The organism is Lysobacter niastensis (assembly GCF_031457115.1).
Classification (GTDB): Bacteria; Pseudomonadota; Gammaproteobacteria; order Xanthomonadales; family Xanthomonadaceae; genus Lysobacter_J; species Lysobacter_J niastensis_A.
Genome location: NZ_JAVDVY010000001.1, coordinates 1 through 55,744 on the forward strand (window position 1 = coordinate 1; position 55,744 = coordinate 55,744).

The 55,744-nt window shown below is 63.4% G+C and carries 58 protein-coding genes (1 of these 58 cut by a window edge); 44 read left to right on the forward strand and 14 right to left on the reverse strand.

The window, feature by feature from the left end:
* The first annotated feature begins 317 nt into the window (after positions 1-317).
* The 36 genes from J2X06_RS00005 to J2X06_RS00175 all read left to right on the forward strand — a co-directional run bounded on the left by J2X06_RS00005 (position 318) and on the right by J2X06_RS00175 (position 26,874).
* Positions 318-785, forward strand: a complete 468-nt coding sequence (locus J2X06_RS00005; protein ID WP_310056625.1) for a DUF695 domain-containing protein — start codon at positions 318-320, stop codon at positions 783-785.
* Between the two features lie 392 nt (positions 786-1,177).
* On the forward strand, positions 1,178-1,594 hold the full coding sequence (locus J2X06_RS00010; protein ID WP_310056628.1) for a hypothetical protein: 417 nt from the start codon (positions 1,178-1,180) through the stop codon (positions 1,592-1,594).
* Between the two features lie 364 nt (positions 1,595-1,958).
* The gene (locus J2X06_RS00015) at positions 1,959-2,240 is read left to right on the forward strand and encodes a hypothetical protein (RefSeq protein ID WP_310056630.1); all 282 of its coding nucleotides are present in this window, start codon (positions 1,959-1,961) and stop codon (positions 2,238-2,240) included.
* Between the two features lie 127 nt (positions 2,241-2,367).
* Complete coding sequence (locus J2X06_RS00020) at positions 2,368-2,553, forward strand: hypothetical protein (protein ID WP_310056633.1); 186 nt, start codon at positions 2,368-2,370, stop codon at positions 2,551-2,553.
* 841 nt (positions 2,554-3,394) lie between these two features.
* Positions 3,395-3,754 (forward strand): hypothetical protein, encoded by a 360-nt coding sequence (locus J2X06_RS00025; RefSeq protein ID WP_310056636.1) that lies wholly within the window; start codon positions 3,395-3,397, stop codon positions 3,752-3,754.
* Positions 3,755-4,246: 492 nt separating this feature from the next.
* Entirely contained in the window at positions 4,247-4,606 is a 360-nt protein-coding gene (locus tag J2X06_RS00030) for a hypothetical protein (RefSeq protein ID WP_310056639.1), read from the forward strand.
* Between the two features lie 59 nt (positions 4,607-4,665).
* Entirely contained in the window at positions 4,666-5,037 is a 372-nt protein-coding gene (locus J2X06_RS00035) for a hypothetical protein (protein WP_310056641.1), read from the forward strand.
* 476 nt (positions 5,038-5,513) lie between these two features.
* Complete coding sequence (locus tag J2X06_RS00040) at positions 5,514-5,879, forward strand: hypothetical protein (RefSeq protein ID WP_310056643.1); 366 nt, start codon at positions 5,514-5,516, stop codon at positions 5,877-5,879.
* Between the two features lie 1,047 nt (positions 5,880-6,926).
* Positions 6,927-7,286 carry a hypothetical protein gene (locus J2X06_RS00045; RefSeq protein WP_310056639.1) on the forward strand — a complete coding sequence of 120 codons (360 nt, stop codon included), beginning with the start codon at positions 6,927-6,929 and terminating at the stop codon, positions 7,284-7,286.
* Between the two features lie 833 nt (positions 7,287-8,119).
* On the forward strand, positions 8,120-8,437 hold the full coding sequence (locus J2X06_RS00050) for a hypothetical protein (RefSeq protein ID WP_310056646.1): 318 nt from the start codon (positions 8,120-8,122) through the stop codon (positions 8,435-8,437).
* Between the two features lie 1,049 nt (positions 8,438-9,486).
* Positions 9,487-9,831, forward strand: a complete 345-nt coding sequence (locus J2X06_RS00055) for a hypothetical protein (RefSeq protein ID WP_310056649.1) — start codon at positions 9,487-9,489, stop codon at positions 9,829-9,831.
* 59 nt (positions 9,832-9,890) lie between these two features.
* Positions 9,891-10,223, forward strand: a complete 333-nt coding sequence (locus J2X06_RS00060) for a hypothetical protein (protein WP_310056651.1) — start codon at positions 9,891-9,893, stop codon at positions 10,221-10,223.
* Between the two features lie 1,426 nt (positions 10,224-11,649).
* Positions 11,650-12,096, forward strand: coding sequence for a hypothetical protein (locus J2X06_RS00065; protein ID WP_310056654.1), 447 nt, complete (start codon positions 11,650-11,652; stop codon positions 12,094-12,096).
* Between the two features lie 67 nt (positions 12,097-12,163).
* The gene (locus tag J2X06_RS00070; protein WP_310056656.1) at positions 12,164-12,331 is read left to right on the forward strand and encodes a hypothetical protein; all 168 of its coding nucleotides are present in this window, start codon (positions 12,164-12,166) and stop codon (positions 12,329-12,331) included.
* 146 nt (positions 12,332-12,477) lie between these two features.
* Complete coding sequence (locus tag J2X06_RS00075; RefSeq protein WP_310056658.1) at positions 12,478-12,888, forward strand: hypothetical protein; 411 nt, start codon at positions 12,478-12,480, stop codon at positions 12,886-12,888.
* 66 nt (positions 12,889-12,954) lie between these two features.
* A complete protein-coding gene (locus J2X06_RS00080; RefSeq protein ID WP_310056661.1) occupies positions 12,955-13,185 on the forward strand; it encodes a hypothetical protein in 231 nt (76 codons plus the stop codon).
* A 117-nt stretch (positions 13,186-13,302) separates the two neighbouring features.
* Positions 13,303-13,488, forward strand: coding sequence for a hypothetical protein (locus J2X06_RS00085; protein ID WP_310056633.1), 186 nt, complete (start codon positions 13,303-13,305; stop codon positions 13,486-13,488).
* A 67-nt stretch (positions 13,489-13,555) separates the two neighbouring features.
* A complete protein-coding gene (locus J2X06_RS00090) occupies positions 13,556-13,792 on the forward strand; it encodes a hypothetical protein (protein ID WP_310056662.1) in 237 nt (78 codons plus the stop codon).
* 66 nt (positions 13,793-13,858) lie between these two features.
* Positions 13,859-14,158 carry a hypothetical protein gene (locus tag J2X06_RS00095; RefSeq protein WP_310056664.1) on the forward strand — a complete coding sequence of 100 codons (300 nt, stop codon included), beginning with the start codon at positions 13,859-13,861 and terminating at the stop codon, positions 14,156-14,158.
* A 1,761-nt stretch (positions 14,159-15,919) separates the two neighbouring features.
* Complete coding sequence (locus tag J2X06_RS00100; RefSeq protein ID WP_310056666.1) at positions 15,920-16,210, forward strand: hypothetical protein; 291 nt, start codon at positions 15,920-15,922, stop codon at positions 16,208-16,210.
* A gap of 460 nt (positions 16,211-16,670) precedes the next feature.
* Positions 16,671-16,982, forward strand: a complete 312-nt coding sequence (locus J2X06_RS00105) for a hypothetical protein (protein WP_310056668.1) — start codon at positions 16,671-16,673, stop codon at positions 16,980-16,982.
* A gap of 68 nt (positions 16,983-17,050) precedes the next feature.
* Positions 17,051-17,554 (forward strand): hypothetical protein, encoded by a 504-nt coding sequence (locus J2X06_RS00110; RefSeq protein ID WP_310056670.1) that lies wholly within the window; start codon positions 17,051-17,053, stop codon positions 17,552-17,554.
* Between the two features lie 790 nt (positions 17,555-18,344).
* Entirely contained in the window at positions 18,345-19,007 is a 663-nt protein-coding gene (locus tag J2X06_RS00115; protein ID WP_310056673.1) for a hypothetical protein, read from the forward strand.
* Between the two features lie 57 nt (positions 19,008-19,064).
* A complete protein-coding gene (locus J2X06_RS00120; RefSeq protein WP_310056675.1) occupies positions 19,065-19,424 on the forward strand; it encodes a hypothetical protein in 360 nt (119 codons plus the stop codon).
* Between the two features lie 67 nt (positions 19,425-19,491).
* Positions 19,492-19,839, forward strand: coding sequence for a hypothetical protein (locus J2X06_RS00125; protein WP_310056676.1), 348 nt, complete (start codon positions 19,492-19,494; stop codon positions 19,837-19,839).
* A 57-nt stretch (positions 19,840-19,896) separates the two neighbouring features.
* Positions 19,897-20,394, forward strand: a complete 498-nt coding sequence (locus J2X06_RS00130; RefSeq protein WP_310056679.1) for a hypothetical protein — start codon at positions 19,897-19,899, stop codon at positions 20,392-20,394.
* 53 nt (positions 20,395-20,447) lie between these two features.
* A complete protein-coding gene (locus tag J2X06_RS00135; protein WP_310056681.1) occupies positions 20,448-20,933 on the forward strand; it encodes a hypothetical protein in 486 nt (161 codons plus the stop codon).
* Positions 20,934-22,255: 1,322 nt separating this feature from the next.
* Positions 22,256-22,717, forward strand: a complete 462-nt coding sequence (locus tag J2X06_RS00140) for a hypothetical protein (RefSeq protein WP_310056684.1) — start codon at positions 22,256-22,258, stop codon at positions 22,715-22,717.
* Between the two features lie 509 nt (positions 22,718-23,226).
* Entirely contained in the window at positions 23,227-23,586 is a 360-nt protein-coding gene (locus J2X06_RS00145; RefSeq protein WP_310056686.1) for a hypothetical protein, read from the forward strand.
* Positions 23,587-23,668: 82 nt separating this feature from the next.
* Positions 23,669-24,109, forward strand: a complete 441-nt coding sequence (locus tag J2X06_RS17985) for a GFA family protein (protein WP_430539468.1) — start codon at positions 23,669-23,671, stop codon at positions 24,107-24,109.
* 189 nt (positions 24,110-24,298) lie between these two features.
* Complete coding sequence (locus J2X06_RS00150) at positions 24,299-24,640, forward strand: GNAT family N-acetyltransferase (protein WP_310056688.1); 342 nt, start codon at positions 24,299-24,301, stop codon at positions 24,638-24,640.
* A gap of 72 nt (positions 24,641-24,712) precedes the next feature.
* Positions 24,713-25,135: a PaaI family thioesterase gene (locus J2X06_RS00155; RefSeq protein ID WP_310056690.1), complete on the forward strand. Its 423-nt coding sequence runs from the start codon at positions 24,713-24,715 to the stop codon at positions 25,133-25,135.
* Between the two features lie 94 nt (positions 25,136-25,229).
* Entirely contained in the window at positions 25,230-25,610 is a 381-nt protein-coding gene (locus J2X06_RS00160; RefSeq protein ID WP_310056691.1) for a VOC family protein, read from the forward strand.
* 43 nt (positions 25,611-25,653) lie between these two features.
* Positions 25,654-26,040, forward strand: coding sequence for a VOC family protein (locus J2X06_RS00165; RefSeq protein ID WP_310056694.1), 387 nt, complete (start codon positions 25,654-25,656; stop codon positions 26,038-26,040).
* Between the two features lie 36 nt (positions 26,041-26,076).
* Entirely contained in the window at positions 26,077-26,424 is a 348-nt protein-coding gene (locus J2X06_RS00170; protein ID WP_310056696.1) for a gamma-glutamylcyclotransferase family protein, read from the forward strand.
* Positions 26,425-26,493: 69 nt separating this feature from the next.
* Positions 26,494-26,874 carry a VOC family protein gene (locus J2X06_RS00175; RefSeq protein WP_310056700.1) on the forward strand — a complete coding sequence of 127 codons (381 nt, stop codon included), beginning with the start codon at positions 26,494-26,496 and terminating at the stop codon, positions 26,872-26,874.
* 95 nt (positions 26,875-26,969) lie between these two features.
* Here J2X06_RS00175 and J2X06_RS00180 read toward each other — a convergent pair whose 3' ends face one another.
* The 3 genes from J2X06_RS00180 to J2X06_RS00190 form a co-directional block, all read right to left on the reverse strand.
* Entirely contained in the window at positions 26,970-28,874 is a 1,905-nt protein-coding gene (locus J2X06_RS00180) for a M61 family metallopeptidase (RefSeq protein ID WP_310056702.1), read from the reverse strand.
* Positions 28,875-29,077: 203 nt separating this feature from the next.
* Positions 29,078-29,287, reverse strand: coding sequence for a hypothetical protein (locus tag J2X06_RS00185; RefSeq protein ID WP_310056704.1), 210 nt, complete (start codon positions 29,285-29,287; stop codon positions 29,078-29,080).
* Positions 29,288-29,330: 43 nt separating this feature from the next.
* Complete coding sequence (locus J2X06_RS00190; RefSeq protein ID WP_310056706.1) at positions 29,331-29,969, reverse strand: DUF938 domain-containing protein; 639 nt, start codon at positions 29,967-29,969, stop codon at positions 29,331-29,333.
* Positions 29,970-30,117: 148 nt separating this feature from the next.
* Between J2X06_RS00190 and J2X06_RS00195 the strand changes: the two genes are divergently transcribed.
* The 4 genes from J2X06_RS00195 to J2X06_RS00210 are packed head-to-tail and all read left to right on the forward strand — an operon-like array spanning position 30,118 to position 31,949.
* On the forward strand, positions 30,118-30,414 hold the full coding sequence (locus tag J2X06_RS00195; protein ID WP_310056708.1) for an I78 family peptidase inhibitor: 297 nt from the start codon (positions 30,118-30,120) through the stop codon (positions 30,412-30,414).
* Between the two features lie 30 nt (positions 30,415-30,444).
* Positions 30,445-31,017 (forward strand): GNAT family N-acetyltransferase, encoded by a 573-nt coding sequence (locus J2X06_RS00200; protein ID WP_310056711.1) that lies wholly within the window; start codon positions 30,445-30,447, stop codon positions 31,015-31,017.
* Between the two features lie 30 nt (positions 31,018-31,047).
* Entirely contained in the window at positions 31,048-31,515 is a 468-nt protein-coding gene (locus J2X06_RS00205) for a ribonuclease domain-containing protein (RefSeq protein ID WP_310056713.1), read from the forward strand.
* Positions 31,512-31,949: a barstar family protein gene (locus tag J2X06_RS00210; RefSeq protein ID WP_310056716.1), complete on the forward strand. Its 438-nt coding sequence runs from the start codon at positions 31,512-31,514 to the stop codon at positions 31,947-31,949. Before J2X06_RS00205 ends, J2X06_RS00210 begins: the two co-directional genes overlap by 4 nt.
* A 34-nt stretch (positions 31,950-31,983) precedes the next feature.
* Here the strand turns inward: J2X06_RS00210 and J2X06_RS00215 are convergent, their stop codons facing one another.
* From J2X06_RS00215 to J2X06_RS00225, 3 genes are all read right to left on the reverse strand, one after another.
* Positions 31,984-32,217, reverse strand: a complete 234-nt coding sequence (locus J2X06_RS00215) for a hypothetical protein (protein WP_310056719.1) — start codon at positions 32,215-32,217, stop codon at positions 31,984-31,986.
* A 78-nt stretch (positions 32,218-32,295) separates the two neighbouring features.
* The gene (locus tag J2X06_RS00220) at positions 32,296-33,369 is read right to left on the reverse strand and encodes a DNA topoisomerase IB (RefSeq protein WP_310056722.1); all 1,074 of its coding nucleotides are present in this window, start codon (positions 33,367-33,369) and stop codon (positions 32,296-32,298) included.
* A 54-nt stretch (positions 33,370-33,423) separates the two neighbouring features.
* Entirely contained in the window at positions 33,424-34,689 is a 1,266-nt protein-coding gene (locus tag J2X06_RS00225; RefSeq protein WP_310056725.1) for a TCR/Tet family MFS transporter, read from the reverse strand.
* A 391-nt stretch (positions 34,690-35,080) separates the two neighbouring features.
* Here J2X06_RS00225 and gltB point away from each other — a divergent pair, with 391 nt between their 5' ends.
* On the forward strand, positions 35,081-39,544 hold the full coding sequence (gene gltB, locus J2X06_RS00230) for a glutamate synthase large subunit (RefSeq protein ID WP_310056726.1): 4,464 nt from the start codon (positions 35,081-35,083) through the stop codon (positions 39,542-39,544).
* 163 nt (positions 39,545-39,707) lie between these two features.
* Positions 39,708-41,207, forward strand: coding sequence for an FAD-dependent oxidoreductase (locus tag J2X06_RS00235; RefSeq protein WP_310061107.1), 1,500 nt, complete (start codon positions 39,708-39,710; stop codon positions 41,205-41,207).
* A gap of 505 nt (positions 41,208-41,712) precedes the next feature.
* On the opposite strand, the gene folE is transcribed toward J2X06_RS00235, so the two are convergent.
* The 6 genes from folE to J2X06_RS00265 all read right to left on the reverse strand — a co-directional run bounded on the left by folE (position 41,713) and on the right by J2X06_RS00265 (position 49,736).
* Positions 41,713-42,303: a GTP cyclohydrolase I FolE gene (gene folE / locus J2X06_RS00240; protein WP_310056727.1), complete on the reverse strand. Its 591-nt coding sequence runs from the start codon at positions 42,301-42,303 to the stop codon at positions 41,713-41,715.
* Positions 42,304-42,496: 193 nt separating this feature from the next.
* Positions 42,497-44,035, reverse strand: a complete 1,539-nt coding sequence (locus tag J2X06_RS00245; RefSeq protein WP_310056728.1) for an efflux transporter outer membrane subunit — start codon at positions 44,033-44,035, stop codon at positions 42,497-42,499.
* Positions 44,028-47,195, reverse strand: a complete 3,168-nt coding sequence (locus tag J2X06_RS00250; RefSeq protein WP_310056730.1) for an efflux RND transporter permease subunit — start codon at positions 47,193-47,195, stop codon at positions 44,028-44,030. The genes J2X06_RS00245 and J2X06_RS00250 overlap by 8 nt, the downstream gene beginning before the upstream one ends.
* 188 nt (positions 47,196-47,383) lie before the next feature.
* Positions 47,384-48,574 carry an efflux RND transporter periplasmic adaptor subunit gene (locus J2X06_RS00255; protein ID WP_310056732.1) on the reverse strand — a complete coding sequence of 397 codons (1,191 nt, stop codon included), beginning with the start codon at positions 48,572-48,574 and terminating at the stop codon, positions 47,384-47,386.
* Positions 48,571-49,470, reverse strand: a complete 900-nt coding sequence (locus tag J2X06_RS00260) for an SDR family NAD(P)-dependent oxidoreductase (RefSeq protein ID WP_310056735.1) — start codon at positions 49,468-49,470, stop codon at positions 48,571-48,573. The genes J2X06_RS00255 and J2X06_RS00260 overlap by 4 nt, the downstream gene beginning before the upstream one ends.
* Positions 49,467-49,736: a DUF2798 domain-containing protein gene (locus J2X06_RS00265; RefSeq protein ID WP_310056738.1), complete on the reverse strand. Its 270-nt coding sequence runs from the start codon at positions 49,734-49,736 to the stop codon at positions 49,467-49,469. The genes J2X06_RS00260 and J2X06_RS00265 overlap by 4 nt, the downstream gene beginning before the upstream one ends.
* Before the next feature lie 209 nt (positions 49,737-49,945).
* Here J2X06_RS00265 and J2X06_RS00270 point away from each other — a divergent pair, with 209 nt between their 5' ends.
* A complete protein-coding gene (locus tag J2X06_RS00270) occupies positions 49,946-51,031 on the forward strand; it encodes a LysR family transcriptional regulator (protein WP_310056740.1) in 1,086 nt (361 codons plus the stop codon).
* Positions 51,032-51,138: 107 nt separating this feature from the next.
* Positions 51,139-51,564, forward strand: a complete 426-nt coding sequence (locus J2X06_RS00275; protein WP_310056742.1) for a DUF2784 domain-containing protein — start codon at positions 51,139-51,141, stop codon at positions 51,562-51,564.
* Between the two features lie 101 nt (positions 51,565-51,665).
* Here J2X06_RS00275 and recD read toward each other — a convergent pair whose 3' ends face one another.
* Both recD and recB read right to left on the reverse strand, forming a co-directional pair.
* Positions 51,666-53,492: an exodeoxyribonuclease V subunit alpha gene (gene recD / locus J2X06_RS00280; protein WP_310056745.1), complete on the reverse strand. Its 1,827-nt coding sequence runs from the start codon at positions 53,490-53,492 to the stop codon at positions 51,666-51,668.
* Positions 53,489-55,744, reverse strand: partial view of an exodeoxyribonuclease V subunit beta gene (gene recB / locus J2X06_RS00285; RefSeq protein WP_310056747.1) — the 3' portion only. Its footprint extends 1,368 nt past the window's final position; only the last 2,256 of its 3,624 coding nucleotides appear in the window; its start codon lies off the right edge, out of view — the gene reads right to left on this strand; its stop codon occupies positions 53,489-53,491. The genes recD and recB overlap by 4 nt, the downstream gene beginning before the upstream one ends.

Sequence of the window (55,744 nt, forward strand, 5' to 3'; positions counted from 1 at the left end):
TCCTTCGGAGTTCCTTTCGCCACGTCGCGCGTCGGCTCCGGTCAGCAGTCCTTGCCATTCCTGCTATCGGATCGCGCCTTGCTCCGTTTGCGCATTTGGGGCGCCGTCTTGCTCCCGTTGCCTTTGGCTTCGGCCGGGTTCCGCGGCATGCGCTCCAGGTAAGGCCCAACAGCCTGGAACTGGCGGGCCGTCGGCCTGCGGTGGCATGCTTGGCTGCAGCGGCGGTGGGGTCTGCTGCCTTCTGGGGCATCACCGCCTAACAATTCATTCAAGCCGAGGCCGCTTCGCGGCTCGGCTTAATTCAGGCGTTAGGCATCATGTCGGAAGATTCCGTAGCCATTGTGGTCCCTGACCCCCACTACACCCTTTTCGACACGAGTCGTCGAGACCTTCCTGCTGCTGTCGTTGTCAACGATTCCCTACTCGCATTCGAGCACACGGACATCTTTGCGTGGCATCTGGAGGTAACGCTCCATGCCGTGGATCTTGCTGACAAAGGCATGCCCACTCCAGATGAGAGCAGGCTGCTCTTCGAGATCGGAGACGAGATCGAGAAAGCCCTTGTTGGCTACAACGCGCTCTTCCTAGCGCGCAGCACGTGGAATGGATTACGGCAGCTCTTTTTTCGAGTTTACGATCCAGATGTGGCCGACAAGGCTCTACAAGAGATGCTTGTCCAAAAGCAGGTGCGCGGCTGGGAGTTCAGAATGGAACATGATCCACAATGGCAGCAGGCCGGGCCTTTCTTTCAGCTGTTCCCGTCGGCATCGGGCCATGATGCCTAACAATTCATTCAAGCCGAAGCCGCTTCGCGGCTCGGCTTAATTCAGGCGTTATGCGGCACCGGCGAGAGCAACTCTCTTCGGGTTCCTTCGGCCACTCGCCCGCGTCGTTCGCCGTCGGCTCCGGCTTGCAGTCCTTGCGTTCGCTCACCTCGGGTCGGGTGGCGCTTCGCCCTTCGGCTGCGCCATGACCGTGTCCCAATTCCCTTTGCTTCGGCGGCATTCTTCGCCATGGGCCGCTGGGCAAGCCCAACCTCAAAGGCTGTGGCATCCTTGGCTCGCGGGTCGCCCTGGGGAGTGGCGGTTCAACGTTCTCAGCCTTCGGGCCGTGCCGCATAACAACTCATTCAAGCCGAAGCCGCTTCGCGGCTCGGCTTAATTCAGGCGTTAGGCCCATGATCCGGCTTGTTCTCGGACTGCTGCTAACCCCGCTGATCCTCCAGCTTCCCTACCTCGTGCCGCCTTACGGCACTTTCACCTTCTGGTGGTTCGGCCTTGAGTTGATCATTGGCTACACCACCATGCTTCTATTTGGTGCACCTCTCATTTGGCTGTTCGTCCGTAAGGGGTGGGTTTCTTGGTGGCAGTCCGTTCTCGGTGGCATGCTGGCCGCAAGCCTCTTCCTGCTCTTGTGGTTCGGCACGTCCACATGGGAGCACTTCCTGCTCAATGGCCTTCGCCTAACCGTTCATGCATGGGTACTAGCCGCGGCCGGCGGCTTGGTTTTCTGGCTCATTGCTCTGTGGCGCAACCCACGCTTCAATGGGCCTAACAATTCATTCAAGCCGAAGCCGCTTCGCGGCTCGGCTTAATTCAGGCGTTATGCGGCACCGACGAGAGCAATCCTCATCGGGCTCCTTCGGTAAATTTTCCGCATCGTTCGCAGTCGGCTCCGGCATGCCGGTCTCGCCGTGACCGCCGTCGGATCGGGCAGCACTTCGCTCTCCGGCTATGCCATTGCGGCGCCCCTGTTCCATTGGGTTAGGTCAACTGTCCGCACCACGGGCTCTGGGGCAAGCCCCACCGTCAAACGCTGTGGCATGCTTGGCTCGCGGAATTGCCCTGGGGAGTGGCCGTTCAACGTTCTCAGGCCGTCGGGCCGTGCCGCATAACAATTCATTCAAGCCGAAGCCGCTTCGCGGCTCGGCTTAATTCAGGCGTTAGGCCCCGCACGACATGTCCAATAACCCTTATGCACCACCCGGCAGCAAGCTCGTCGAGCGCGCTTTTGGGCTGGGGCGAATCATTTGGGCAGCCCTGTCCGTGCTTGGTGGTGCGTTCCTGTTAATCGCCGTTGTCTTCTTCGGCTCAGCCGTTTTTACCGATGCGACAGTTCCAGACGGCCAGGTCAATGAGTCAGGCTTCGGCTATGCCCTCGCGATACTCTCTGCGCTCGTAGGGTTGGCCTTACTGGGCATAGGTCGCCTTTTCCAGGGTAAGCCACGTGCTGCAGAATGACTGACCCATACGGGGCGGGCCCTAACAATTCATTCAAGCCGAAGCCGCTTCGCGGCTCGGCTTAATTCAGGCGTTAGGCGGCATTAGAACGAACGTTGCGGCATCAACTTAAAGCAGGGGAAGGGTCATGGGCGGGTTGAGCATCTGGCACTGGGTAATTGCATTGACCTTCCTCGTGCCACTTTGGCGCATCGTCAGTAAAGCCGGCTTTCCAGGTCCCTTATCACTCCTCGCGCTCGTGCCGCTCGTCAATGTCGTGTTGCTGTGGGTGTTCGCGTTCGCGCGGTGGCCGGTCGAGCGAGATGCCCCCTAACAATTCATTCAAGCCGAAGCCGCTTCGCGGCTCGGCTTAATTCAGGCGTTATGCGGCACCGGCGAAACAACTCGCATCGGGTTCCTTCGGCCACTCTCCCGCATCGTTCGCCGTCGGCTCCGGCTTGTAGTCCTTGCGCTCGCTCACGTCGGGTCGGGTGGCGCTTCGCCCTTCCGCTGCGCCATTACCGCATCCCAATTCCCTTTGCTTCGGTGCCATCCCTCGCCATGGGTCGCTGGGCAAGCCCCAACGTCAAAGGCTGTGGCATCCTTGGCTCGCAGGTCGCCCTGGGGAGTGGCGGTTTCAATGCCCACAGCACTTCGGGCCGTCCCGCATAACAACTCATTCAAGCCGAAGCCGCTTCGCGGCTCGGCTTAATTCAGGCGTTAGATTGCGATGAAAGTTCTTGTGCTATTTGGTGCAGCGGCAGCATCGATCGCGATTTTGGCTGCTTGCAGCTCTCCCAGCTATCACAAGGAGCCTGGAGTGCTGATCTCTCGCTTGGGTGGCGACGCTTGCGCATTGGTTATTGATCGGGCCGACGGAACTACTCCCCAGCGGCTGAGTAGCGCAAAGTGCGTATCAATGCCTGATCGCTCGCTCCAAGTCACTGTCGCCGATTGCGCGCCGCTCGTGCTCCAATCCATCACAGCCAGCGGCCCCATCGACGGTTATGTATGCACGTCATGCGGTAAGCCGCGAGCGGAGACAGCACAGTGTCCGTTAAGCGTCATCAGTTTGCCGAACTCTTGGGCGTTTCAGTGACAGCCGGCTCGCAATCTAACAATTTATTCAAGCCGAAGCCGCTTCGCGGCTCGGCTTAATTCAGGCGTTAGCGCCCATGCCAATTTCCTCGCATATCGTGAGCAGGGCGTTCGCCCTTCCATTTGCCGGTCTTGCGGCCTGGGTCGTCTGGGTGGCGGCTGCCACTCCAGTTGGCTGGTCCGTTACCGGGGTAGCAATGGCCGTTCTTTTCATCGGCATCAGTTACGGGTTATGGGAGGACAAGTACTGGGCCCGCCGGCTGGGCGGAATCGCCCTCTTGGGAGCCGCCATCCTGGTCCCGCTCATGCCTTTCATTCCGTATGTAGATCGGGAGTCTCCCGCACTCGGAGTGACGCTCTTATGGCTGATTCCCGTTGAGATATCTCTGCTCGCAAGCGCCTATGTCCTTGATCGCAAGCATGCCGATGGGCGCTAACAATTCATTCAAGCCGAAGCCGCTTCGCGGCTCGGCTTAATTCAGGCGTTAGGGCTCAGAGGAAAGTTGCCATGCCAACAAGCGCGGTCCCTCGTGGCGCCATCGCAACCCTTGCAGCGTTCTACGCTCTCACTCTCGTCGCCTGGCTATTCCTAATCCGTGGCTTCGATGAGCCGCACTGGCTCACGCTCTCTCTTTCCGCCGTCGTCGCTGCCGCGTTTGTCTCCTTCGGCGTTGCGCTCTTGGCCACTCTGAGGTTTCTAGGCAGCAGGCACCCGGTTTGGCTTAGTCGTGCGCAGGCTGCTTACCTTGCGGTTGCTGGCCTACTGTTGCAGTCTCTGCTCGCTGGTGTACTGGCACTCGCCAGTGCTTGGCCACACAAAGATCTTTGGTTCTTGGGCGTCATCCCCTTCCTGTGGCGAGGCTGAGCCCTAACAATTCATTCAAGCCGAAGCCGCTTCGCGGCTCGGCTTAATTCAGGCGTTAGGCACCATGGGAAAGTACACAGCAATCTTGTGGGCTCTGCTTCAGGTCGCGTCCGGACTTGCCGCCTTTTGGGTCGGCCGCCGCATTGCCCTTTGGGCCATGGCTGATCCGGTCGCCAAGGCACCAGCCGAGGCTCTCGCAATTCTTCCGGCGCAGTGCCCCGCCTTCCGCGCCACGCACGGCACCTACTTTTGTGAGCCCCTCGGCGTCACCTCGAGCCAACCGGTCTGGCTTCTGGCCGCCATTGGCGTTCTGGTATTTTCCATTGCCTTGACCATCTACCTAGATGCGTCAGGCCGTGGCTTGTCGTCGCTGTCTCGCAAATTCAATTTTCCTTGGCATCAGGGCTCACGGCTTGGTGCCTAACAATTCATTCAAGCCGAAGCCGCTTCGCGGCTCGGCTTAATTCAGGCGTTAGAGCCCACATGAAAGTCCTCGGTCGATTGATAGCATTTACAGCGGGCTTCGCCGTGCTCCCGTCGCAGGCCACCACCGTCGCCTCTGACTTGGTCGGCTGCTACGTCAATGCCACCGACTCTGGCCGCGAACGCATCCTTCTAGATTTGCGCCAGGACAAGACCTATGTCGCTCTCACAAGTGCAAGCCTTGGCATCTGGGCAAAAGCCTCGGGGCAGTGGCATATTTCAGATGGCGCCGTGCTTCTTGGGGAGCCAAACGAAGCAAGGGGGTGGCATTACTACATGCAGCCAATCCGTGTCAGTTCCAGCAATCGGGGCGTCACTCTTACGGCTGGTGGAGATGTGCTCGTCGCCAGGCCCAATGGCTGTGGGCTCTAACAATTCATTCAAGCCGAAGCCGCTTCGCGGCTCGGCTTAATTCAGGCGTTAGGCCTATGCGATGGATTCTCGTTACCGCCACTCTGATGTTTGCCGCGTTACCGGCGACGGGCGCAGAACCTCCAGGCTGCGAACGCCCAGACCCAACCATGCGCTTTTCCGGGCCCAGCCTTTCACTGGCGGAACTGGAGCAGGTTGGCCGTGGCTTTCTTGCGTCCAACCCCTCAGCCCCGCAGGTTCCATTTGCTAGAGCCCACAAGAACTGGCTGTGGCTGAAAGCCCAATATCGGGCGGGTGATCGTATCCTCGCCTTCGAGGGACCTCGCGGCCATGATGGGCAGCCCTTCGCCTGGGGGTATGCTCTGCTCAGAGGGGAATGTGTCATCGGGTTGCTCACGACCCGCCGGGCATAGGCCTAACAATTCATTCAAGCCGAAGCCGCTTCGCGGCTCGGCTTAATTCAGGCGTTAGGCCTCATGGAAACATTCGCCCTTGTCGTTTCTATCTACCTGCTATTTGGCGTTCCGCTGGCAATTGGCGGCGGTCTTGCCTGGCTTTTCGCCCGCACGCGGATACGCCTTCGGATCGCTGATTGGCTATTGTTTCTGTTGCCTTTCGCGGTCTGGCTCGGCGCAACGGCCATCCACGACGGCAACAAATCCCTTTCCAACATAGTCGAGGCATTCTTTGCGGGATGCGCAACAGCGCTCTTCTTTGTTGCGCGGTCAGTTATAACTGTTGCCAAGCCCCAACAAGAAGCACGCTGGGCATCGTTTGCTCTACTTGGCAGCTGTCTTGCAGCTATAGCATTGTGGGCGCTAGTCCCTGGTCTCCCCGAATGAGGCCTAACAATTCATTCAAGCCGAAGCCGCTTCGCGGCTCGGCTTAATTCAGGCGTTAGATTTCTGGAGCAGGCATGTCGCCATCTGCACGAACAGCCTTGATCTTCGTCCTTGCCCTAGGCGGGTGCTCGACCAGCTCTGTACCACCGGCCGGCATAGACCCGTACCAGGTCCTGACAGGGAAGTGGGGATGGGAGGGCTCGGAGGACTGTCACGTGGCACCGCTTGAGATTCGTTTCAGTCAAAACGGCAAGCGCATGCACATGTCGCACGCCCCTGAGACCGAAACGGGCCTAAGGGAGCCGCGACGCGAGGCTAACTACACTGTTCTAGGGCCAATCCCCAATGGGCTTAGCATGGCAATGGACGGCGAGGACCGGCCAGATGCTTCGGGCAAGCCTGTGACTTGGGACCTTTTCCTTCTCAGCAATGATCAATATTGCTGGCATCGTAGCGACTGGCGTCCTACGGGCTGCACCAAGCCAGTGAATCGCTGCGAAATCTAACAATTCATTCAAGCCGAAGCCGCTTCGCGGCTCGGCTTAATTCAGGCGTTAGCCCTTGAACAAAGGACCGGCCGTGAACGACTCCAACCCATACGCCCCGCCAGCCAGCAAAGGCTCACCCCTTGCATCGCCTCGCCGCGCCATCGGGTCGAGCAACGATCCGAATTTCTTTGCTCGCTGCTGGGGAGGCTCTGCCAGGTTGTGGCACGCCTACTGGGTGCTCGGCATTCTTGGGCAGTTTGTTGCGCTGCTTGTAATTACGCTCATGAGCGCCGCTGTGGCCCCGCGGCCTGGCTCATCTGTCATCTTGGCTGTGCCTTGGGTGGTTTACTCGCTTTACGTCATATTTTCCTGGATCTGCATTTGGCGTTGCGCGCATAACACGGACAATCAGATATGGGGCGGTCTAGCTCGCGTCTGCGTGTGCTTTTCTGCTCTGTCTGTCGTTGTCGTGCTGTCCCGTACAGCCCCGGTGTGGGGCTAACAATTCATTCAAGCCGAAGCCGCTTCGCGGCTCGGCTTAATTCAGGCGTTAGGCACCATGGGAAAGTACACAGCAATCTTGTGGGCTCTGCTTCAGGTCGCGTCCGGACTTGCCGCCTTTTGGGTCGGCCGCCGCATTGCCCTTTGGGCCATGGCTGATCCGGTCGCCAAGGCACCAGCCGAGGCTCTCGCAATTCTTCCGGCGCAGTGCCCCGCCTTCCGCGCCACGCACGGCACCTACTTTTGTGAGCCCCTCGGCGTCACCTCGAGCCAACCGGTCTGGCTTCTGGCCGCCATTGGCGTTCTGGTATTTTCCATTGCCTTGACCATCTACCTAGATGCGTCAGGCCGTGGCTTATCGTCGCTGTCTCGCAAATTCAATTTTCCTTGGCATCAGGGCTCACGGCTTGGTGCCTAACAATTCATTCAAGCCGAAGCCGCTTCGCGGCTCGGCTTAATTCAGGCGTTATGCGGCACCGGCGAAAGCAACTCGCATCGGGTTCCTTCGGCCACTCTCCCGCATCGTGCGCCGTCGGCTCCGGCTTGTGGTCCTTGCGTTCCCTCACGTCGGGGCGGGTGGCGCTTCGCCCTTCGGCTGCGCCATTGCCGCACCCCGATTCCCTTTGCTTCGGCGGCACCTCTCGTCATGGGCCGCAGGGCAAGCCCAACGTCAAAGGCTGTGGCATCCTTGGCTCGCGGGTCGCCCTGGGGAGTGGCGGTTCAACGTTCTCAGCCCTTTGGGCCGTGCCGCATAACAATTCATTCAAGCCGAACACCAATCGCTACGCGCTTGGTGTCGGCTTAATTCAGGCGTTATGCGGCACCGGCGAGAGCAACTCTCTTCGGGTTCCTTCGGCCACTCGCCCGCGTCGTTCGCCGTCGGCTCCGGCTTGCAGTCCTTGCGTTCGCTCACCTCGGGTCGGGTGGCGCTTCGCCCTTCGGCTGCGCCATGACCGTGTCCCAATTCCCTTTGCTTCGGCGGCATTCTTCGCCATGGGCCGCTGGGCAAGCCCAACCTCAAAGGCTGTGGCATCCTTGGCTCGCGGGTCGCCCTGGGGAGTGGCGGTTCAACGTTCTCAGCCTTCGGGCCGTGCCGCATAACAACTCATTCAAGCCGAAGCCGCTTCGCGGCTCGGCTTAATTCAGGCGTTAGGCATCATGCCGAGCATTGGTCGCTACTCAACCATTCTCCTTGCAGCGCTACTGAGCGCCTGCGCGTCTCTTGTACATGGCCCTGATCGCTCACCGACCGTGTCCGAGATCATCGGCACCTATGACATGGGGCACGCCGGCTTCGCGGAGACACTAGAACTGCACCAGGACGGGTCATACACCAGGACTTTGCACGGGCACTTAGGACAAGATTCGAAGGACTTCCACGGCACTTGGCGGCTCAATGGGAAGCACCTCTTCTTCGAGCCTGTGCCCGAAAAGCAAACGGTTTCAAGCCTAGTGCAAGCTGAGGCCTTCTTTCACCGCCACAAGCCGGCCTTCGTTCGCACCCAAGATCTTAAGGGAGACAAGGCGCATGAGTGGTGGGTTTACGAGCGTCGGGAGAGTGGTCAATGATGCCTAACAATTCATTCAAGCCGAAGCCGCTTCGCGGCTCGGCTTAATTCAGGCGTTAGGCCTGCCAGGAAGCCATGCAGAACTTTGAGTCAATGGAAGACGCTGTTCGTGTTGCCCGGCAGGTTCTCTCTGGGGAAATGGATCCAAATTTGGGGTGTGGTCTCATCGCAGGGATTGGCGAGAAGCTCAACTACCCCACAGAACTGGGTATGTTCTTGCTGCTCGGTCATGAGCAGTACGACCATGAGGGGCTAGGCATTACGGCTGAGTCGTGCGTTCCCGATATCTTGGAGGCCTGCCGTGAGCTACTCGCAGGGCAGGCCTAACAATTCATTCAAGCCGAAGCCGCTTCGCGGCTCGGCTTAATTCAGGCGTTATGCGGCACCGGCGAAACAACTCGCATCGGGTTCCTTCGGCCACTCTCCCGCATCGTTCGCCGTCGGCTCCGGCTTGTAGTCCTTGCGCTCGCTCACGTCGGGTCGGGTGGCGCTTCGCCCTTCCGCTGCGCCATTACCGCATCCCAATTCCCTTTGCTTCGGTGCCATCCCTCGCCATGGGTCGCTGGGCAAGCCCCAACGTCAAAGGCTGTGGCATCCTTGGCTCGCAGGTCGCCCTGGGGAGTGGCGGTTTCAATGCCCACAGCACTTCGGGCCGTCCCGCATAACAACTCATTCAAGCCGAAGCCGCTTCGCGGCTCGGCTTAATTCAGGCGTTAGGCCGCTATGACCCGACATAGAGTTCTGGCAGTTGTCGTCGCACTTCTATCGGCAGGTTGGACCGTCCCGCTGCTGCTTGGCGTGGATGCTTACTTGTCGTTCTGGCATGCCGAAGGGTGGCCGCTACTGCTGGGGAAATATCCTGGCAATTCCTTTCCATTCGTACACTTTGCGACTCAGTATCTGCGGGTAGCGTTTGTCTGGCTCGGAGTCGTTGTATTTTTCTGGGCATACACGGGTTGTGTCGCCCTTCGGCGTGGGCGCGCGGCCTAACAATTCATTCAAGCCGAAGCCGCTTCGCGGCTCGGCTTAATTTAGGCGTTAGAGCCCATGATGGCATTCTGGATTTTGGCGGCTGGATTCCTGCTGTTTCTGTCACTCGCCATCCCCGCATTGCTTGTAGGTGAGCCGCTCGCCAAGAGGCGGGCTATGGGAATGTCCTTTGGCCTTTGCTTCTTTCTCGTAAACCTTGGCGGCACGGCCTTCGGTCTGTATGTGGCTCTACAACACGGTGCAACTGCCATTGGCCGGCGACTGAGCGCTGCGGTCGTCCGCTTTGATGACGATCCTGTCGTTTTCCTGCTCGTACTTTTCGTCGCGCTCGCTTTGCCAGCTTGCATGGCAGCCGTCGGCTGGCAGATCTTTAGCGGAGCCCGCCGTGGTTCGGCTGGGCTCTAACAATTCATTCAAGCCGAAGCCGCTTCGCGGCTCGGCTTAATTCAGGCGTTAGGGCGCACATGCAACTGATCGCAATCGTGTTGATAGCAGTCGGGGCTCTCATTACGCCCTTCTACTTCCACGCCCTCGTCCGCTTCCGGCGCATCCTTCTGGCCGAGCGTCCGGAACTCGCGGACCGGCGCGGCTCCCTGAGTTTCTTCTACACCGGCATGCCCCGGATTGCCGATCCAAACGTAGGAGCGGCAGTGATCCGCGCTGCGTTCGGCCCGGTTGCCAAAGGTCTCCAAGACCCAAACGCCTTGCGGTACGCTCGGCGCATCAGGGTCAGTCTTCTCGTTGGGGTGCCCGCATACCTGGTGGCGTTCGCCATCCTGTTCGTGGGTGCGCCCTAACAATTCATTCAAGCCGAAGCCGCTTCGCGGCTCGGCTTAATTCAGGCGTTATGCGACTAATTGCGGCTTCAATGTGCCTTGCACTATCCGGTTGTGCCTCGCAGCCGCAAGCGTCCGTGTCTTCGGACAATTGCCTCACGGAGGAGCCAGCGGGCTGGAGTCCACTTGTGAGCCCGCCTCCGGACGCAGCTCTTCTCAGGTCTCTTGCTAAGTCCTCGCTTTCCAATCCACCCCAGAAAGTAGAGGAGCGCTGGTACGCTGCAAGCGACAAGCTGTTGTACTGCCGACGCGAGAATTGGTGCATTGCAGAGACTTGGTCGTTCGCTCATTCGGCAGGCACTTGGCGACTCGTAGACCAGCACTCCTGGGTCTGCGTTACGTCGCATAACAATTCATTCAAGCCGAAGCCGCTTCGCGGCTCGGCTTAATTCAGGCGTTAGGCCCCAATGGTTGCTACCGCGCGCTCCCTGACAAAACGAATCGCAAGCGTCTGCCTATTGGTTGTAGCGGCATGCTTGGCCGGAGGCTGCCAAGTTCGCCCAGAGCTCCTGTCGGCCGGTTCACGCAGAGTCGGCAATGAAGAGGTCGTACAGCTCACGCTTCGCTCGCAAGATGCGAGAAAGATCAAGAATAGGCAGCTCTACTTCTACCTCCTCGTTACCGAATGCGAGGGCGCGCGCAACCTTTATGCCGCAGACCCTTACATTGGAGATCAGCGGGCTGTTGCGTTCCGATTTGCAACGGGGGGCGAGAGCGTCACAATCGTCGGCCGCGTCCCTGCTGCTGTTTTTGACGAATACCGCCGTCCATGCGCATCCGTTGAGGGCGGCGGTTATCTGACAGGCACGCTCCGGTCTACCCCGATCCCGATCGCGAAGGAACATGGGTCGGGGCCTAACAATTCATTCAAGCCGAAGCCGCTTCGCGGCTCGGCTTAATTCAGGCGTTAGGCCGCTTTGGAGTACTACCAATGACTGAAGTCTTTGATGACACAGATGCTCCTTATCTGGCGTGGCTCCAGGAGCACCCGGGCGGCTACGTTCTCAATCGCCGTCGCGTCGGATCGCGCAATTACCTCGTACTTCACCGAGCCACTTGCTACAAGATCCGCACATACACGCGGATGGCGCAGCCTGAGGGCTTCACTGGTCGGGATTACGTCAAGGTTTGCTCCCCTAGCATCGACGAGCTACATGCTTACGCTCGCACAAAAGGTGGGCGTACTGATGGCTCATTCAGCGGCAAATGCCGCACGTGCAGCCCATGAGCATCACGCTTAGCACGCGGCCTAACAACTCATTCAAGCCGAAGCCGCCTCGCGGCTCGGCTTAATTCAGGCGTTAGCCTTCTGGGGAAAGCGATGCGTCGGCTAGTTCTCATAGCACTCCTTCTGACAGCCAGTTGCGATCGGCTCGACAAAGCAACGATGCAGTTCGCGGGCGGGGAGACAGTCGCCCTTTCCTCGGAGCCATTTGAGCTGGACCCTCAAGGCCGCACCTTAACTAGCAAAGATCAAATGAAGGCACTGGGCATATCCAATGCCTGCGTCGTCTTAAAGGCAAACTATCCATTGGGGCCGCAGGCACAAATGGACCGAGACTTTGAATCCTTGCTCCAAGGGGCAAAGGTCTCGGCCTTGCTCACTGCCGATAACGGCCAGGAATATCAACTTGATAGTGTTGGGCAAGCTTGGGCCATGCACGGTGCCATTACTTCGGGCGAGGAGCTCTCCGCCTGTGTTTCATGCGCCTGCGAATCTAAGATTCCGGACGGAACCGTCATCAAATCCGTGCATATCATGTCAGATAAGCCTTTGCCCGTTCTTGGCGCCTACTGGCAATCAATGCCCAAACTTGACGGGCCAGAAGGCTAACAATTCATTCAAGCCGAAGCCGCTTCGCGGCTCGGCTTAATTCAGGCGTTAGGCCGCGGAGAAGCCTGTGTCAGACATTCTCAAGAAGGATCGTGTCGACGTCTGGTATGACGGATCCGCGATCTGCATCGTTGCCGTGGCGGCCAACGGTGACCCGCTCGACCTTGGGGAGGATGAGGCAGATGAACTCCTGCGCAAGCTCCAAGCCTGTATCGCCCAGGCCAAGGCTGACTGAGATGTCGTTGGCCTACTCCAAAGTTCCTGATTTGGTCGCAAGACCTGATCGTCGAGCGCAGGCTTCGGTGACCTGCGCGCGGCCTAACAATTCATTCAAGCCGAAGCCGCTTCGCGGCTCGGCTTAATTCAGGCGTTAGAGCTCACATGCGCAAACTCGTTGCCTCGCTATTTTCAAAAGCCTCGCCGTACAACGATGGCGGTATCAGCACTCCGCCTGAGAGTTCCCTAAAGGCAGCGTTTCAGCGCTCACGAGAGCAAGGCAACATTGAGGTTGTTTGGCCAACGCTAAAAGTCGCAACCCTTTATGTGGTGGTCGCTGAAGACCAGGCGGGCGAACACTGGTTCCTAACAAGGTCACCCAATCCTGAGAGATTTTGTGTGACCGTCGCAGAGCGGCTTGAGTCTCTAGCTAAAGTTCAATGGCCCAAGAAAGAAATGCTCGGCCGGGATCTTGTAGACGCGATTGCACCTGCGCATGAAATCGTTGTCGTCTACTCCGATGGCGGCGACTACATCACCCGGGAGCAACTGGCTTGGTATCGGCAACTAGGGTGAGCTCTAACAATTCATTCAAGCCGAAGCCGCTTCGCGGCTCGGCTTAATTCAGGCGTTAGGCCCCGCATGAACCTTCGTAAGTTCGTGTCGCTCCTTCTGACGATCCTGGGCGCACTGTCGCTTTTGTTCGCGGCCGTTTGCCTCGGCCTGGGCCTTTTCGAGTCGGCAACTATCCCAGCCACCCAGTACAAAGATCCCGCCCTTGGCTATACATTTGCCCCGATCTTTGCGGTCATTGGCCTAGCGCTCTATGCCATTGGCAAGGCCATCCGGGGCAAGCATCGTGCGTCACGCTAACGGTGCGGGCCCTAACAATTCATTCAAGCCGAAGCCGCTTCGCGACTCGGCTTAATTCAGGCGTTAGGCGGCATTAGAACGAACGTTGCGGCATCAACTTAAAGCAGGGGAAGGGTCATGGGCGGGTTGAGCATCTGGCACTGGGTAATTGCATTGACCTTCCTCGTGCCACTTTGGCGCATCGTCAGTAAAGCCGGCTTTCCAGGTCCCTTATCACTCCTCGCGCTCGTGCCGCTCGTCAATGTCGTGTTGCTGTGGGTGTTCGCGTTCGCGCGGTGGCCGGTCGAGCGAGATGCCCCCTAACAATTCATTCAAGCCGAAGCCGCTTCGCGGCTCGGCTTAATTCAGGCGTTAGGCCGCTAGGGGAGACATGCGCAAAGTGCTCGAAAAGCTGGCATGTATCGCGCTGCTCCTCGTGGTGGCTGGCTTCAGTACTTATGCGTTGCTTGGTGGTCTCATTACAGGTGCAATTGATGGGCCGGCCCGGGGAGCAGATGAGATCAAGGTTGCCCTAAACCCCCTGGGGTTCTGGCTTATGGCCGCTGCGTATCTGGTGGGCGCTGTATTGTCATCGGTCGCCGCGTATCGCTTTACCCAAGATGCGTGAGCGGCCTAACAATTCATTCAAGCCGAAGCCGCTTCGCGGCTCGGCTTAATTCAGGCGTTAGGCCGCATGAAAGTCTTCCTCTCGATCGTTAAGTGGATCTGGTGGCTTGGCCTGGCATATCTACCGCTGAAGCTCTGGTCACTGGAGCGCAGCTACATGGATCGCATCGGGTGCCCACCGCGCGGTGATTGCTATGCGCCTGGTTCGGAGATCCTGCTGGATTGGGACTTGTTGATCATGGGCGCAGCCCTGTTGGTGTGGCCTGTCTGCCTCTGGTTCTTGGTCGTCGTCCCGCTTCGTGCCTTTTGGATTAGGCTGCGGCCTAACAATTCATTCAAGCCGAAGCCGCTTCGCGGCTCGGCTTAATTCAGGCGTTAGGCCCCGATGACAGCTTTCATCCCCCCTGCGAATTCAATAACTCTGGCTTTCTCCATCACGCTAGGCGTGGGCATGTTCCTGCTCTTACGGCGATACCAGTTTCCCGTTCCGCCACGCGGCGCTCTCATCGCCAACGTATTTGGCGGCATTGGTGCATTACTCCCGATTGCATTGCACAACTTGCACTGGGTGGAGGACGAGTCGGGCTTCCTCACTGCGACGTTCTTCCTCGGTATCACTGGTTCGCTAGTAGCCTTTAACTGGCGCCAGTCCAAATCAGAAAGGTCCTAACAGTGATTGCTGTTTTCCGCGCTGGGCCTAACAATTCATTCAAGCCGAAGCCGCTTCGCGGCTCGGCTTAATTCAGGCGTTAGACCTATGTTGGCTTGCCTTAGGAACTTAAGAAATGCGCTCTGCATCTTTGGCGGCCTTGCATTGATGGCCTACAGCGCACTCTGCCTCGCAGGTCTCGACGACATCGTCATTGGCAGATACACCCCTGGCTCCCGAAATAGCATCACCATCCCCTTGCTACTCCTACTCGTTGGTGGTGCCGCGGTGTTGTACGGGTGGTTTGATTGGGCCATCGGACGGCACAGCTCGGATTCCAGCAGCCATGGCGAGGTCTAACAATTCATTCAAGCCGAAGCCGCTTCGCGGCTCGGCTTAATTCAGGCGTTAGGCGTCGTACTGTAGGTTTGATAGCTGCCGGAGTAGGTCGTGCCCGATTTTCGCTACATCTTGAAGTGGGCTGGGGCAACCTCGATCCTGTCGTGGGTCGCCACGGTCTCTGCTTCGTCCAGCGGGGATCAACGAGTTGCCACGGGTTTCCTGGTTCTCTTTGCAGCAGCAGGGTTTGTCGCCGGTCTTTCGGCGCTCACTGGTGGGGCCATTACGGCCCTGCGATGGCTCGATAGGAGGCGGGGCCAGTGAGTCTGGTTACGCCGCCTAACAATTCATTCAAGGGGAAGCCGCTTCGCGGCTCCCCTTAATTCAGGCGTTATGCGGCACCGGCGAGAGCAATCCTCATCGGGCTCCTTCGGTAATTTTCCGCATCGTTCGCAGTCGGCTCCGGCATGCCGGTCTCGCCGTGACCGCCGTGACCGCCGTCGGATCGGGCAGCACTTCGCTCTCCGGCTATGCCATTGCGGCGCCCATGTTCCATTGGGTTAGGTCACTGTCCGCACCACGGGCTCTGGGGCAAGCCCCACCGTCAAACGCTGTGGCATGCTTGGCTCGCGGAATTGCCCTGGGGAGTGGCCGTTCAACGTTCTCAGGCCGTCGGGCCGTGCCGCATAACAATTCATTCAAGCCGAAGCCGCTTCGCGGCTCGGCTTAATTCAGGCGTTAGGGCTCATAAGCAGATGGACGCGAGTTCAAAAGACGGACTTCTCGCATTGCTAGGGCTGCTGAGCGTCCTGTATGGACTCGGCATGGCTTTCTTCACCTGGCGTCATTCTAAAAGTCCGTACTACCCAATCTTTAAGCCGCGTTGGCGCTTCGGCATTGACGCATCTAGAGCTGCCGCTCTGGGGCAGGTACCGACCTTGCTCAGTCTCGGAGCGACCCTTCTCCTCGGCGCGTTTCATTCCCAACACGCACTGATCTCCGGTTGGGTGTTTCTGGCTTCTGCAGGGTTCAGCACATGCCTTTTCGTGATGGATTTGGCGTCTCACAATGAGCCCTAACAATTCATTCAAGGGGAAGCCGCTTCGCGGCTCCCCTTAATTCAGGCGTTAGGCCGCACACATGGATCACCGCCAACTGAAAGACAGTGCAATTCTGGTGGGTTACAACCCAGAGGGGTTATGCGTTTACACCGCGCAAATGCCCCTCGGTGACTATTGGGATGGCGAGCATGTTTGGGACACGGACGCGGGCGTGCAGGATCTTCGACTAGAGAAAATTCATGGATACCTCTTCGACTCTTCTGGTGATTTGCTACAAGAGTTTGAGAGCATCTTTGATCTGGCAACCGGCAGCTACAAATCAGGATGGGCAAAGCACTCTGACGGCACCTACCGTGAGGATGCGGCCTAACAATTCATTCAAGCCGAAGCCGCTTCGCGGCTCGGCTTAATTCAGGCGTTAGGGGCGCTAATGGGGATTGATGTTTACTGGAAGAGCGAGCACGGAGAGGTTCTCGGTGCCCTTGAGGACAGCGGGGCCCTGAGTGAGCTGAGCGGTCTGTTCTATCGCCAATCCGGCAGCACTTGTTTGCGCTTCATTGATCCCGCTGGGGATGCCTGCTTCAATCAGCTACAGCTTCCGGTCTTGCTGATTGAGATGCGGCACTTGCTGCCTGCGGTCTCGGACGCACGGGCCAATGCTCATCTCCAAGCTGTCGTGGGGCTACTGGAGGGCGCCGCCCGGTCGCATACCTACATTTGGTTTGTCGGTGACTAGGCGCGCCCCTAACAATTCATTCAAGCCGAAGCCGCTTCGCGGCTCGGCTTAATTCAGGCGTTAGGCCTCAATGGCTAGATCTTCTGCTCTTGTAATGGTCGTTCTACACCTGCTAACGGCAGCGGCCGCGATCGGCTGGGCGTACACGTCCCACAAATATGACTGCTTCAATATCGGCCCCTGTGTGGGCGACGTCGATTACTGGATCCGCTTGGGCGAATTTTCCTTTGTCGCATACCTCGCTTGGTGGGTCGCACTCCTGATTTCGACCGCTGTATATTCCAAGCGGGCCGGGCTGGCTCTTATTACTGCCTTTGCCTGGCTCGGCGCGATCCTTCTGCCGCCGGTCATGTTCTTCTCGGCAAGCTGGCTATTCAACCTGGGCATCTCCACCGCTGAGGTATGAGGCCTAACAATTCATTCAAGCCGAAGCCGCTTCGCGGCTCGGCTTAATTCAGGCGTTAGGCCTCGCACATGCCCCGACAGATGTCCGAAGAAAAGCTGCGTGAGTACGGCGAGCTCAAACGCTTCTTTGAAGTTTGGGAAACGCAGCTATTTCCCAACCAGTTCTTTGCGCCTGATCATCCGCACCATCCGATCAATGTGTTGGCGGCCATCGAGCAACGAGCGGGGCGTTCCCGCGCGCTCACTGGGCTCAAGCAAGCTATAGGCGACATCCTGGAGGGGGTTCAGGACTTGGCCCCGGGACAGATTGCCCAACTTGACGATGCACTTCGCCAAGCGGGAGCCCTGACTCTGACACTGCTACTCGCGCGCCAGTCCAAGGTCTTCAAAGCTATCCTTCGGCGCGGCCAGATCCGGAACGACACAGAGTTCTATCTCATCTCCGCCGCCTTGTCGGACACCTCTTCCGTCCGCTCCGAGACTGAGATTGCTACGCTAGGATCAATGGTCGCCGCCTACGAGGCGAGGCCTAACAATTCATTCAAGCCGAAGCCGCTTCGCGGCTCGGCTTAATTCAGGCGTTAGGCGCTTCAATGGGGATCAGACTAAAGAGTGCAGAGATCCTGATCGGCTCGCTGCTCCTTGTGGGTGCGGGCCTCCTGTTCTCCAACTCGTACTTCTGCTTTTTCAACCAAGCATCCTGTGGCATGGTTGAACCGCTGCTTGCCCTTCCGGTCACCTGGCTTGGGATCTGTTTCACTACTGCGGGAATCTGTCGTGGGCGCCACAGCGGAGTCGTTGCATTGGCTTATGCGTCGATTGCGGTGAGTGCTTTGCTGGTTGCATCCCAATTGGCGCTGGCTCGCGGTGGCGCCTAACAATTCATTCAAGCCGAAGCCGCTTCGCGGCTCGGCTTAATTCAGGCGTTAGGCGCGCATGAAATTTCTCAGCGGTCCAAGAAGCATGTTGGCTGCAATCCGGGCAGCCCGGTTTGTTGGCCAGTCGTCGGATCTTCTCGATAAGGGACGACTCAACGAAGCCCATGCTGCGTCACGGCAGGGCCTCGCCTTATTGCGCCGCTCGTACGTCCACCGACATTCCCCGCCGGTCGCTTCAGCCTTAGCTTCTCTGACCGTTCTCGCCGAACAATCGGCACCCTCCTCAGCGTCGGGTGCATCACGCGAGGACCTTGCTGATAGCCTTGCGTACTTGCGGACCATCACTGGTGAACCAGAGCCGGATTTGTGCCAGTGGATTCCGCTCTTAGAGGCTCGCTTGCTGGCCCGATCCGGTTAGCGCGCCTAACAATTCATTCAAGCCGAAGCCGCTTCGCGGCTCGGCTTAATTCAGGCGTTAGGCGGAAATGACCAACGAAGTCCTGCCTTGCAGCGAAAGAGTGAGCAATCTGGCGATCGTCCTCGCCTTTTCTAGAGTGATCCCCATCGTGGTTCTCATTACATACTTAGCCAAGTGGCTAAGGGCCGAGTCCGAGATCGTGGCTTCGCTTACATCCATAGCGTTCCAAACGTGCTACGTGTTGCTCATACTTGGGGGTATCAAGGTAACTGCAGGCGAGACTTTTGCCAGCGTGGCCAAGGAGGCTCGCGGCCGGTACTTACGGAATATCCTTGTCTTGGTGTCGTTGCTCCTATGGCTGGCTGCAACTGCTCTTGTTGCGCTCGTAACCCGGGACGGACCGGTCTTTGGCGCGCAGTTGCTAATCTTTGGCGCGGCTGGTCCGCTGGTTGGCGAGTTCGCTTGGTATGCCAATCCAGCGTACTTCGCGGCGTTGTACTGGATGCTCAAGCACAAGCCTGATCTCTGTCGTGTGGCTGCAAGTGCTTCACTTGGCTTCGCCGGCCTTCCACTCGTCTCCAAGCGCGTGTGGCTTCACGAAGGGTTCTCCGTGCCAATTACGGGGTATGGGCTCGGGTTCAAGTTGTGGTTTGGTGCGATGCTGTTGGTTGCGGTAGCTGCATGGCTGGTGCCCCGGGACCAGTACGTCGGTCACGGTGGGCAGGCCTAACAATTCATTCAAGCCGAAGCCGCTTCGCGGCTCGGCTTAATTCAGGCGTTAGGCACCATGGGAAAGTACACAGCAATCTTGTGGGCTCTGCTTCAGGTCGCGTCCGGACTTGCCGCCTTTTGGGTCGGCCGCCGCATTGCCCTTTGGGCCATGGCTGATTCGGTCGCCAAGGCACCAGCCGAGGCTCTCGCAATTCTTCCGGCGCAGTGCCCCGCCTTCCGCGCCACGCACGGCACCTACTTTTGTGAGCCCCTCGGCGTCACCTCGAGCCAACCGGTCTGGCTTCTGGCCGCCATTGGCGTTCTGGTATTTTCCATTGCCTTGACCATCTACCTAGATGCGTCAGGCCGTGGCTTATCGTCGCTGTCTCGCAAATTCAATTTTCCTTGGCATCAGGGCTCGCGGCCTGGTGCCTAACAATTCATTCAAGCCGAAGCCGCTTCGCGGCTCGGCTTAATTCAGGCGTTAGGCCCCGTATCCGACAATGAGCACACTCCTGGCAACGCTCTTCCTCTTGGCCTTTATTGCCATTGTCCCGTTGTACGCCATGTACTTTTCGGTGCTGCTGGACTTCGGAAGAGACTTTCAGCGGCTTCACCCCGATCTTTATGAACGGCTGATTGGTGCGGATCCACCATCGTTCTTCTCGTCCAGTCGCACCTATAAGTTGTTCCGTGCAGTTCAATCCGGGAAAGACGTTGGTGAGCCGCTTCAACCTGCTCTTCTGGCCTCATACCGCAGTACTCGCAAGTACTTGCTGGCCGCCCTGTCCTGCTTCATGGTTCTGTTGTTCTCTGGCCTCGCCGACAGCTTTATGTCGTCCGGGGCCTAGCAATTCATTCAAGCCGAAGCCGCTTCGCGGCTCGGCTTAATTCAGGCGTTAGGCCCCATGAGATACGTCATAGCCATCCTCCTATCACTGGCCCTAGCCGATCCAGTTGCACTGGCTGCTGAGGGCAGCACCAGCCCTTCGGCACAGGCACTCCTCGGACTGATCGCCAAAGAGGGTGGTCGCAAGGTCCTCTGGAACCTCTGGGAGCGTGACAAAGAATTTGACCGCGTAATCTCTGGCATCGAGTCAGGTGACCCATCGTGGCTGAAAGTTGCAACAGCTCTTAAGCCATTCTCGGATGGCGCTGCCTCTCTGTCCCTTGATTACGCTGTTGCCCCTGCGCTGCCCAAAGCCCCAAACCAGGTATTGGCCTTGGTGGGCCATGGATTCAGCGCGGCGGATATCTGCACCTCACCCTTCATCGAGCCGGACCCTGGCGTTGCTGAGGCATATGAGCGGCAAGCTCTGGCAGCACTCTCCAAGGTTAAGGCTCCGGCACTCGCGCCCATTGCGGCGGAGTGCTCTAAGCAGGCCCGCCTTCCGGATGGGGCCTAACAATTCATTCAAGCCGAAGCCGCTTCGCGGCTCGGCTTAATTCAGGCGTTATGTTGCACGGACAGTTCTCCCCAACTTCAGACAGGGCGACAGTAGCGGCGTACTTTCTGTACGGGCTCGAGGCAGGCCTGTTCCCTGAGGATTGCGCCAAAGACTGGGCCTTTAGCGTCATTGCGGCTCTGGACGATCCGCCCATTGAAATAATAGACGTGGCTACTGCCGCCCATCGCCAGGACGTCTTTGGTGCACTGGCCAATGCAAGTCTTGGTGCAGATAGCGCGTTGGCGGGCCGTTGGCTTTTGACTCGCGTCCACAATGAGCTGCTATCCAATCGGATTTCCGTTCGAGACGCCATTCGCAAATCTATGCAGGTAGCGTTTTCTACCCAACTACCCGAGGACGTCTACTATGCCTTCGACGCCCTTGACGATGAGCTACAACTCGCTGAGAACGGCGTCTATAGCACGGTCGCTGACGTAACGCGGGACACCTTGGCCGAGCTCTCGGTTCACGGCCAAGGCTCCTCGGGTGCAACATAACAATTCATTCAAGCCGAAGCCGCTTCGCGGCTCGGCTTAATTCAGGCGTTATGCGGCACCGGCGAAAGCATTTCTTGTCGGGTTTCTGCGGCCACTCTTCCGCATCGTTCGCCGCTGGCTCCGGTCCGCAGTCCTTGCGTTCGACCACGTCTGATCGGGCGGCGCTCCGCCCTCCGGTTGTGCCGTTGCCGCGCTCCAATTCCCTTTGCCTCGGCGGCCACTCTCGCCATGGGCCGTTGGGGAAGCCCAACTCAAAAGCTGTGGCATCCTTGGCTCGCGGGTCGCCCTGGGGAGTGGCGGTTCAATGTTCTCAGCCCTCGGGCCGTGCCGCATAACAATTCATTCAAGCCGAACACCAATCGCTACGCGCTTGGTGTCGGCTTAATTCAGGCGTTAGGCCGCATGAGACTTCTCGCTGCCCTTTGTACTCTGCTCATTTCAGGCTGCGCCTCGCGAATTTCGCTTGAGGCATCTCCGCAGTACTCGGCAAGCATTCGTTCCGCGACCTGCGCGTCTGGGGAGCCAGCCGTCTCGCTCTGGTCCGTTACAGCAATGCCAACCGGCGAAACACGGGAGTTCCGGGTTGGCGCATCCGACTACCGTCATGCGGTCTACTTGCGCCCGGGCTCATACCAGATAGAGGCGGGGTGTAATCGCAGCGGCGACCAATGTGGCTTCCTCAAAGGATGGATTCACATGGATGGCGCGCCTACGATCAAGGCACGACTGGCCCCCGGTGAGTCCCTGGAGTTGGACTGCAAAGGAGCCACCCCAGAACTGATTCTCCAAGGGGTGCGGCCTAACAACTCATTCAAGCCGAAGCCGCTTCGCGGCTCGGCTTAATTCAGGCGTTATGCCCCTCAAACGGTCCTTCCAGCTAAACCTCGCCTGGTCCTGTCTCATGGCCGTAGCGACCCTTTTGCTTTTTGCGCTTGCGCCATCTTTACCCCGGACAGTCCTGCCTCTGGCATCGTTTGCCTATGTTGCAGTGTCGGTTGCAGCCTTACACCTGCGTCGGTGGGCCGTTCTAGTCGTTGTTATAGCTGGCGTAGTGCTCCTCATCCGCTGGCTGCCCATGGTGCTCATCAACGGCTGGATGTTCCTGACAGATCATCCTTTGTATGTTGACTCGCCCGGCACCATTCTCGTCGTCGTGGTCTACGCTATCGTTTTCGCGGTTCCAGCACTTGTTGTCGTTGCGTCGTATGCCTGCCAATGGCGGTACCTTCGCTCCTTGCTTGGCTCGCGGGCTGCAGGGGCATAACAATTCATTCAAGCCGAAGCCGCTTCGCGGCTCGGCTTAATTCAGGCGTTAGGCCGATATGGCGCACAACCCTTATTCCGCACCAACTTCTGCTGTACCCATTTTGGCCACGGCAAAGCGTCCGGCGACCGTTGTCATTGCAATCTGGTCCTTCGCAGGCAGTTACGCCGTCGGATTGCTTAATCTCCTTGTCAAAATAGGCCTGCCACGATCCGCTCCAGGCGTCGCTGGCATGATCATCGGGGCCTCAATTGCGGGCGGCTTCTTAGTAGCGATCTATTTGCGGAAGAACTGGACTCGTTGGATCATGGTGATCCTGATGGCCTTCGCGGTCGTGATGACTCCCGGTCGATTTTCATCAATGGCAGAGCTCTCGGACAGACTCATCTTCGCCGCCCAAGGAATCTTGCAGTTGGCCGCAACTATTCTGCTTCTGCTACCCGTTTCGCGACGCTGGTATCGGCCTAACAATTCATTTCAAGCCGAAGGCGCTTCGCGGCTCGGCTCATTCAGGCGTTAGGCGGCACAGGAACCAAAAAGTGAGAACCACCATGTCCGAGGAACAACTGCTACAAGGCTCATGTCACTGTGGTGCAGTTCGACTCACGCTGCCCTCAGCGCCAGAGAAGGCGACCAAGTGCAACTGTTCGCTCTGCCGACGCCTTGGCGGACTTTGGGCGTACTACGAGTTCGGAGCGGTTCGGATAGATGGACACCCCGAGAATACGGCCGAGTACATCTGGGGCGACAAGACGCTACGCAATGTGCGTTGCAAGATCTGCGGGTGCGCCACGCATTGGGAACCACTTGTCCCCGAGCCAGACAGCAAGCACGGCGTCAATCTGAACAATTTTGATCCGCGCCTTCTAGAGCTTGTTGAGGTACGCCGCTTCGATGGAGCGGACACTTGGAAATTCCTCGATTGAGCGGTACCAACGCCGTGCCGCCTGACCCTTCCATCGAGGACGTTCAACAGCCAGCTTCGCTGTCTGTCGGCGCCCTCTCAACGTTAGGCCTCACTTGAAGCCCATGGATACGTACCCTTCTGAATCAGAGCTGGTCGCTGCACTGGATCGCCACGATGAGCTGGTGCGGCTGTGCGCTGCCGGGCGGTTGCCGTTCTGGGACTTCTGCGCCGAATACGACAGCTTCTACTGGGCGTATGCGCTGGACGGCCATGAGTCTGATCAGGCGGGTCTGGCTATTTTGGACAAGCTCGCAGTTCGCATAGCTCCGCACCAGCATTTGGCCGAGACTGTTCTCGCCAATGTCTGCTCTGACACCCATGCTGAGAAGGGTAGCTACGGCAGGTCCGGCCGGTTTGGCCCCGAGGAGGCCATGGTTCGGCTTAAAGTTATCGCCACTGGCCTCCCGCGTGGAGAGGCCTAGACTTTCATTCATGCCCAAGCTGCTTCGCGGCTCGGCTTGATTCAGGCGTTAGGGCGCTGACCTTGCGGTGAGGCGTGTGACCATGTCGAGTGACAACACTCCACTCTTCGGCGGCTGTCAGTGCGGAGCAATCCGCTACGAGCTGTTGCACGGTCCGCTGCAGCTTTATGTTTGCCATTGCACGGAGTGTCGCAAACAGTCTGCGTCAGCTTTCGGCATCTCCTTTATCGTGCCCCAGACTGCGTTGCGCCTCACGCAAGGAGAGCCCAGGTATTGGTCTCGCCCTACCGACACGGGAAATACGCTCGACTGTGCGTTCTGCGGCAAGTGCGGCACGAGGCTTTGGCATCGGCGGCGAGGCTCTGCTGACACGCTGAGTATCAAGGGCGGCTCCCTGGATCACCCCCCTGACCTTCGTCACGCCACTCACATCTGGACGTCCCGCATGCTCTCTGGCATCGTCCTGCCGCATGGGGTGGCCCAGTTTCCTGGCGAGCCTGATGAGTGCGAAGACTCGCCCTGACAACTCATTCAAGCCGAGGCCGCTTCGTGTCTCGGCTTGATTCAGGCGTGAAACGCCAAGACCCTTTGAATAAACGTCTCGCCATTAAACCCAGAAGAACCTGCGGCTCAGGCGCTTATCGCCGGGCTCAACGAGCACCTGGCCGGCCTATATGAGTATGAGCGCGACCACGCTGGGGCCGTGCAGTCAATGAAGCTGCCCAATGTCTATTTCCTTGGAGCCTACATCGACGGCGAATTGGTAGGTTGTGGCGCGGCCAAGATCCCTGAGATCGACGGTGGGTACGGTGAGATCAAGACGGTGTTTGTTGCGCAGGCGCACCGAGGCAAGGGCCACTCCAGGACCATCATGCACAAGCTCGAGACGCACCTCAGGAGCATCGGTGTCGGAGTGGCGAAGCTCGCCACCGGCACCAAACAGCCGGAGGCGATTTCGCTGTACGCAAGCCTCGGATATGTCCGTTGTCTGCCATTTGGCGATCATGCGGCCGATCCATTGACGATATTCATGGAGAAGTCGCTCAGCCCTTAAAAATTCATTCCAAGCTGAAGCCGCTTTGTGGCCCAGCTTCATACGCGTTGGGTGTTGCCTGGAGAAACCTCGGTGCCTGACCTGCAAGAGCACATATCGGCAAGCTTCTCTGCCCAAGGGCTGATGACCACTCTGGGGGCGGAGCTCGTCCTGGTTGCCCCAGGCGAGGTGCAGATTGCTCTTTTTCCACGTCCGGAACTGTCCCAGCAACACGGCTACATTCATGCCGGCGCCATCACCAGTGTGCTTGACAGCGCTTGCGGCTACGCCGCCTTGACCGTCGCACCGGCGGGGCTCGACGTGCTCACTGTCGAGTTCAAGATCAACTTCATCCGGCCCGCAGTCGCCGAGCGGTTCGTCGCTATCGGCAGGGTTACAAAGGCCGGCAAGACCCTGACGGTTTGCCAGGGCGAGGTGATTGGCGAGCACGGCTCCCGTCGAGAGACCATTGCGGTCATGCAGGCCACGATCATCAACGTCCCGGGTAACACCTGACAATTCGTTCAAGCCGAAGTCGCTTCCGCGGCTCGGCGCAGCTCAGGCGTTAGACCGTTGTGGCGATTGTCAGACCGACTTCGGAGAGAGAGCCATGAAGCGTGTTACCGGTATTGGTGGAATTTTCTTCAAGTCCGCGGATCCGAAAGCTCTGGGCGCCTGGTATCGCGACCACCTTGGCTTGGACGTGACTGACTGGGGTGGTGCGGTGTTCCAATGGGGCGGCACCGACAGCTCACCTGGTATGACCATCTGGAGTCCGTTTGCCCAGGACACAAGCTACATGGCGCCAAGTTCCGCATCGTTCATGGTCAACTTTCGTGTCGCGGACCTGGACTGGCTGCTGGCCGCATTGCGCGAAGAGGGTTGCAACGTCGTCGACAAGACTGAAACCTCAGAACAGGGAAAGTTTGGTTGGGTGATTGACCCGGAAGGCAACAAAGTGGAGCTTTGGCAACCCCCTGCGGGTCAATAGCCAGCAGGTTGCGGCCCAATTCAGGCGTTAGGCGGAATAAACCATGAAACGCACCTGGACAATCATCGGTGTCGCCGACGTTGCTCGCAGCTTTGGGTGGTATCAGTCGCTGTTCGGTCAACCGGCGACACGTCCCGCCCACGATTACTTCGGGCAAATCCTTGATTCGGATGGAACGGTCCTGCTTTGCCTGCACAAGTGGGGCGCTCACGAGCATCCACCTTTGGCCAGCCCCGACCGCGCACAACCTGGAAACGGATTACTGCTGTTCTTCCGCGTTGATGATTTCGCAGAGGCGCTGCCTCGAGCACGCGCTCTGGTTTCAACGCTGGAAGAGGAGCCCCACGTGAACCCAAATACAGGCACCATGGAGTTCGCACTGCGCGACCCTGACGGGTATTACGTCATGGTTAGCGCGCTTTCGGCCTGACAACACTTCACGGCGAAGCCGAATTACAGGCGTCAGATGACATATCGGCTGTTCGTCTACGGAACACTCGCCCCTGGTCGGCCGAACGAGCATGTTCTGGCCGCTATCCCGGGTGCGTGGGAACCCGCAACGGTCACTGGAAAGCTGCTTCAGGAGGGCTGGGGTGCGGCGGTTGGCTATCCTGGCATCGTCCTGGATGCATGCAGCGATGAGGTCCAAGGCCTTCTCTTTACGTCGGAGAGCCTGGACAAGCACTGGGCCCGCCTCGATGAGTTCGAGGGAGACGGCTATGAGCGTGTCCTGACGTCGGCGAAGCGACGGGATGGCACCACGGTGGACGCCTACATTTACCAACTCAGAGGCTCGCCGTCGCGCGGCAGCTGACGTCAGGCCGCCACCACTTCGCAGCTCGACACCAGGCCGCAAGCAGCGGCCTCAACGGAGAGAGAAGTCATGCATTACTCCCGACTCTGTGCATTGCTGATCGACTGCAACACATCCGACGTCGACGAGGCTGCCAGCTTCTGGTCTGAGGCTTTGGGCCGCGCGGTAGATCCCGATCACCCCGGCACTCGTGGCAACTACCGCATGCTGGAAACGCCTTTGGACGAACCTGTCGTTCAAATTCAACGCGTCGACCATGAGAGCCGGGTTCACATCGATATCGAAACCGACGACATTCCCGCCGAAGTGGCGCGCCTTGAAAAGCTGGGCGCCCAAGTAGTCAATCGCCTGGAGCGTTGGGTGGTGATGCAGGCGCCCACGGGGCAACGCTTCTGTGTGGTTCGTGTCCAGCGTCCCGGCTTTCCCAAGAATGCGACTCTTTGGTCCTGAGCCGTGCGCGCACGGCAAGATGGCCCTGACGTAACCCGGGTGCGGCCTTCGGCAACACCCGGGTGCGCTCCGTGTCAGGGCGCTTCGGCACACAGTCACTTCGGCGCAAAGATCCTCGACAGCCGATCCGGCGTGCCGGCAATCCGCTCCAGGCGCGGATACTTCAGCCCGTCGCGGTAATCCAGGCGCACGGTCTTCACCACCTCACCGTGCTTCACCACCAGTTCGATCGGATGCTGGCCGTCCTTGTTGGCGGTGATGGCGTCCTTGAGGCGCTCGTTCTCGAACGCGTAGCCGTTGACGGCCAACAGCGTACTGCCCGGCACGATGCCGGCGTTGAACGCCGGACCGTCCCAGCGCACGGTGCCCACTGAAGCGTCCTTGTTGGACACGACCATGCCGAGCGAGGCGCCGTAGTCGACCATCTTGCGGTCGCCTTCGATGGACTTGTGGTAGTCGCTGGGCTTGTCGGTGTAGGTCAGCTTCCAGCCGCTGGCAGCCAGGCCGTCGAGCGGCGCGGCGTTGGCGTCGACGCGCTCGCGCAGGAAGGTCGCCCAGTCGTACTTCGCCACGCCGTCGAGCGTGCGCACGACGGTATCGAAGTCGTATGTGTTGACTAACCAGTCGCCATCGTTGACGCCGAAGAAGGCCTTGGCGAAGTCATCGAGCGAGTGTTTCTCGCCGGTCAACTCGCGCAGCTTTCCGTCCACTGCCAGCCAGATCAGCTGGCCCGCGCTGTAGTAGTCCTCGCTGAGCTGCCAGCTGCGGTACGGCTGCGGTCGGCGCGAGTTGATGATCGGGTCGAGCGTGGTGTCCTGCACATTGCGCCAGGCGAAGCCGGGGCGGTCGTTGCTGTAGGTCGCCGCCACCAGCGCCATCGCATCGCGCGCCTGCTCGGCAGACCACAGGCCCGAGCGCGCGGCCAGCACGAAGCCCCAGTACTGCGTCTGGCCTTCGTACACCCACAGCAGCGTGTCGCTCATGGCCACGTTGAAGTTGGGCGTGGTCAGATCGGCCGGACGGCGGTACTTGCCGTTCCAGGAGTGGGTGAACTCGTGCGGCAGCAGGTCGCGGTCGGGCGCGTTGGCCTTCCAGTCGGTGAAGTATTCGGGGCCGACGCCATTTTCGCTGGAGCGGTGGTGCTCCAGGCCGTTGCCGCCCATCTGGTCCGACAGCGAGAACAGGAAGTCGTAGTGGTCGTAGTGACGCGCGCCATAGAGCTTGTACGCCTGGTCGACCAGCTTGCGATGTGCTTCGAGTTGCTCCGGCTTGGCCTCCAGGTACTTCGGATCGTCGGCGACGATGTTCAGGCGCACCGGCACCTTGGCGCCGGGATCGAGGTCGATCTGCTTGAAGTAGCGGCCGGCATACACCGGCGAGTCGAGCAGCGTGTCGAACGGCACCGGCTTGTAGTGCAGCGTGTCGCCCTCGCGTGCGGCGACTTCCAGCGCGGTGCCGGCCTGCCATCCGCTCGGCAGCTTCAGCGTCGGCTCGATCTGCACGCGTCGCGCGTAATGACCGGCTGGGTACAGCGCGACCTGGTTCCACTGCAGGTTGAGCATGTCCTGGGTCATGGTGATGCGGCCCTGCTCGCCGGCGGTCGGCGTCAGCACGTCGAAGCTGACTTCCAGCGTGCTCACGCCTTCGGGCACCACCAGCTTGAAGGCGTACACGTCGAGCGGATCGCGACGCCAAGCGATGCGCTGGCCGTTGCCGGTTATCTTCAGGCCGGCGACGCGGTTGATCGGGCCGCTGGGCGAGTGATTGCCGGGGATCCACTGCGGATACAGCAAGGTCAGCGGCCCGACTACCACGGGGATGGACTGGGTGGCGTGGAAGACGCGGTGGGCGAGGTCGGTGGCGTCGACGGTCAGCGCCAACGTGCCGGGATAGGCCACGTCCTGCGGCGGTGCGGTCTGGGCATGGACGGCGGACAACGGCAGCAATAACGCTACGGCGAGCGCGCTCAGGCGCGGCGCGCCGGACAACGGACGATGCATGGATCAACACCCCTGGATACGGACAATCGCGAGCCCTGCATCCTCGGGGCTGCAGCCTGCGGACACCCCTGCCATTCGGCACGGTCGGCGTGACGCCTGGCACGTCGCCCGGTTACGCAAAGCCGGTCGACTTCCGACTGGCCCGTATGTTTCGCGAATCTTGTTCCGTTTGCGGCGTCTAGACCGTCCCCAACGAAAAGCTCTCAGACCGGTCGTCCAATCGTCCGCATCAACTGATCGAACTTCGTCCAGCTAAGCTTGCGCCGATAGACCTTGTTGGTGGGTCGCCATTCAATCGCGCCCTTGGATACGAGCAGCGTGCCAAAGCGCTTGCCGTCCTGCTCGACGACGAACTCGATGTCCTCGCGGCCCAGTTCGCGCTTGGGCAGGTTGAAGATGACCTTGTGTGCCATGCGACTGCTCCTGCCGTGCGGCGGGAGCGCCGCTGCGGCGACTCTAGTCCTGCCGCGTCAACGCCGCGTCGGCGCCACGCCGCCATACCAGGCAGCGGTTGTTGGCCGGCATCGCCACGTCCTCGATCAGGCGTAGGCCGGCCCGGCGCGCAAGCGCATCGACCTGCTCGACATCGCGGATGCCCGAGCGCGGGTCGCGCGCCTTCAACCAGCCGTCGAACTCGCGGTTGCTTTCGCTGGTGTATTGGCCACCGTAGTTGAACGGCCCGTACACCACTGCCACCGCTTCGGCGGACAGCACGCCATCGAGACCGGCGAAGAAACGCTCGACCTCCGGCCAGCCCATGATGTGCAGCGTATTGGCGCTGAACATCGCATCGAAACGACCATCGGACGTGACAGCGCGCGGCCACGGACCGGACGCTACATCCAGCGACACTGGAGGAGGCGTGTTGGGCAGCGCGGCCTCGTCCAGCCAGCCCTGGATGCCAGGCAGGGCGTCGTCGCGATCGCTGCATTGCCAGCGCAGCCACGGCATCGCCGCGGCGAAGTACACCGCGTGCTGGCCGGTGCCGCTGCCGACTTCCAGCACGTGCCGGCGGTCGGCGAAATGCCTTCGCAGCACGGCGAGGATCGGATCGCGGTTGCGGTCGCAAGCAGGGGCGTAGGGACGGGTCGACATGGGCGGCGCGCTTCATGAGCGGCGTGGTTCGGATTTCGGCCATTGTCACGGGCCGGGCGTGCCGATGTCGTTATGCTCCGCGGCGACCGTTTACGCGCCGCACACGGTTGCCGGAGCACCGTGCGGCCATGCCATCAGGAGACCTGCCATGTTCCGTACCCGTCTTGCGCTGACCGTCATCGCCCTGTCCCTGGCCGGTTGCGCGTCGACGCCGCCGGCTACGGGCGCGCAGCCTCCCACGGGCGGATGCAATGCCGAGGGTGCGCGTTGGGCGATCGGCCAAGGGGTCAACGACGGCGTGGTCAACCGCATCCTGCACGACACCGGCAGTCGCGATGCGCGCGTGCTGCGGCCGGGCCAGCCGGCCACGATGGATTTCCGCCCCGATCGCGTGAACGTGGACGTCAACGACCGCGGCGCGATCACCGGTTTGCGCTGCGGTTGATGGCGCCAACGCTTCGCTGAGGCACGCGGCATGAATGATCCGGCTCCAGGCGGGAGACCTCACGCTCCGGCGCGCGACCTGGGCGATATCCACCTGCGCACATCGCTGCGCCCCGGCGATATCGGGCGGGTCGTGCAACTGCACGGCCTGCTGTATTCCCGCGAATGCGGCTATGACCACACCTTCGAGGCGTACGTCGCCAGTCCGCTGGCGCAGTTCGCCCGCAACGACTCGGTGCACGAGCGCATCTGGCTGGCCGAACGCGGCGACCGCCTGGTCGGCTGCATCGCGATCGTGGCGGCCAGCCCGGACGTCTCGCAGCTGCGCTGGTTCCTGGTCGATCCCAGCGAACGTGGCGCCGGGCTCGGCCGGCACCTGATGGATCAGGCGATCGCCTTCAGCCACGCCCAGGGCTATCACTCAATCGTGCTTTGGACGGTCAGCGGCCTCAATGCCGCGGCGCACCTGTACCGCGCCGCCGGCTTCCGCAAGATCGCCGAGAACCCCGGACACCTGTGGGGCCGCGACGTGGTCGAGGAGCAATATGAACTGTCGCCGGTGCCGCCTTCACCGCATTGGTCGCGCGGTCGCCGCCCGGCCTAGACTGGACGCCCGGACTCCGGAATCGCCGCCATGCGCCGCCGCCATCTTGGGCTGATCGCGATCATCGTCCTGCTTGGCCTGTGGCTGTGGTCCAAGCGCCTGGGCAACTCGGACGTGCCGGTGCCTGCCCCGACGCCGGCCACCCAGGTCGCCGAGGTGGTAGATACCCAGGCAGCACGTGCTCCCGCGCTCGACTCCGCCGCGCGCTACCCCGATTTCCTGCCGGTCGAGGCGCACGACGTGCTCGACCGCATCGCCGCCGGCGGCCCCTTCGCCCATCGACAGGACGGCGGCGTGTTCCAGAACCGCGAACGGCGCTTGCCGCCACGTCCTGGCGGCTATTACCGCGAGTACACGGTGGTGACGCCGGGGTCGGACGATCGCGGCGCCCGCCGCATCATCACCGGTGGCGATCCACCGGTGGAGTACTGGTACAGCGACGACCACTACCGCAGCTTCCGCCGCTTCGAAGTCGCCAACGCAGGGACGGCACGATGAACACCACCGAGCTTCGCAGCGTGCTGGCCGATCCCGAACACAGCGGCGCCTACTTCATCGATGCGCGCGACACCGAGGCGATGGCCGAGGCCGGAAGCGCGCTCGACTATGCGGTACTGCGCGTCGACCTGGCCGATTGCCCGGACAAGGCCGAACTGATGAAGCGCTTTGCGGAGGCCGGAGGTTTTCCGACCTGGTTCGGCGGCAACTGGGACGCGCTGGCTGATGCGTTGGGCGACCTGTCGTGGCGCCCGGCCGAGGGCTACCTGCTGCTGGTCGAGCATGCCTACGACTGGCGCGCGGCGAACGGCGAGGACTTCGACATGCTGCTCGACATCCTCAACGAGGCCGCCTTCCGCCGCGCGGAGGACGGCACCGCGTTCTGGGCACTGCTGCCGTTTCCGGCCGAGCAGCTGGCGGCATTCGAAGGCTGATCGCAGCGACCGCCTTCCGATCCACCGCATCGCGTCAGATGCGGTCGTCGATCCCCTTCACGCCCGATTGCTTGGCGCAGTGCGCGCAACAATAGAAGACGCCATTGTGCTCGGCGCCGTGGCCGATGATCTTGCACTTGCAGTGCGCGCAGGTCGGCGCCAGCGCGTGGATGGCGCATTCGAAGGAATCGAAGGTACCGCTGGCATGCGGCGTCTTCACCGTGAAGGCCTTGTCGTACTCGTTACCGCACACGTCGCAGCGGGCCATGGCTTGTCTCCGGCTTGGAACGTTGCAAGTCTCGCTCCAGGCCCGGTCAGGCCCCGTGAAGTCGTCGTTCCGCCCCGCTCACGAACGGTGCATGCGGCGCAGGAACGCCAGCGCTGCGCGCTCCCATTGTCGTGGCCCTCTGGCGTTGCCGGCAGCCCCACGCTGAAGGCGGCCTTCGCGCCAACCGCGAAACACATCCGGGTCGATGTAGGCCTTGCGACATACCGCAGGCGTGTTGCCAAGCCAGCTCGCGACTTGGCGCACCACGTCGTTCTCAAGCTGGACGAGCACGCGTTCGCTCGCATCGTCGGGCCGCGGCATCGCCGCCAGGCATTGGAACGCCGCCAGCGTGCCGCCCCACGTGCGGATGTCCTTCGCGGTGAACGCCTCACCCATCGCATCGCGCAGGTAGTCATTGACCTGTCCGGAGTCGACCGGCTGCGACTGGCCTTCCTCATCCACGTATTGAAACAATGCCTGCCCGGGCAACTGCTGGCAGCGACGCAGCAGGCGTGCCAGGCGGCGGTCGTCGAGCACGACATCGTGCTCCTGGCCGCCCTTGCCGAAGAAGCGAAAGCGCGCACGTCCGCCGCGCAGGAACTCCACGTGGCGATTGCGCAGCGTGGTCAGCCCGTAGGAACGGTTGCTGCGCGTGTACTCGTCGTTGCCCACGCGCAACAAAGTCTCGGCCATCACAGCCACGACGATGGCCAGGACCTTTTCTCGCGGAAACCCCGGCATGGTCAGATGCCCCCGCACCGTCCGGCGCAGGTGCGGCAGCGCCGCGGCGAACGCAACGACGCGGTCGAACTTGCCGACGCCGCGCACCTGCTGCCATTGCCGGTGATAGCGATACTGCTTGCGGCCACGCGCGTCGCGACCGGTCGCCTGCAGGTGGCCGCGCGGCGATGGACAGATCCACACGTCGGTGTAGGCCGGCGGCACCGCCAGCGCGCGGATGCGGTCCAGCGTCGCCGCATCGCGGACCGGTTTGCCCTGGCTGTCGAGGTAACGGAAGCCGCGCCCGGCGCGGCGGCGCCGTATGCCGGGTTCCAGGTCATTGACGTACACCAGGCCGGCGTCGGCGGCGGACCGCTCGCCCTCGGCGGATGACGATGCCGGTTTGCCGTGGGGCTTGCGCGATGTCGGCATCGCGCCAGCATCGCGGCGGCCACGTCAATGCGGCGACAACATCGTCGGTGCAGGTCAGGACGTCTGCGCGTTGGCCACGGCGGACTGCGGCGCGGGCGCGCGGGCGAAGCGCCAGGCGATCATCACCGCGCAGCCCAGCAGCGTGGCCGCAATGAACCACGGCGCGCCGGGGACGTGTACCGGCGAGCGATCGTCGACGAAGTAACCGAAGCTGCCGGCGAACAGCACCGGTCCGATCACCCCCGCCAGGCTGACCAGGCTCATCAGCGCGCCCTGGATGCGGCCCTGTACGTCGGCGCCGACCTGTCGCGTGATCAGCGACTGCGTCGACGGCGCCGCCATCGCCCACAGTGCGCTGATCGGCAGTCCCAGCAGGAACATCCAACCCACGTCGGCCATGCCGTAGATGATGAATCCGGCCATGCCGCAGGACAGTCCGAACAGCAGCGTGCGGCGCTCGCCGAAGCGGCGCGCGGCGCGGCCCACCAGGCCCACGTTGACGATGACGTTGCACACGCCGACCACGGCCAGCACGTAGCTGACCTCGCGCGGGCCCCAGCGGTACTGGTAGTCGGCGAACAGCACGAAGATGCTCGGATAGACGTAGTGCGCCAGGTTGGCCAGGAACACCACCGCCGCCAGGCCGAACACCTGCGGATAGCGCTTGAGCAGCGCCAGCGATCCCAGCGGGTTGGCATGCGACCAGTCGAACTTCGGCGAGCGCTTGTCGTGCGAGAGCGACTCGGGCAGCACGAACCAGCCATACAGGAAGTTCAACAGCGCCAGCCCGGCCGCGAACCAGAACGGGAGGCGCAGGTCGATGCTGCCGAGCTGGCCGCCGATCAGCGGACCGATGATGAAGCCGACGCCGAACGCGGCGCCGATCATGCCGAAGCTCTTGGCGCGCTGGTCGGGCGGCGTGACGTCGGCGACGTAGGCGTTGGCGGTGGTGAAGCTGGCGGAGGTGATCGCCGAAATGATGCGGCCGACCATCAGCCATGCCAGCGACGGCGCCAGCGCCATGAACACGAAATCCAGGCCCAGGCCCAGGCAGGACAGCAGGATCACGGGGCGACGGCCGAACCGGTCCGACAGCGCACCCTGGATCGGTGCGGTCACGAACTGGATCGCGGCGAACACGAAGCCGAACGCGCCGACCCAGTACGCGGCATGTGCGGTGTCGCCACCGACGAACTGTTCGATCAGGTGCGGCAGCACCGGAATGATCAGGCCGAACGACAGCACGTCGATCAGCACGGTGATGAAGATGAAGACGAGCGCGGCGCGGCGCGCGCCATTGGTGGCGGGAGAGGCAGTCACGTAGTCGCAGCCGGATGAAACAAGGTGCGCAGTTTAGCGTGATGGTTCATGTGGCTCCGGGCGGAGTCCATTGGCGCTGCCGGGTTCTCGACTGCGCATGCGAGAGGCCATCGCTCATCCGCCTGCCGCCGTCCTCTCGCGTGCGATTGAGGAAAGGGCCTTGGCTGCCCCCTCAGCCCCAAGCGGGAGAGCGGCAGCTCTCCGGCAAAAACAGTTTCAATTTCAACTATTTGCCGATTTGCCGCAGCGCACAAATTATGGTTTATTCGAACCACACGAGGGTGGAAGACAGGCCGGACCGCGCAAGCGAACCGCGGTAGCCCGACGCCGTCTTTCGGCCCACGTGCAGGCGCCAGGTTTCGTTGTCCACGGTCTCTTGTCTGGAGTAGCGATGGATCAGCAGCACCGCCCCACCATCGGTCTTTACGACCCCCGCGACGAGCGCGATGCCTGCGGCTTCGGCCTGATCGCACAGCTCGACGATCGTGCCAGCCGTGCACTGGTGGATCGCGCGATCGACGCCTTGTCGCGCATGACCCATCGCGGCGGCATCGCGGCCGACGGGCTCAGTGGCGACGGTTGCGGCCTGCTGATCCGTCACCCCGACACCTTCCTGCGCACGCTCGCGAACGAAGCCGGTATCCCCCTGGGCGCGCACTACGCCGCCGGCCTGGTGTTCCTGCCGCACGATGAGGAACAAGCCGCGCACGCTCGCCAGACCACGGCGGAAGCGCTGGCCGAAGAGCGCATCGCCGTGGCCGGCTGGCGCACGGTGCCGGTGGACGCGGAGGCCTGCGGCGAGCTGGCTCGACGCACGATGCCCCGCATCGAACAGGTCTTCGTCGTGCCGCGCTTCGCCTTCGATGCGGCGACCTTCCAGCGATCGCTGTTCCTGGCCCGTCGTCGCGCCGAGCAGCGTCTGCGCCACGTCACGGACTTCTACGTGGTCAGCCTGTCGGCGGCGAGCATCGGCTACAAGGGCATGGTGCTGCCCGAACGGCTGGCGCAGCTGTATCCCGACCTGCGCCGCGACGACCTGCACAGCAGCGCGGTGGTGTTCCATCAGCGCTTCTCGACCAACACCACGCCGCGCTGGCCATTGGCGCAGCCGTTCCGCCTGCTCGCCCACAACGGCGAGATCAACACCATCGCCGGCAACCGCGCCTGGGCGCAGGCCCGCGCACACGTCTGGCGCACGCCCAGCCTCGACCTGCGTGAGTTCGATCCGGTCATCGCCACCGACGGCTCGGATTCGCAATCGCTCGACAACATGCTCGAGCTGCTGCAGGCCGGCGGCATGGACCTGCTCAAGGCGATGCGCATCCTGATCCCCCCAGCCACTCAGTCGCTCGAGTACAAGGACGCCGACCTCGCCGCGTTCTACGAGTACTACGCGCTCAACACCGAGCCCTGGGACGGCCCGGCCGGCATCGTCACCGTCGACGGCCGCTACGCCGCCTGCACGCTCGACCGCAACGGCTTGCGACCGGCGCGCTGGCTGCGCACGCGCGACCGGCATTTCCTGATCGCCTCCGAAGCCGGCGTGTGGGAGCTTCCCGCCACCGAGATCGAGGCCAAGGGCAAGCTCGGCCCGGGCGAGATGATCGCCGCCGACCTGTACTCCGGCGAACTGCTCGACAGCGACGCGATCGACCGCATCAACCGAGCGCGTGCGCCGTACAAGCGCTGGCTCAAGCAGGGCATGACCTACCTGCACAGCGAGCTGATCGATCCCAACCTTGCCGCGGAACCTTTTTCACCGGAGACGCTGGCTGCCTTCCAGAAACTGTTCCAGCTGACCCGCGAGGAGCGCGAACAGGTGTTGCGCCCGCTCGCCGAGACCGAACAGGAAGGCATCGGCTCGATGGGCGACGATGTGCCGATGGCGGTGCTGAGCCAGCAGGTGCGGCCGCTCTACGACTGCTTCCGTCAGGCTTTCGCCCAGGTCACCAATCCGCCGATCGATCCGCTGCGCGAGGACTGCGTGATGTCGCTGGCGGTGCAGTTGGGCCGCGAGGGCAACGTCTTCGTCGATGGGCCCGACAACGTCCGCCACGTGCACCTGAACTCGCCGGTGCTGGCTCAGCGCAAGCTGCGCCAGTTGCTGGCGACAGAGCCGTTCGATACATCCAACCGGCTGATCCACCTGCATTACACGCCGGAGGAAGGCCTGAAGGCGGCGATCGAGCGGATCTGCGCCGAAGCTGAAGCCGCCGCACGCGATGGCGTCGTGCTGCTGTTGCTGAGCGATCGTTATCCCGAGTGCGACCGCCTGATGGTGCACGCCCTGCTTGCCACTGGCGCGGTGCACCAGCACCTGTCGCGCACCGGCCTGCGCTGCGAGGTCAACCTGATCGTCGAGACCGGCACCGCGCGCGACCCACACCACTTCGCCTGCCTGATCGGTTTCGGCGCGACCGCGGTGTACCCGTACCTGGCCTACCAGACGCTGCACGACCTGGGCGTGCGCGGCATTCTCAAGACCAAGCATGGCGAGGTCGCGCAGATCGGCCGCAGTTACCGGCGCGGCATCAAGAAGGGCCTGCTGAAGATCATCTCCAAGATGGGCATCAGCACCATCGGCAGCTACCGCGGCGCGCAGCTGTTCGAGATCGTCGGGCTCGACCGCGACGTGGTGGAGCTGTGTTTTGCCGGCACGCCCTCGCGCATCGGCGGCGCCGGGTTCGATGCGCTGCATGCCGATGCGACGACGTTGTCGTCGCAGGCCTGGGATGCCTGCACGCTGCCGGAGATCGGCGGCCTGCTGAAGTACACGCCAGGCGGCGAGTACCACCTGTTCAACCCCGACGTGGTGGTGCGGCTGCAGCGCGCGGTCGGCAGCGGCGACTGGAACGACTGGCAGCATTACGCGCAGGCGGTGAACGAGCGGCCCACGGCGGCGTTGCGCGACCTGCTCGGACTGGACACGTCGAAGGCCAGTGCAATCCCGCTGGATGAAGTGGAGCCGGTCGAATCGATCGTGCGCCGCTTCGACTCGGCCGCGATGAGCCTGGGCGCACTGTCGCCGGAGGCGCACGAGGCGCTGGCGATCGCGATGAACCGGCTCGGCGGGCGCAGCAACTCCGGCGAGGGCGGCGAGGATCCGGCGCGCTACGGCACCGACAAGGTGTCGAAGATCAAGCAGATCGCCTCGGGCCGGTTCGGTGTCACGCCCGAATACCTGGTCAACGCCGAGGTGCTGCAGATCAAGATCGCGCAGGGCGCCAAACCCGGCGAAGGCGGACAGTTGCCCGGACACAAGGTCAACGATCTGATCGCGCGGCTGCGTTACGCGATGCCCGGCATCGGCCTGATCTCGCCGCCGCCGCATCACGACATCTATTCGATCGAGGACCTGGCGCAGCTGATCTTCGACCTCAAGCAGGTCAATCCGCAGGCGCTGGTGTCGGTGAAGCTGGTTTCGCACGCCGGCGTGGGCACCATCGCGACCGGCGTGGCCAAGGCCGGCGCGGACCTGGTCACGATCTCCGGCCACGACGGCGGCACCGGCGCCAGTCCGCTGTCGTCGATCCGCTATGCCGGTACGCCGTGGGAACTGGGATTGTCGGAAGCGCGCCAGGCGCTGCTCGCCAACGACCTGCGCGATCGCGTGATCCTGCAAGCCGATGGCGGCCTCAAGAGTGGCCTGGACGTGATCAAGGCGGCGCTGCTGGGCGCGGAAAGCTTCGGCTTCGGCACCGCGCCGATGATCGCGCTGGGCTGCAAGTACCTGCGCATCTGCCACCTGAACAATTGCGCGACCGGCGTGGCCACCCAGGACGAGGGGCTGCGCCGCGATCACTTCACCGGCCTGCCCGAGCGTGTGGAGAACTTTTTCCGGCTGCTGGCGCAGGAGGTGCGGCATTGGCTGGCGCAGCTGGGCGTGCGCACGCTTGGCGAACTGGTCGGGCGCACCGATCTGCTGGTGCAGCTCGATGGCGACGGCGGGTGGCAGGAGGGGCTCGATCTGGCGCCGTTGCTGGCGGGTGCCGGACACAACAAATCCCCCGGCTGTGGCACGCCGGCGCTGGTCGCCGCCCCTTCGGGCCTGGCGTCGCAACTGGACCGCGAGCTGTCCGACGCCATCATCCACAAGCGCGGCGGCGACTACCGCTACGCCATCCGCAACACCGACCGCAGCATCGGCGCAGGCCTATCCGGACTGGTGGCTCGCCTGCACGGCGACCGCGGCATGAGCGATGCGCCGATCACGCTGCGTCTGGACGGCACAGCCGGCCAGAGCTTCGGCGCGTTCAACGCCGGCGGCCTGCATCACGAACTGCATGGCGAGGCCAACGACTACGTCGGCAAGGGCATGGCCGGCGGCCGCATCGTGATCCGCCCGCCGCAGGGCGCGCGTTACGTCGCCAACGAGACGCCCATAGTCGGCAACACCTGTTTGTACGGCGCCACCGGCGGCGAGCTGTACGCCGCGGGCCGCGCCGGCGAACGATTCGCCGTGCGCAACTCCGGCGCCATCGCCGTGGTGGAAGGCGCCGGCGATCACTGCTGCGAGTACATGACCGGTGGCGTGGTGGCGGTGCTGGGCCGTACCGGTCTGAATTTCGGTGCGGGTTTCACCGGCGGCGTGGCCTACGTGCTGGATATCGACCGCGACTTCGTCGATCGCTATAACCACGAGCTGATCGACATCCTGCGCATCGCCGCCGACGGCTTCGAGAACCATCGCTCGCACCTGCGCGACCTGCTGGAAACGCATGCCGCTCTTACCGGCAGCGTCTGGGCACGGCGCATCCTCGACGAGATGCGCGACTTCATGGGCAAGTTCTGGCTGGTCAAGCCGAAGGCGGCGAGCCTGGAGTCGCTGGCCGAAAACCTGCGGAGGGCCGCGTGAGCGTTTTTTCCGTGCTTCGCACAGAACAACCCAAAATCTGCTTCGCAAATTCCGGGCCCCGCTACGTGCATCCGATCCCTGCCCCTTCGGGGCGCCCCCTTACCAAGGGGGCTTTCCGCCGGACACGCCAGCGCAAGATCCAGCGGAGGGCCGCGTGAGCAAAATGGTCAGCAACAAGTTCAATGGAAGCCGGCCCGTGTTCGCCTTTCGCGAGACGCCGCGGCAGATGCCGACGCGGATCCCGCTGGAGTTGCGCCAAGGGGGCGATTGGGGCGAGCTCTACGGCCGCTTCGGCGAGGCCGATGCCAAGCACCAGGCGGGGCGTTGCCTCGACTGCGGCAATCCCTACTGCTCGTGGAAGTGTCCGCTGCACAACTACATCCCGCGCTGGCTCGAATTGGCGCGCGAGGGCCGCATCCACGAAGCGGCCGCGCTGGCGCACGAGACCAATCCGCTGCCAGAGGTGTGTGGTCGCGTGTGCCCGCAGGACCGCCTGTGCGAAGGCAGCTGCACACTCAACGACGGCTTCGGCGCAGTCACCATCGGTGCGGTCGAGAAGTACATCGTCGATCGCGCGCTGGACGAGGGCTGGCGCCCGGACCTGTCGCGCGTGGTCGCGACCGGCAAACGCGTGGCGGTGATCGGCGCGGGTCCGGCCGGTCTGTCGTGCGCGGACCGCCTTGCGCGCGCCGGCATCCAGGCCGTGGTGTTCGACCGCTATGAACAGATCGGCGGGCTGCTGCACTTCGGCATCCCGAGCTTCAAACTGGAAAAGTCGGTGATGGCGCAGCGTCGTGACGTGCTCGAGGGCATGGGTGTGCAGTTCCGCCTTGGCGTCGAGATCGGCCGCGACATTGGCCTGGATGCGTTGCTGGCCGACCACGACGCCGTGTTCCTTGGCCTGGGCAGCTACCGCTACACCGACGGCGGCCTGCCGGGCCAGGACCTGCGCAACGTGCTGCCGGCGCTGCCGTTCCTGGTGCAGAACGGTCGCCTGGTGCACGGCGATGACGAGGCCCAAGCCAAGCCGATCGCCGGATGGGAGGACCACATCGCGCTGCCTGACCTGCGCGGCAGGCGCGTGGTCGTGCTCGGCGGCGGCGATACCGGGATGGATTGCGTGCGCAGCGCGGTGCGGCTAGGCGCGGCGCGCGTCACCTGCGCCTATCGTCGCGACGAGGCGAACATGCCGGGTTCGGCCCGCGAAGTTGCCAATGCGCGCGAGGAAGGCGTGCAGTTCCTGTTCAACCGGCAGCCATTGGCGTTGCTGGGCGAGGAAACGGTGAACGGCGTGCGCGTGGCCGAGACGCGGCTGGGTGAACCGGATGTGCGCGGTCGTCAGCGTGCCGAAATTGTCCCCGGCAGTGAATCGGTGCTGGCGGCGGACGTGGTGATCATTGCGTTCGGCTTCCAGCCCGATCCGCCGGCATGGCTGTCGGCGCATGGGGTGGAACTGGAGGACAACGGGCGCATCCATGTCATGCAGACGCAGGGCTGCACTACGCGGCGGGCGTCAAATACGGCCGGGCGGCTGCCGTACCAGACCACCAATGCCCGCGTGTTTGCCGGTGGCGACAGCGTGCGCGGTGCCGATCTGGTGGTGACGGCGGCGTATGAGGGGCGCGAGGCGGCGGCGGGGATCGTGCGGATGCTGCTGGGGTGAGGCGGTCTTCGGAGCCTTGGTCGGCCCGCTCATCCTTCGACTTCGGCGAACGGTGTAGTAACGACACCTTCCACCGTCCGTCTTGGATGGCGTTGAAGCACAGGGAAGTCGGTACGACTTTCCCGCCGTTCGTCCTGAGCGTAGCGCAGCGAAGTCGAAGGATGAGCGGGCGCGCAGACTCAACGCTCCTGCTTGTGCTTACCCCGCGCAAGACGACTGATTCCGTTCCAGTCGCCCGCGATCAATGCCAGCTTCTTCGCCCGGCTCCAGCCCTAGATCTGCCTCTCGGCAGCCAGTGCTTCCTCGCGGGTGGCGAATTCAGATTGCTGATCGCTGGGCCGCGCATCCTTCGACTTCGGCGCTCCGCGCCTACGCTCAGGACGAACGGGGATCTGCCGTGTCCTTACACCGTGCGTCCTGAGCGTAGCGCAGCGAAGTCGAAGTCGAAGTCGAAGTCGAAGTCGAAGTCGAAGCATGAACGGGCCTGGAGGCTCGATTCTGAGCTTTACCGCCCCGGACCCACATCGATGAACTGCAGGAACTCCGCCCGCGTACGCGCATCCTCGCGGAAGCTGCCCAGCATCTTCGACGTGATCATGCTGACGCCGCGCTTGTGCACCCCGCGCGTGGTCATGCACTCGTGCGAGGCCTCGATCACCACGCCGACGCCGCGCGGCTGCAGCACGTCCTGGATCACCTGGGCGATCTGCGCCGTCAACTTCTCCTGCACCTGCAGGCGCCGCGCATAGGTTTCGACCACGCGGGCGAGCTTGCTGATGCCGACCACCTTTCCGTCCGGCAGGTAGCCGACGTGCGCCTTGCCGATGATCGGGGCCATGTGGTGCTCGCAGTGGCTCTCGAACTCGATGTCGCGCAGCACGATCATCTCGTCGTAGCCCTCGACTTCCTCGAAGGTGCGCTTGAGGTATTCGGTGGGGTCGTCGCTGTAGCCGCTGAACCAGTCGCCGAAGGCATCGACGACGCGCTTGGGCGTGTCCAGCAGTCCCTCACGACCCGGATCATCTCCCGCCCAGTTCAGCAGGGTGCGGACGGCCGCTTCGGCCTGTTCACGGGATGGCTTGTCTTGGTCGGCCATGGCAGCGGCTCCTTGGGGGATCGGCATCCTACACCCCACGTCGGTTTGCTGAAAAAAATAGGCCGCACGGGGCGGCCTGAAACCGCGCCTGGGTGGGGGATTCCGAGGCGCGGGGCGGAAAGGTGGGCGGGCCGGGGCACGCAAGACGAGGGAGGGGGAAACTTGCCCACCGCCGGCCCACCGCAAAACTCGATCAGCCGCGCGCGACCTCCTCGCGGACCGGCACGCGCGTCGGCCAGCCGCCGGCCAACGCCTTGTAGAGCGCGACCGCGCCGGTGACGCTGCGGGTGCGGCCGTCGGCGAAGGCTTCCTGCGCCTGCAACTGGTTGCGCTCGGCGTCGAGCACCTCCAGCAGATCGGCGGCGCCGGCCTCGTAGCGGATCCGCGCCAGCTGGGCGGCACGCGAGCTGTCGATGGCCGCCTGCTCCAGGTGCTGGTCCTCGACACGGGCGCGGGCATAACGCACCAGCGCGTTCTCGGTTTCTTCCAGCGCCAGCAGTACCGTCTGCTGGTAGCGCGCCAGCTCGCCGGTGGCGTCGGCATCGGTGGCGGCAATGCGCGCGCGCACCCGGCCGACGTCGAGGAACGACCAGTCGATGCCCAGCGCGACCAGGCGCGTCTCGCTGTCGCGCTCGAACAGCGCGCTGCTGTCGACCGCCTGCGAACCGATCAGGCCACCCAGCGTGAAGCGCGGGAACAGGTCGGCAGTGGCCACACCGATGCGGGCCGTGGCGGCGTGCAGCCGCTGCTCGGCGGCGGCGACGTCGGGACGACGACGCAGCAGGTCGCCCGGCGTTCCCGCATCGAGTCGGGCCGGCAATGCCGGCAATGGCTGCTGCGGGGTGAGATCGGCGATCAATGCATCCGGGGTTTGTCCGACCAGCACGGCGAGACGATGCATGGTCACCGCGACCTGCGCCTCCAGCGCCGGTACGCGCGACAGCGTCGTCTCCAATTGGGCCCGGGCACGCGAAGTGTCGAACTCGGTACCGCGACCGGCATCGAAGCGCGCCTGCACCAGGCGCAGGGTCTCGTTCTGGTTGTCGGCATTGCCGTGGGCCACGCGCAGGCGCTCCTGCAGGCCGCGCAATTCGACGTAGCTGCGCGCCACTTCGCCGACGATGGCAACCTGCAAGGCGTCCAGATCGGAAGCGGTGGCCCAGGTCTCGGCGCTCTGCGCTTCGATGCCGCGACGCACGCGACCGAACAGGTCCAGCTCCCAGCTCAGGTTCGCCTGCACGCCGTAGCTCTCGGCGTCGCGCGCATCGCGGTCGAGACCAGGGGCCTGGTCGGCGCTGGCGCGCGAGTCGCTGGCGATCGCGCTGGCCGTCACCGTCGGGTAACGGTCGAACTTGGCGCCGCGCAGCAATGCGTTGGCGCGGTCGTAGTGGGCCAGCGCGATGCGCAGGTCATGGTTGGCCAACAGCGATTCGTCGACCAGGCGCGTCAGCATCGGGTCGTTGAAGCTGCGCCAGAATTCGGCGCTGGCCTCGGGCGACGGCGCAGTGCTCGCGTCGCCGCCGGTCGCACCGGCGACGTCGGCATCCGTCGGAGCGACTCCGTTCGTCGCATCCGACGAGGTCGCCACGGCGGGAACTTCATCCCGGGCGAACTTCTCCGGCGTCGCCATCGTCGGCCGGACATAGTCCGGACCGACGGTGCAGGCCGCCAACGCGACAGTGAGCAGCGAGACCTTCAGCAGGGTCATCGCGTGCGGTCGGATATCAAGCATGGGTCTTCTCCATGGAGCTGTGTTCGCCCGCCCACTTCGGCGTCTTGTGCACCAGCTTGCGCAGGGCTACGTAGAACACCGGGGTGAGGAACAGGCCGAACAGGGTCACGCCGAGCATGCCGGCGAACACAGTGATGCCAGTGACCGAACGCACCTCGGCGCCGGCGCCATGGCCGATCACCAGCGGCACGGTGCCGGCGATGAAGGCGATCGAGGTCATGACGATCGGACGCAGTCGCAGGCGGCACGCTTCCAGGGCGGCTTCGACGATGCTCTTGCCCTGCATTTCCAGCTCGCGTGCGAACTCGACGATCAGGATCGCGTTCTTGCACGCCAGGCCCATCAGCACCACCAGGCCGACCTGCACGAACACATTGTTGTCACCACCGGTCAGCCACACGCCGAACAGCGCGGACAGCAGCGTCATCGGCACGATCAGGATCACCGCCAGCGGCAGCGTCCAGCTTTCGTACAACGCGGCCAGCACCAGGAACGCCAGCAGCACCGCCAGCGGGAACACGATCAGTGCGGCCTTGCCCTGCGTTGCCTGCTGGTAGCTCAGGTCGGTCCATTCGATGCTCATGCCGTTGGGCAGGACCTTGGTCGCCATCTGCGTCAGCGTGTCCATGGCCTGCGCCGAGGACAGCATGCGCGGATCGGCTTCGCCGGCCAGGTCGGCCGCCGGATAGCCGTTGTAGCGCAGCACCGGATCGGGGCCGTAGGTCTGGTGGATCTTCACCATCGAGCCGATCGGCACCATCTCGCCGCGGTCGTTGCGGGTGCGCAGGTTGGCGATGTCCTCGACGCTGTCGCGGAAGGAACCGTCCGCCTGTGCGATCACCTGCCAGGTGCGTCCGAACTGGTTGAAGTCGTTGACGTAGGCCGAACCCAGATAGGTCTGCAGCGTGTCGAACAACTCCGTCAGCGGCACGCCCTGCGCCTTGGCCTTGACGCGATCGACTTCGGCGTCGAGCTGCGGCACGTTGGCCTGGTAGCTGCTGATCGGGAAGCCCATGCCCGGCGTCTGCGCCACGGCACCCTGGAACGACTGCACCGCGTTCTGCAACGCACCGTAGCCGAGGTTGCCACGGTCCTCGATGAACATCTGGTAGCCGTTGCCGTTGCCCAGGCCCAGGATCGGAGGCGGCATGAACGAGAAGGTGAAGCCTTCCTGCAGGCCGGCGATCTTCTGGTTGATCTCGGCGTTGATCTCCTCGGCACTGCGCGAACGCTCACTGAAAGGCTTGAGCGGGATGAACGCCACGCCGGTGTTGGGCGTGTTGGTGAACTGCAGCGCATTCAGTCCCGGGAAGGCGATGGAATGCGCCACGCCCTCGGTGTTCATCGCGATCTCGGTGACCTTGCTCAACAGCGCGTCGGTACGCGCGATCGAGGAGCCCTCGGGCAACTTCACGCCGGCGATCAGGTACATCTTGTCCTGAGTCGGGATGAAGCCGGCCGGCACCGCCTTGAACATCACACCGGTGGCGAGCAGCAGCACCGCATAGACCGCGAACACCACGCCACGACGGCCCAGCGTGCGCGACACCGCGCCCTGGTACTTCTCGGAGCCGGTCTTGAAGAAGCGGTTGAACGGACGGAACAGCCAGCCGAACAGGCGGTCGATCAGGCGCGACGGTGCATCCTTGGGCTCGCCGTGGGCCTTGAGCAGGCGCGCGGCCAATGCCGGCGACAGCGTCAGCGAGTTGATCGCCGAGATCACCGTGGAGATGGCGATGGTCACCGCGAACTGCTTGTAGAACGCGCCGGTCACGCCCGACAGGAACGCCATCGGCACGAACACCGCGCACAGCACCAGCGCGATGGCGATGATCGGGCCGGACACTTCCTTCATCGCCTGGTGCGCCGCCTCCAGCGGCGTCAGGCCTTCCTCGATGTTGCGCTCGACGTTCTCCACGACCACGATCGCGTCGTCGACCACGATGCCGATGGCCAGCACCAGGCCGAACAAGGTCAGCGTGTTGATCGAGAAGCCGAGCAGGTAAAGCGCCGCGAAGGTACCGACGATGGACACGGGCACGGCGATCAACGGGATGATGGAGGCGCGCCAGGTCTGCAGGAACAGGATCACCACCAGCACGACCAGCAGCACCGCTTCCAGCAGCGTGGTCACCACCGCCTTGATCGAATCGCGCACGAAGATGGTCGTGTCGTAGACCGACTCGTACTTGATGCCTTCCGGGAAGCGCTTGGACATCTCGTCCATCTGCTCGACCACGGAATCGCGGATCTCCAGCGCGTTGGCGCCGGGAGCCTGGAAGATGCCGATGCCGACCGCGTTCTTGCCGTCGAGCTGCGAGCGCAGCGTGTAGTCGCCAGCGCCCAGTTCCACGCGGGCGACGTCGGACAGGCGCACGAGCTCGCCGTCTTCGCCGCTCTTGAGCACGATGTCGCCGAACTCCTTCTCGGTGCGCAGGCGGCCCTGGGCGTTGATCAGGGTCAAAAAGTCGCTGTTGGGCATCGGCTCGGCGCCGAGCTGCCCGGCCGAAACCTGCACGTTCTGCTCGCGCATCGCCCGCACCACGTCGCCGGCGGTCAGGCCGCGCGAGGCGATCTTGTCCGGGTCCAGCCAGGCGCGCATGGCGTAGTCGCCACCGCCGAAGATCTGCGCATCGCCCACGCCGGGCAGTCGCGCCAGCGCGTCCTTCACGTGCAGTCGCGCGTAGTTGCGCAGGTACAGCGTGTCGTACTTGCCGTTGGGCGAGGTCAGGTGCACGACCATCAGGAAGGTCGGTGACTGCTTCTGCGTGGTCACGCCCTGCCGTCGCACGTCTTCAGGCAGGCGCGCCAGCGCCTGGGCGACGCGGTTCTGCACGCGCACCGCCGCGTCGTCGGCGTCGGTGCCGGGGCGGAAGGTCACGGTGACGACGAGCACGCCATCGGAGCCGGCGACCGACTTGATGTACATCATGTTCTCGACGCCGTTGATCGCCTCTTCCAGTGGTGTGGCCACGGTTTCGGCGATCACCTTGGGATTGGCGCCGGGGTACACGGCGGTCACCACCACCGAGGGCGGCACGACTTCCGGGTACTCGCTGATCGGCAGCATCGGGATCGAGATCAGGCCGGCGGCGAAGATCACGATCGAGAGCACCGCGGCGAAGATCGGCCTGTCGATGAAGAATTTTGAAAAATCCATGAGGGGTTCCTCGTACGGCGCGCGGCCGCATGACTCCATGCCTGCGCCATAAGGCGCAGGGGCTTGGTGCTTTTGACTCCTGCCCTTGCGCGCAGCGCAGGGGCAGGTTGGAAAAGGGTGAGCGACAGGCGCAAATCACCCCTCCCCGGTCCTCCCCTTCGCTTCGCGAAAGGGAGGGAGCCAGGCGGTTACTTCATGGCGACCTGCGGGCCCGGTGCCGGGGCGCCCATCGCGATCGTCTTGGGCGACACGGGCATGCCCGGGAAGAACACCTTCTGCACGCCGTGCACGATGACCTTGTCGGTCGGCGCCAGGCCCGAGCTGACCACGCGCAGACCATCGACCATGCGGCCGAGCACGACATCCTTGCGGGTGGCGGCGTTCTTCGGGCCGAGCACGTAGACGTACTTGCGGTCCTGGTCGGTGAGCACGGCCTTGTCGTCGATCAGCATGGCCTTGAACTGGCTGCTGCCTTCGAGCTGCACGCGGGCGAACAGGCCCGGCGTGAACACGCGATCCGGGTTGCGCAGCACCGCGCGGGCGCGGATCGTGCCGGTCTTGGAGTCGACCTGGTTGTCGACGAAGTCGACGACGCCTTCGTGCGGATAGCCCTGCTCGTTGGCCAGGCCGACGCGGACCGGATTCTTCGATTCGGCGCGTTCGCCCTTGCGGGCCAGTTCCTGGTAACGCAGGAAGCTCTGCTCGTCGCTTTCGAAGTAGATGTACACCGGGTCCTGCGAGACGACCGTGGTCAGCAGCGTGGCGTCGGCCTGGGCGAGGTTGCCCTCGGTAACCAGCGCGCGACCGGCGCGGCCGTCGATCGGGGCGCGCACCTGGGTGAACTGCAGATCGAGCTGGGCGTTGGCGACGGCGGCCTCGGCTGCCCGGACGGCGGCGTTGCCCGACGTGGTGGCGGCGCGACGGGTCTCGAACTCCTCGCGCGAGATCGCCTTGGCTTCGACCAGGGTCTGCGCACGCTCGTCCTGGGCCTTGGCCAGGCGCGATTCGGCACGGGCGCGCTCGAGTTCGGCCTGGGCCTGGGCGAGTTGCGCCTGGTAGCGGCGCTGGTCGATCACGAACAACAGGTCGCCCTTCTTCACTTCCTGGCCTTCCTGGAAGGCCACGCGTTCGACGTAGCCGCTCACGCGCGGGCGCAGGTCGACGGTTTCGACCGCGCTGACGCGGCCGGTGAACTCATCCCACTCGCTCACGGACTTGTTGAGCACCTGGGCGACGCTGACTTCCGGCGGCGGCGGTGCGGCATTGGGCTCGGCCTGACTGGAGCAACCGGCGATGACAAGCACGGCCAGCAGCCCCGCGGTAAGCGCGAGGAGGGGAATCCCGGTTCCGGATCGGACCTTTGCTTTAGGGGGAGTCATGGGGACGAGGGTTCCTGGTTGCGATTGGGGGAGATCGGATGGGGCGACAGCAGGTTTTTCAGAAGGTTGCGCGCGTCCTGCAGACAGCGTGATGGCAGCAGTGCGGGGTCGCTATCCGTTTCTGGATGGGATTGGTCCGGACTGAATGGGTCTGGACTCTGGGGCTCTTGGAATTCCGACGATTCGAGTGGTCCGAATTCGACATCGCCATCGGCCGGGTTGAAATGCACCACCGCCTCGGCCTTGCCGCGCGGCTGGGCGATCAGCGCCAGCGCGCGCTGCCCCACGGCCAGCGCGCTCGGCCATTGCGGGCAGGCATGACCGATGTTGTCTTCGGTGCAGACCGGGCTGTCGATCGCCAGCAGCTGCACACGCACCGGCAGCGCCCGCGCCTCGTCGTGCAGTACCCGCGCCAGCATGTTCAGCGCGGCCGCACCAATGGATCGATGGCCGTAGCCGGCCCAAGGGTGCTCACTGCCAGGTCCGCCGATCAGTACGTATCCGCCGCCGCGGTTGGCTTCGGCCAGCAGCGGCAGCAGGCTGCGCGCAGCGGCCAGGTGCGGAAGCACGTCCTCGCCGAACTTGCGCTGCAGGAATACGGCGGGGTGATCGAGCAGGCGCCCGCGCTCCATGGTGCCGCTAATGCAGGCGACCACACCGCCCAGCGGTCGGCCGAGCTTGCGCAGCGCCGCGGCCAGACGCACGCCGTCCTCGTCGCTGGCGACCGAGGCGGCGAGCACGGACAGGTGCGCGTCGGCGTGACGCTCCTGCAGGCGCTTGAGCCCGGCGGAGTCGCGGGCGACCGCGATCACCGGCCAGCCGGCATCGACGGCCGCCTGCACGACACCGCGACCGATACTGCCGGTGGCGCCGAGGACGACCAGCGGGGATTTCATTGTCCCGCTCCCGGGATGTTTACTCCCGCGTGCGGGACGGTCTCGGAAAGCGTGACGTGCTTGAGCATGCCGCTCAGGATCGGCAGCACGAGCATGGCGCTCGGCAGCGCGATGACGAAGGCGAGCACCCAGGCCAGCATCCAGGCTTCGGCAGGACCGGCATCAAGGCCTTGACGGAACACCACCGCCGACAGCCCGATCAGGGCCGTCATGGCGATCAGCATCAGCGGAAGGAAGGCGAAGCGGGCTTGGCGGGGGGTCAACATGACTGCGGGACCGGGGGAGGTTGCGGCAAAGATTAGTCCTGCGACCGGCACTTGATTAGCCGGCAATTGAGGGAATAATTGTCCCGGAATCGGTCCAATCTGTGGCTCGACCCTTTCCCGCCTTTCGGCCCATTGGGTCGCCCTGCGGGATCGTCCCGCCGCCGACGGCACCGCCCCGCCGCTATTTCCCCTGCCAGGAGCCCCCCACCATGGCCCGCGATCTCAACGACACCCTTGTCTTCGTCAAGGTGGTCGAGCACGGCAGCTTCATCTCCGCGGCACGCGCCCTGCGCCTGCCCAAGACCACCGTCAGCCGCAAGGTGCAGGAGCTGGAGACGCGCCTGGGCGCGCAACTGCTGCATCGCACGACGCGCAAGCTCGGCCTGACCGAGGCCGGCAACATCTACTTCGAACATTGCCAGCGCATCTCGCGCGAACTGGATGAAGCTGAAAGCGCGGTCAGCCAGTTGCAGGGCGGTCCGCGCGGCTGGCTCCGCTTTACCGCGCCGTACTCGCTCGGCAACACCTGGATCGCGCCGTTGCTGGGCGAGTTCCACGCACGCCACCCCGAGGTGCGCGTGGAAATGGTGCTGACCAACGAGCCGCTGGACATCATCGACAAGGAACTCGACGTCGCCCTGCGCGTGGGCAACCTGCCCGATTCCAATCTGATCGCGCGCAAGCTCGCCACGTTCCGCACCCAGGTCTACGCCAGCCCCAACTACATCGCGCGCCACGGCGAGCCGCTGCATCCGGACGACCTGCAGCACCACCGCACGCTGGCGATGCCGAAGTACCGTCGCAACGGCCAGTATTACTGGCCGCTCAGCGACGGCACGCGCAGTGTCGATTACCGCGTCGATCCGGTGCTGGTGGCCAACGACCCGGCCCCGCTCAGCGGCGCGCTGCTGTGCGGCGAAGGCCTGATGATGGCCGCTGACGTCACCGTGAAGGCCTACGCCGAGCAGGGTTACGTGCAGCGCGTGCTGGCCGGCTGGATCGGCCCGGAGTACGAGTTCAACGCGGTGTTCCCGCGCGGTCGCGTGCAATCGCCGAAGGTGCGCGCGTTTGTCGACTTCCTGGTCGAACGCCTGAACTTCGACGCCGACTACATGCAGGTGCTGTGCCCGAACATACGCGCCCGCTACGAGGCCGCCGGGCGCGCATCGGCCGAGGCGATCCAGGCCCAGATGGCCAAGGTCGCCAAGCAGCCGGCCGCGAAGGCCAAAGCGAAGAAATCCGCTGAACCGGTCGTCGAGGAAGCTGTCGACGGCGACGATCCGGCGCTGGTGTAAGCCGGTGCTTCATTCCTCGCCGGCGCGCGCCGGCGAGGGTCTGCTGGCGGTGCGGACGTGTGTCGCGACTGCATCGCCAGCCACAGCGCAGAATCCCAGGCACTGCGATGTCCACCGCGATGTCCGCCGCATGGCCCTACCCGTTGCTCGCCGACATGGTGCTGGCCGTGCACTTCGGTGTGGTGCTGTTCGTCATTGGCGGACTGGTGCTGGTCTTCGTCGGAAACCGCCTGGCGACGTGGCCGTGGGTGAATGCCCTGTGGTTCCGCATGGCCCACCTGGTCGCCATCGGCGTGGTCGCGGCGCAGTCGTGGTTGGGCATGGTGTGTCCGCTGACCACGCTGGAAGCGTGGTTGCGCGAGCAGGCAGGCGAGGCGTCGCACGACCAGAGCTTCGTGGCGTACTGGCTACAGCGCCTGATGTTCTTCACGGCGCCCGAGTGGGTGTTCGCCGTCGCCTATACCGCGTTCGGCCTGCTCGTCGTCCTGGCGTGGTGGCGTTATCCACCGCGCGTGGCCCGTTCGCGTGGATGACCCACCTCGGGACGCAAACCATTTCTCACCGTTCGTCCTGGCGCGTAAGCGCGCAGCGCCGAAGTCGAAGATGAGCGCGCCTGCCGCGGCAGCTTCGTCGGCTAGTCCCGCAGCCGCCAGGCGAGCCCCGACACGCGCTCGGCATGCCGCACCAATGCCGCGCGAAGCGCGTCCTCGCCGGCGCACACATGCAACTGGCTGCGTGCCCGCGTGATGGCGGTGTAGAGCAGTTCTCGCGACAGCGTGCGCGCATCCTGGCGTGGCAGCAGCAGCCACACCGAGTCGAACTCCGAACCCTGCGCCTTGTGCACGGTCATGGCGAACGCACCGGTATGCGCGGGCAACGACGCGGGATGGAAGCCGCGTACGCCTGCTTCACCGCCGGCGAACCAGGCCACCGGAATGCCCGTGGCATCGTGCTGGCACACGCCGATATCGCCATTGAACAGGCCATGGCGGTAGCTGTTCTCGGTGACCAGCAGCAGGCGGCCGTGGAAATAGGGGTCGCGCTGCGTTCCCGCCAGCGCCTCCTCGATGCGCTGGTTAAGCACATTCGCGCCCTGCGCGCCGTCGCGCAAAGCGGTCAGCAGGCGCAGGCGTCGCGCGTGCTGAAGCGCCAACGCCGGATCGTGCAGGTCCAGCAACGCGCGCCACGACGACAGCAGGGCTTCCCGGGAGGCGCCTGACAAAGGATCGGTCACGTCCTCGTGGAAGCTGACCCCTGCCAGGCCGCTTCGCAACAAACGCATGGCGTCATCGCCGTCGCCTGCGCGCATGGCATCGGCGAGTGGCCCCAGGTCCAGCGATTGCGATTGCCGGTAGCCGCGGCGCAACTGCACGCGATGGCCGGAAAGAACCCCGGCGTTTTCGGTTTCGAGCATCGGCACGACACCCAACAGCGGCGAGAGCGCCTGCGCGAGCGACGCCGGCAACGCGTCGCCCTCGCCGGCTGCATCGGTGATCGCCGCCAGGACGTCGCCTGCCTCGACCGAAGGGAGCTGGTCGCGATCGCCGATCAGGATCAGGCGCGCACCTTCCGGCACGGCCTCCACGAGTTTGCACATCAATGGCAGGTCGACCATCGAGGCCTCGTCGACCACGATCACGTCGAACGGCAACGGATGGTCGGCGTCGTGGCGGAAGCGCGGGCTGTCGGGAATCGTGCCGAGCAGTCGGTGCAAGGTGCTGGCGGTGTCGGGCAGCGCATCGCACAGGATCGGATCGACACCGTCGATGGCGCGCAGTTGTCCTGCGGCGGTGCGCAGGCTTTCGGCCATGCGTTCGGCGGCGCGGCCGGTCGGTGCCGCAAGCGCGATGCGCGGCGACGGCCGCCCCGCGCGGTTCGCCTGGGCGATCAACAGCAGCAGTACGCGGGTGATGGTGGTGGTCTTGCCGGTGCCCGGCCCGCCTGTCACCAGCAGCAACGACCGCAACAGCGCCAGCGCGGCGGCGCGCGCCTGGCGGTCGTCGTCACCCGTATCCGGAAACAGCAGGGCGAACAACGGCTCAAGCGCCTGCAGGTCGCCGGCCTGCGGTGCGGCGGCGGCGATCCGGCGCAAGCCATGCGCCAGCCGACGTTCGTACTCGCGGTAGCGGCGCAGGTAGAGCATCCCGGCTTCCAGCACCAGCGGCGCCTGCGCGCTGGCCGCGTCCGCAGGAGACTGCGCGACCCAGCGCGAAGCGCGCAACGCCGCATCCCATTCCCCGACGGCCGGCCATTCCACCGGCGCGGCGCAGACCAGATGCGGGCGCGCCAGATCGAGGCCGGCATGACCCTGCGCGACCGCGGACGACGCCAGCGCCGCAGCCACGAGGACATGGTCGTCCGTCCCACCGTCCTGCTGACCGAGCCGGCGCAGGCTCTGCGCGAGTGCATGATCGACGGGGCGCAACGCTCCCTGGCGCAGCAGTGCATCAAGCAGGCTCATGCCGTGGCCTCCATCGGTTCCAGCACGCCGTGTGCGAACAGCGCATCCAGCCGCTCGATCATTTCCCGCGGCGGCTGCCAGGCATACACGCCGGGCGAGGCCGCGTCGCCGGCATCCAGCCCGCGGCAGAACAGGTAACGGATGCCGCCGAAATGCGTGTCGTAGTCGTAGGCTTCGTCCAGCCGGAAGCGCAGCCAGCGATGCAGCGCCAACGCATACAGCAACGCCTGCAGGGTGTACTCGCTGTCGTCCATCGCGGCCGCCAGCACGCCTCGGTCATAGCCCGGCAGGCGGTTCGACTTGTAATCGAGCACGTGGAAACGGCCGGCGTGCGCGTAGACCAGGTCGATCTTGCCGGTCATCAGGCCTTCCAGCCGCGCGCGGGAGCCGAACGCGTGACGCTGCGGCACGATGCCGTACTGATGCAGCAGCCCCAGCAGGTCCGCCACGGCAGTGGAATGGAGGGCGAAATGGAACTCCATCTCGGCCAGCCGCTCCTCTGCGGGCACGTCGCACAGACGCTTGCCCTCGGGCAATGACACGGTGAGGGTGTTGCCGATCAACGGCGCCAGCACGTCGATGCCATCGGCGATGTCGTCCTGCACGTAGCCTTCGCCATGCAGCGCCGCCCGCAGGTGCAAGAGTTCGGCACCGGACGGCGGCGTGTGCGGCCAGTCCGCCCAGGCCGCGAAGTCGACCCGTTCCAGCGCGCCGTGCAACACGTTGCCGAAGCGGCTGCCGGAGAACCGTTTGTCGCCGTCGGCCATGGCCGGCGCCGGCTCGTCCTTCGCGCCGCCCTCTTCGGCCACGGCGCGCGGCGCTGCCTCGAACGCACCCGCCGATTCGTTGGCCAGCTGCGTGAAACTGTAGACCCACCAGTCCCGCGAGACGGTGCGTCGCGCCGTCCTGGCGACGGGCACGGCATCGCTTCGTTCCGGCGGCAATGGCCGCGGCAAGGTCAAAGGCAGCGTTGGCCGTTGCAGGTCGAGCGCGTCGCCCAGCTGCGTTTCCAGATCAGCCGGGGCGTCCAGCATCTTCGCCAGCGGACTCAGGTCTGCCTGCGCGAACGGTCCGGTCGCCAGCCACAGCGCATGACGCGCGCGGGTCAGGCCGACGTACAGCAGGCGCGCGTCTTCGCCACGCTCCTCCGACTCCTGCTGCGCCTTCGCATTGTTCCAGGCGGCGGTGTCGGCGGGGCTCGCGTCGCTTCGTATCTGCAGTACGCGGCCCGTACCGTCGTGGTACTCGCACAGGTTGCCGGTTCGACTGTCGCGCCCGATGGCCGCAAACGGCATGAACACGAACGGAAATTCCAGGCCCTTGCTCTTGTGCAGCGTCAGGATCTGCACGCAACGCGCATCGGACTCCAGGCGCAACTGCTGGGTTTCGTCGTTGTCGTCGGCCTCGGCGATCTGCGTGCGCAGCCAGTCGACCAGGCCGTGCTCGCCCACCGCGCGGGTATCGGCTTCCTGCAGCACTTCCGCCAATTGCAGCGTGTTGGTCAGGCGACGCTCGCCGTCGGTCAGCGCCAGCAGGCGCGGGGCCTGCTCGGCGCAGACGTCGCCCAGCATCGCCAAGGGCCCGTGCCGCTGCCAGCGGTCGCGCCATGCCAGCGCGCGCAATTGCCAATGGCGATGCAGGGCGGGGCTGTCGTCGAAGCGGTTGAGCGTGTCGGCATCCAGGCCGATCAGCATGGTCGCCAGCGCGCCGCGCAACCGCGCGTCGTCGTCCGGACGCAGCAGCGCATCCAGCAATGCGAGCACGTCGCGGGCCTGCTCGGTTGAGAACAGGCTGCACCGCCCGGCTGCGACCGCCGGCACACCGGTGAGCGCCAACGCCTCGCGCATCAGCGTCGCCTCGACGTGATTGCGCACCAGCACGGCGATGTCACCCGCCTGCGGTGGCCGCGCGCGACCCTTTTCATGCAGCACCGAACGGCCCTCGCGCGCATCGAGCAGCAGCGCATGGATGGCGCTTACGCAGGCCAGGGACGCGAGTTGACGGGCCTCGCCCACCAGCCATTGCGGCTTCTTGCGCCCGTCATCAGGCGCGGGCAGCGAGCAGACGACCACTGCGGGAGCGGTGCAGCCATCGCGCTGGAAGTCGTCGTCCCGCACTGCCCCGCCGGGTTCGACATCGCGGAAGCGGATGCGCTCGTCGACGAAGGCGGACTCGCCCGCGCGGTCATATAGCGCGGCGACCGCCTGCAGCAGCGACGGCCGCGAGCGGAAGTTTCGGTCCAGCGCCGGTGC

Excerpts from the sequence above, each read along its gene's own strand:
- J2X06_RS00145 (WP_310056686.1), top strand. The coding sequence starts at position 23,227 with ATGGATACGTACCCTTCTGAATCAGAGCTGGTCGCTGCACTGGATCGC.
- J2X06_RS00110 (WP_310056670.1), top strand. The coding sequence starts at position 17,051 with ATGCCCCGACAGATGTCCGAAGAAAAGCTGCGTGAGTACGGCGAGCTC.
- J2X06_RS00160 (WP_310056691.1), top strand. The coding sequence starts at position 25,230 with ATGAAGCGTGTTACCGGTATTGGTGGAATTTTCTTCAAGTCCGCGGAT.
- J2X06_RS00125 (WP_310056676.1), top strand. The coding sequence starts at position 19,492 with ATGAGCACACTCCTGGCAACGCTCTTCCTCTTGGCCTTTATTGCCATT.
- J2X06_RS00260 (WP_310056735.1), bottom strand. The coding sequence starts at position 49,470 with ATGAAATCCCCGCTGGTCGTCCTCGGCGCCACCGGCAGTATCGGTCGC.
- J2X06_RS00140 (WP_310056684.1), top strand. The coding sequence starts at position 22,256 with ATGGCGCACAACCCTTATTCCGCACCAACTTCTGCTGTACCCATTTTG.
- J2X06_RS00095 (WP_310056664.1), top strand. The coding sequence starts at position 13,859 with ATGAAAGTCTTCCTCTCGATCGTTAAGTGGATCTGGTGGCTTGGCCTG.
- J2X06_RS00020 (WP_310056633.1), top strand. The coding sequence starts at position 2,368 with ATGGGCGGGTTGAGCATCTGGCACTGGGTAATTGCATTGACCTTCCTC.
- J2X06_RS00165 (WP_310056694.1), top strand. The coding sequence starts at position 25,654 with ATGAAACGCACCTGGACAATCATCGGTGTCGCCGACGTTGCTCGCAGC.
- recD (WP_310056745.1), bottom strand. The coding sequence starts at position 53,492 with ATGAGCCTGCTTGATGCACTGCTGCGCCAGGGAGCGTTGCGCCCCGTC.
- J2X06_RS00175 (WP_310056700.1), top strand. The coding sequence starts at position 26,494 with ATGCATTACTCCCGACTCTGTGCATTGCTGATCGACTGCAACACATCC.
- J2X06_RS00275 (WP_310056742.1), top strand. The coding sequence starts at position 51,139 with ATGTCCACCGCGATGTCCGCCGCATGGCCCTACCCGTTGCTCGCCGAC.
- gltB (WP_310056726.1), top strand. The coding sequence starts at position 35,081 with ATGGATCAGCAGCACCGCCCCACCATCGGTCTTTACGACCCCCGCGAC.
- J2X06_RS00045 (WP_310056639.1), top strand. The coding sequence starts at position 6,927 with ATGGGAAAGTACACAGCAATCTTGTGGGCTCTGCTTCAGGTCGCGTCC.
- J2X06_RS00265 (WP_310056738.1), bottom strand. The coding sequence starts at position 49,736 with ATGTTGACCCCCCGCCAAGCCCGCTTCGCCTTCCTTCCGCTGATGCTG.
- J2X06_RS00040 (WP_310056643.1), top strand. The coding sequence starts at position 5,514 with ATGGAAACATTCGCCCTTGTCGTTTCTATCTACCTGCTATTTGGCGTT.
- J2X06_RS00190 (WP_310056706.1), bottom strand. The coding sequence starts at position 29,969 with ATGTCGACCCGTCCCTACGCCCCTGCTTGCGACCGCAACCGCGATCCG.
- J2X06_RS00030 (WP_310056639.1), top strand. The coding sequence starts at position 4,247 with ATGGGAAAGTACACAGCAATCTTGTGGGCTCTGCTTCAGGTCGCGTCC.
- J2X06_RS00085 (WP_310056633.1), top strand. The coding sequence starts at position 13,303 with ATGGGCGGGTTGAGCATCTGGCACTGGGTAATTGCATTGACCTTCCTC.
- J2X06_RS00065 (WP_310056654.1), top strand. The coding sequence starts at position 11,650 with ATGCAGTTCGCGGGCGGGGAGACAGTCGCCCTTTCCTCGGAGCCATTT.
- J2X06_RS00025 (WP_310056636.1), top strand. The coding sequence starts at position 3,395 with ATGCCAATTTCCTCGCATATCGTGAGCAGGGCGTTCGCCCTTCCATTT.
- J2X06_RS00195 (WP_310056708.1), top strand. The coding sequence starts at position 30,118 with ATGTTCCGTACCCGTCTTGCGCTGACCGTCATCGCCCTGTCCCTGGCC.
- J2X06_RS00220 (WP_310056722.1), bottom strand. The coding sequence starts at position 33,369 with ATGCCGACATCGCGCAAGCCCCACGGCAAACCGGCATCGTCATCCGCC.
- J2X06_RS00210 (WP_310056716.1), top strand. The coding sequence starts at position 31,512 with ATGAACACCACCGAGCTTCGCAGCGTGCTGGCCGATCCCGAACACAGC.
- J2X06_RS00035 (WP_310056641.1), top strand. The coding sequence starts at position 4,666 with ATGAAAGTCCTCGGTCGATTGATAGCATTTACAGCGGGCTTCGCCGTG.
- J2X06_RS00215 (WP_310056719.1), bottom strand. The coding sequence starts at position 32,217 with ATGGCCCGCTGCGACGTGTGCGGTAACGAGTACGACAAGGCCTTCACG.
- J2X06_RS00010 (WP_310056628.1), top strand. The coding sequence starts at position 1,178 with ATGATCCGGCTTGTTCTCGGACTGCTGCTAACCCCGCTGATCCTCCAG.
- J2X06_RS00015 (WP_310056630.1), top strand. The coding sequence starts at position 1,959 with ATGTCCAATAACCCTTATGCACCACCCGGCAGCAAGCTCGTCGAGCGC.
- J2X06_RS00080 (WP_310056661.1), top strand. The coding sequence starts at position 12,955 with ATGAACCTTCGTAAGTTCGTGTCGCTCCTTCTGACGATCCTGGGCGCA.
- folE (WP_310056727.1), bottom strand. The coding sequence starts at position 42,303 with ATGGCCGACCAAGACAAGCCATCCCGTGAACAGGCCGAAGCGGCCGTC.
- J2X06_RS00150 (WP_310056688.1), top strand. The coding sequence starts at position 24,299 with ATGAAGCTGCCCAATGTCTATTTCCTTGGAGCCTACATCGACGGCGAA.
- J2X06_RS00245 (WP_310056728.1), bottom strand. The coding sequence starts at position 44,035 with ATGCTTGATATCCGACCGCACGCGATGACCCTGCTGAAGGTCTCGCTG.
- J2X06_RS00180 (WP_310056702.1), bottom strand. The coding sequence starts at position 28,874 with ATGCATCGTCCGTTGTCCGGCGCGCCGCGCCTGAGCGCGCTCGCCGTA.
- J2X06_RS00250 (WP_310056730.1), bottom strand. The coding sequence starts at position 47,195 with ATGGATTTTTCAAAATTCTTCATCGACAGGCCGATCTTCGCCGCGGTG.
- J2X06_RS17985 (WP_430539468.1), top strand. The coding sequence starts at position 23,669 with ATGTCGAGTGACAACACTCCACTCTTCGGCGGCTGTCAGTGCGGAGCA.
- J2X06_RS00090 (WP_310056662.1), top strand. The coding sequence starts at position 13,556 with ATGCGCAAAGTGCTCGAAAAGCTGGCATGTATCGCGCTGCTCCTCGTG.
- J2X06_RS00115 (WP_310056673.1), top strand. The coding sequence starts at position 18,345 with ATGACCAACGAAGTCCTGCCTTGCAGCGAAAGAGTGAGCAATCTGGCG.
- J2X06_RS00005 (WP_310056625.1), top strand. The coding sequence starts at position 318 with ATGTCGGAAGATTCCGTAGCCATTGTGGTCCCTGACCCCCACTACACC.
- J2X06_RS00185 (WP_310056704.1), bottom strand. The coding sequence starts at position 29,287 with ATGGCACACAAGGTCATCTTCAACCTGCCCAAGCGCGAACTGGGCCGC.
- J2X06_RS00200 (WP_310056711.1), top strand. The coding sequence starts at position 30,445 with ATGAATGATCCGGCTCCAGGCGGGAGACCTCACGCTCCGGCGCGCGAC.
- J2X06_RS00205 (WP_310056713.1), top strand. The coding sequence starts at position 31,048 with ATGCGCCGCCGCCATCTTGGGCTGATCGCGATCATCGTCCTGCTTGGC.
- J2X06_RS00235 (WP_310061107.1), top strand. The coding sequence starts at position 39,708 with ATGGTCAGCAACAAGTTCAATGGAAGCCGGCCCGTGTTCGCCTTTCGC.
- J2X06_RS00170 (WP_310056696.1), top strand. The coding sequence starts at position 26,077 with ATGACATATCGGCTGTTCGTCTACGGAACACTCGCCCCTGGTCGGCCG.
- J2X06_RS00055 (WP_310056649.1), top strand. The coding sequence starts at position 9,487 with ATGGCATTCTGGATTTTGGCGGCTGGATTCCTGCTGTTTCTGTCACTC.
- J2X06_RS00120 (WP_310056675.1), top strand. The coding sequence starts at position 19,065 with ATGGGAAAGTACACAGCAATCTTGTGGGCTCTGCTTCAGGTCGCGTCC.
- J2X06_RS00130 (WP_310056679.1), top strand. The coding sequence starts at position 19,897 with ATGAGATACGTCATAGCCATCCTCCTATCACTGGCCCTAGCCGATCCA.
- J2X06_RS00270 (WP_310056740.1), top strand. The coding sequence starts at position 49,946 with ATGGCCCGCGATCTCAACGACACCCTTGTCTTCGTCAAGGTGGTCGAG.
- J2X06_RS00105 (WP_310056668.1), top strand. The coding sequence starts at position 16,671 with ATGGTCGTTCTACACCTGCTAACGGCAGCGGCCGCGATCGGCTGGGCG.
- J2X06_RS00100 (WP_310056666.1), top strand. The coding sequence starts at position 15,920 with ATGGATCACCGCCAACTGAAAGACAGTGCAATTCTGGTGGGTTACAAC.
- J2X06_RS00255 (WP_310056732.1), bottom strand. The coding sequence starts at position 48,574 with ATGACTCCCCCTAAAGCAAAGGTCCGATCCGGAACCGGGATTCCCCTC.
- J2X06_RS00075 (WP_310056658.1), top strand. The coding sequence starts at position 12,478 with ATGCGCAAACTCGTTGCCTCGCTATTTTCAAAAGCCTCGCCGTACAAC.
- J2X06_RS00060 (WP_310056651.1), top strand. The coding sequence starts at position 9,891 with ATGCAACTGATCGCAATCGTGTTGATAGCAGTCGGGGCTCTCATTACG.